54 protein-coding genes and 3 tRNA genes are annotated in these 55,406 nt (G+C 71.9%); 32 read left to right on the top strand and 25 right to left on the bottom strand.

Features of this window, described 5'->3' with window-relative positions; translation table 11 throughout:
• Window positions 1-72 precede the first annotated feature (72 nt).
• Complete coding sequence (locus tag KBY47_RS16205; protein WP_210921826.1) at window positions 73-522, top strand: PASTA domain-containing protein; 450 nt, start codon at window positions 73-75, stop codon at window positions 520-522.
• Between the two features lie 450 nt (window positions 523-972).
• Complete coding sequence (locus KBY47_RS16200) at window positions 973-1,635, top strand: HAD family hydrolase (protein ID WP_210921825.1); 663 nt, start codon at window positions 973-975, stop codon at window positions 1,633-1,635.
• Here KBY47_RS16200 and KBY47_RS16195 read toward each other — a convergent pair.
• Window positions 1,616-2,842, bottom strand: a complete 1,227-nt coding sequence (locus KBY47_RS16195) for a helix-turn-helix transcriptional regulator (protein WP_210921824.1) — start codon at window positions 2,840-2,842, stop codon at window positions 1,616-1,618. The two genes, KBY47_RS16200 and KBY47_RS16195, sit on opposite strands and share 20 nt — an antisense overlap.
• Window positions 2,843-3,034: 192 nt before the next feature.
• Here KBY47_RS16195 and KBY47_RS16190 point away from each other — a divergent pair, with 192 nt between their 5' ends.
• From KBY47_RS16190 to KBY47_RS16175, 4 genes are all read left to right on the top strand, one after another.
• Window positions 3,035-3,436: a hypothetical protein gene (locus KBY47_RS16190; RefSeq protein WP_210921823.1), complete on the top strand. Its 402-nt coding sequence runs from the start codon at window positions 3,035-3,037 to the stop codon at window positions 3,434-3,436.
• Between the two features lie 17 nt (window positions 3,437-3,453).
• The gene (locus KBY47_RS16185; RefSeq protein WP_210921822.1) at window positions 3,454-3,780 is read left to right on the top strand and encodes a DUF6415 family natural product biosynthesis protein; all 327 of its coding nucleotides are present in this window, start codon (window positions 3,454-3,456) and stop codon (window positions 3,778-3,780) included.
• The gene (locus KBY47_RS16180) at window positions 3,780-3,971 is read left to right on the top strand and encodes a hypothetical protein (RefSeq protein ID WP_210921821.1); all 192 of its coding nucleotides are present in this window, start codon (window positions 3,780-3,782) and stop codon (window positions 3,969-3,971) included. The genes KBY47_RS16185 and KBY47_RS16180 overlap by 1 nt, the downstream gene beginning before the upstream one ends.
• Before the next feature lie 196 nt (window positions 3,972-4,167).
• Window positions 4,168-4,506 carry a hypothetical protein gene (locus KBY47_RS16175; RefSeq protein ID WP_210921820.1) on the top strand — a complete coding sequence of 113 codons (339 nt, stop codon included), beginning with the start codon at window positions 4,168-4,170 and terminating at the stop codon, window positions 4,504-4,506.
• A 537-nt stretch (window positions 4,507-5,043) separates the two neighbouring features.
• Here KBY47_RS16175 and KBY47_RS16170 read toward each other — a convergent pair.
• A complete protein-coding gene (locus KBY47_RS16170) occupies window positions 5,044-6,099 on the bottom strand; it encodes a LacI family DNA-binding transcriptional regulator (RefSeq protein WP_210921819.1) in 1,056 nt (351 codons plus the stop codon).
• Between the two features lie 324 nt (window positions 6,100-6,423).
• Between KBY47_RS16170 and KBY47_RS16165 the strand changes: the two genes are divergently transcribed.
• The 4 genes from KBY47_RS16165 (at window position 6,424) to KBY47_RS16150 (ending at window position 11,208) form a co-directional block, all read left to right on the top strand.
• Entirely contained in the window at window positions 6,424-7,743 is a 1,320-nt protein-coding gene (locus tag KBY47_RS16165; RefSeq protein ID WP_210921818.1) for an extracellular solute-binding protein, read from the top strand.
• Between the two features lie 5 nt (window positions 7,744-7,748).
• On the top strand, window positions 7,749-8,759 hold the full coding sequence (locus KBY47_RS16160; protein WP_210921944.1) for a carbohydrate ABC transporter permease: 1,011 nt from the start codon (window positions 7,749-7,751) through the stop codon (window positions 8,757-8,759).
• Between the two features lie 11 nt (window positions 8,760-8,770).
• Window positions 8,771-9,673 (top strand): carbohydrate ABC transporter permease, encoded by a 903-nt coding sequence (locus tag KBY47_RS16155; protein WP_210921817.1) that lies wholly within the window; start codon window positions 8,771-8,773, stop codon window positions 9,671-9,673.
• A gap of 107 nt (window positions 9,674-9,780) precedes the next feature.
• Window positions 9,781-11,208, top strand: a complete 1,428-nt coding sequence (locus KBY47_RS16150) for a GH1 family beta-glucosidase (protein WP_210921816.1) — start codon at window positions 9,781-9,783, stop codon at window positions 11,206-11,208.
• Window positions 11,209-11,287: 79 nt separating this feature from the next.
• Here KBY47_RS16150 and KBY47_RS16145 read toward each other — a convergent pair whose 3' ends face one another.
• The 3 genes from KBY47_RS16145 to KBY47_RS16135 all read right to left on the bottom strand — a co-directional run bounded on the left by KBY47_RS16145 (window position 11,288) and on the right by KBY47_RS16135 (window position 15,027).
• Entirely contained in the window at window positions 11,288-12,754 is a 1,467-nt protein-coding gene (locus tag KBY47_RS16145; RefSeq protein WP_210921815.1) for a cellulose binding domain-containing protein, read from the bottom strand.
• Window positions 12,755-12,886: 132 nt separating this feature from the next.
• Window positions 12,887-14,320, bottom strand: a complete 1,434-nt coding sequence (locus KBY47_RS16140; protein WP_210921814.1) for a HAMP domain-containing sensor histidine kinase — start codon at window positions 14,318-14,320, stop codon at window positions 12,887-12,889.
• Complete coding sequence (locus KBY47_RS16135; protein WP_210921813.1) at window positions 14,317-15,027, bottom strand: response regulator transcription factor; 711 nt, start codon at window positions 15,025-15,027, stop codon at window positions 14,317-14,319. Before KBY47_RS16135 ends, KBY47_RS16140 begins: the two co-directional genes overlap by 4 nt.
• 112 nt (window positions 15,028-15,139) lie before the next feature.
• On the opposite strand from KBY47_RS16135, the gene KBY47_RS16130 reads away from it, so the two are divergent.
• A complete protein-coding gene (locus tag KBY47_RS16130) occupies window positions 15,140-15,685 on the top strand; it encodes a hypothetical protein (protein ID WP_210921812.1) in 546 nt (181 codons plus the stop codon).
• A 31-nt stretch (window positions 15,686-15,716) separates the two neighbouring features.
• Here the strand turns inward: KBY47_RS16130 and KBY47_RS16125 are convergent, their stop codons facing one another.
• On the bottom strand, window positions 15,717-16,586 hold the full coding sequence (locus KBY47_RS16125; protein WP_210921811.1) for a spermidine synthase: 870 nt from the start codon (window positions 16,584-16,586) through the stop codon (window positions 15,717-15,719).
• A gap of 48 nt (window positions 16,587-16,634) precedes the next feature.
• Window positions 16,635-17,048 carry a hypothetical protein gene (locus KBY47_RS16120; RefSeq protein ID WP_374103086.1) on the bottom strand — a complete coding sequence of 138 codons (414 nt, stop codon included), beginning with the start codon at window positions 17,046-17,048 and terminating at the stop codon, window positions 16,635-16,637.
• A gap of 280 nt (window positions 17,049-17,328) precedes the next feature.
• Between KBY47_RS16120 and KBY47_RS16115 the strand changes: the two genes are divergently transcribed.
• Window positions 17,329-18,801 carry a hypothetical protein gene (locus KBY47_RS16115; protein ID WP_210921810.1) on the top strand — a complete coding sequence of 491 codons (1,473 nt, stop codon included), beginning with the start codon at window positions 17,329-17,331 and terminating at the stop codon, window positions 18,799-18,801.
• Between the two features lie 15 nt (window positions 18,802-18,816).
• Here KBY47_RS16115 and KBY47_RS16110 read toward each other — a convergent pair whose 3' ends face one another.
• Entirely contained in the window at window positions 18,817-19,416 is a 600-nt protein-coding gene (locus KBY47_RS16110) for a histidine phosphatase family protein (protein ID WP_210921809.1), read from the bottom strand.
• 191 nt (window positions 19,417-19,607) lie between these two features.
• Between KBY47_RS16110 and KBY47_RS16105 the strand changes: the two genes are divergently transcribed.
• The 4 genes from KBY47_RS16105 to KBY47_RS16090 are packed head-to-tail and all read left to right on the top strand — an operon-like array spanning window position 19,608 to window position 24,628.
• Window positions 19,608-20,561, top strand: coding sequence for a phosphatase PAP2 family protein (locus tag KBY47_RS16105; protein WP_210921808.1), 954 nt, complete (start codon window positions 19,608-19,610; stop codon window positions 20,559-20,561).
• Window positions 20,512-21,684 carry a hypothetical protein gene (locus KBY47_RS16100; RefSeq protein ID WP_308405176.1) on the top strand — a complete coding sequence of 391 codons (1,173 nt, stop codon included), beginning with the start codon at window positions 20,512-20,514 and terminating at the stop codon, window positions 21,682-21,684. The genes KBY47_RS16105 and KBY47_RS16100 overlap by 50 nt, the downstream gene beginning before the upstream one ends.
• Window positions 21,681-23,270 (top strand): hypothetical protein, encoded by a 1,590-nt coding sequence (locus KBY47_RS16095; RefSeq protein ID WP_210921806.1) that lies wholly within the window; start codon window positions 21,681-21,683, stop codon window positions 23,268-23,270. Before KBY47_RS16100 ends, KBY47_RS16095 begins: the two co-directional genes overlap by 4 nt.
• Window positions 23,267-24,628, top strand: coding sequence for an AAA family ATPase (locus KBY47_RS16090; protein WP_210921805.1), 1,362 nt, complete (start codon window positions 23,267-23,269; stop codon window positions 24,626-24,628). The genes KBY47_RS16095 and KBY47_RS16090 overlap by 4 nt, the downstream gene beginning before the upstream one ends.
• Before the next feature lie 286 nt (window positions 24,629-24,914).
• On the opposite strand, the gene KBY47_RS16085 is transcribed toward KBY47_RS16090, so the two are convergent.
• On the bottom strand, window positions 24,915-25,328 hold the full coding sequence (locus KBY47_RS16085) for an ATP-binding protein (protein ID WP_210921804.1): 414 nt from the start codon (window positions 25,326-25,328) through the stop codon (window positions 24,915-24,917).
• Between the two features lie 154 nt (window positions 25,329-25,482).
• Between KBY47_RS16085 and KBY47_RS16080 the strand changes: the two genes are divergently transcribed.
• The gene (locus KBY47_RS16080; protein ID WP_210921803.1) at window positions 25,483-26,334 is read left to right on the top strand and encodes a helix-turn-helix transcriptional regulator; all 852 of its coding nucleotides are present in this window, start codon (window positions 25,483-25,485) and stop codon (window positions 26,332-26,334) included.
• 8 nt (window positions 26,335-26,342) lie between these two features.
• The gene (locus KBY47_RS16075) at window positions 26,343-26,531 is read left to right on the top strand and encodes a DUF397 domain-containing protein (protein WP_210921802.1); all 189 of its coding nucleotides are present in this window, start codon (window positions 26,343-26,345) and stop codon (window positions 26,529-26,531) included.
• A gap of 41 nt (window positions 26,532-26,572) precedes the next feature.
• On the opposite strand, the gene KBY47_RS16070 is transcribed toward KBY47_RS16075, so the two are convergent.
• Window positions 26,573-26,992 (bottom strand): peptidoglycan-binding protein, encoded by a 420-nt coding sequence (locus tag KBY47_RS16070; RefSeq protein ID WP_210921801.1) that lies wholly within the window; start codon window positions 26,990-26,992, stop codon window positions 26,573-26,575.
• A gap of 237 nt (window positions 26,993-27,229) precedes the next feature.
• Between KBY47_RS16070 and KBY47_RS16065 the strand changes: the two genes are divergently transcribed.
• Window positions 27,230-28,330, top strand: a complete 1,101-nt coding sequence (locus tag KBY47_RS16065; RefSeq protein ID WP_210921800.1) for an LLM class flavin-dependent oxidoreductase — start codon at window positions 27,230-27,232, stop codon at window positions 28,328-28,330.
• On the opposite strand, the gene KBY47_RS16060 is transcribed toward KBY47_RS16065, so the two are convergent.
• Window positions 28,306-30,147, bottom strand: coding sequence for a bifunctional diguanylate cyclase/phosphodiesterase (locus KBY47_RS16060; protein WP_210921799.1), 1,842 nt, complete (start codon window positions 30,145-30,147; stop codon window positions 28,306-28,308). The two genes, KBY47_RS16065 and KBY47_RS16060, sit on opposite strands and share 25 nt — an antisense overlap.
• A 373-nt stretch (window positions 30,148-30,520) precedes the next feature.
• On the opposite strand from KBY47_RS16060, the gene KBY47_RS16055 reads away from it, so the two are divergent.
• Complete coding sequence (locus KBY47_RS16055; protein ID WP_374103085.1) at window positions 30,521-31,894, top strand: M6 family metalloprotease domain-containing protein; 1,374 nt, start codon at window positions 30,521-30,523, stop codon at window positions 31,892-31,894.
• A gap of 59 nt (window positions 31,895-31,953) precedes the next feature.
• On the opposite strand, the gene KBY47_RS16050 is transcribed toward KBY47_RS16055, so the two are convergent.
• The 5 genes from KBY47_RS16050 to KBY47_RS16030 all read right to left on the bottom strand — a co-directional run bounded on the left by KBY47_RS16050 (window position 31,954) and on the right by KBY47_RS16030 (window position 34,743).
• Window positions 31,954-32,027 (bottom strand) — tRNA-Lys (locus KBY47_RS16050).
• Complete coding sequence (locus tag KBY47_RS16045; protein WP_210921798.1) at window positions 32,018-32,551, bottom strand: hypothetical protein; 534 nt, start codon at window positions 32,549-32,551, stop codon at window positions 32,018-32,020. Before KBY47_RS16045 ends, KBY47_RS16050 begins: the two co-directional genes overlap by 10 nt.
• A gap of 115 nt (window positions 32,552-32,666) precedes the next feature.
• Window positions 32,667-33,032: a hypothetical protein gene (locus KBY47_RS16040; protein WP_210921797.1), complete on the bottom strand. Its 366-nt coding sequence runs from the start codon at window positions 33,030-33,032 to the stop codon at window positions 32,667-32,669.
• Between the two features lie 108 nt (window positions 33,033-33,140).
• Entirely contained in the window at window positions 33,141-33,872 is a 732-nt protein-coding gene (locus KBY47_RS16035; protein WP_210921796.1) for an aspartate/glutamate racemase family protein, read from the bottom strand.
• A 49-nt stretch (window positions 33,873-33,921) separates the two neighbouring features.
• Window positions 33,922-34,743, bottom strand: a complete 822-nt coding sequence (locus tag KBY47_RS16030; RefSeq protein ID WP_210921795.1) for an aspartate/glutamate racemase family protein — start codon at window positions 34,741-34,743, stop codon at window positions 33,922-33,924.
• 187 nt (window positions 34,744-34,930) lie between these two features.
• Here KBY47_RS16030 and KBY47_RS16025 point away from each other — a divergent pair, with 187 nt between their 5' ends.
• Together KBY47_RS16025 and KBY47_RS16020 are read left to right on the top strand one after the other, a co-directional pair.
• The gene (locus tag KBY47_RS16025) at window positions 34,931-35,878 is read left to right on the top strand and encodes a D-2-hydroxyacid dehydrogenase (protein WP_210921794.1); all 948 of its coding nucleotides are present in this window, start codon (window positions 34,931-34,933) and stop codon (window positions 35,876-35,878) included.
• Between the two features lie 34 nt (window positions 35,879-35,912).
• Window positions 35,913-37,349 carry an amidase gene (locus tag KBY47_RS16020; RefSeq protein ID WP_210921793.1) on the top strand — a complete coding sequence of 479 codons (1,437 nt, stop codon included), beginning with the start codon at window positions 35,913-35,915 and terminating at the stop codon, window positions 37,347-37,349.
• On the opposite strand, the gene KBY47_RS16015 is transcribed toward KBY47_RS16020, so the two are convergent.
• Window positions 37,330-37,824 carry a DUF3830 family protein gene (locus KBY47_RS16015; protein ID WP_210921792.1) on the bottom strand — a complete coding sequence of 165 codons (495 nt, stop codon included), beginning with the start codon at window positions 37,822-37,824 and terminating at the stop codon, window positions 37,330-37,332. The genes KBY47_RS16020 and KBY47_RS16015 overlap by 20 nt on opposite strands.
• 178 nt (window positions 37,825-38,002) lie before the next feature.
• Between KBY47_RS16015 and ehuB the strand changes: the two genes are divergently transcribed.
• The 6 genes from ehuB (at window position 38,003) to KBY47_RS15985 (ending at window position 42,291) form a co-directional block, all read left to right on the top strand.
• The gene (ehuB, locus tag KBY47_RS16010; protein ID WP_210921791.1) at window positions 38,003-38,905 is read left to right on the top strand and encodes an ectoine/hydroxyectoine ABC transporter substrate-binding protein EhuB; all 903 of its coding nucleotides are present in this window, start codon (window positions 38,003-38,005) and stop codon (window positions 38,903-38,905) included.
• Window positions 38,906-38,920: 15 nt separating this feature from the next.
• Window positions 38,921-39,667: an ectoine/hydroxyectoine ABC transporter permease subunit EhuC gene (ehuC, locus tag KBY47_RS16005; RefSeq protein ID WP_210921790.1), complete on the top strand. Its 747-nt coding sequence runs from the start codon at window positions 38,921-38,923 to the stop codon at window positions 39,665-39,667.
• Window positions 39,664-40,308 carry an ectoine/hydroxyectoine ABC transporter permease subunit EhuD gene (ehuD, locus tag KBY47_RS16000; RefSeq protein ID WP_210921789.1) on the top strand — a complete coding sequence of 215 codons (645 nt, stop codon included), beginning with the start codon at window positions 39,664-39,666 and terminating at the stop codon, window positions 40,306-40,308. Before ehuC ends, ehuD begins: the two co-directional genes overlap by 4 nt.
• Entirely contained in the window at window positions 40,298-41,128 is an 831-nt protein-coding gene (gene ehuA, locus KBY47_RS15995; protein WP_210921788.1) for an ectoine/hydroxyectoine ABC transporter ATP-binding protein EhuA, read from the top strand. The genes ehuD and ehuA overlap by 11 nt, the downstream gene beginning before the upstream one ends.
• Before the next feature lie 243 nt (window positions 41,129-41,371).
• The gene (locus KBY47_RS15990; protein WP_210921787.1) at window positions 41,372-42,130 is read left to right on the top strand and encodes an IclR family transcriptional regulator; all 759 of its coding nucleotides are present in this window, start codon (window positions 41,372-41,374) and stop codon (window positions 42,128-42,130) included.
• Between the two features lie 87 nt (window positions 42,131-42,217).
• Window positions 42,218-42,291: transfer RNA gene (locus KBY47_RS15985), tRNA-Lys, on the top strand.
• Window positions 42,292-42,348: 57 nt separating this feature from the next.
• On the opposite strand, the gene KBY47_RS15980 is transcribed toward KBY47_RS15985, so the two are convergent.
• The 3 genes from KBY47_RS15980 to KBY47_RS15970 form a co-directional block, all read right to left on the bottom strand.
• Window positions 42,349-42,954, bottom strand: a complete 606-nt coding sequence (locus tag KBY47_RS15980) for a lytic polysaccharide monooxygenase (RefSeq protein WP_210921786.1) — start codon at window positions 42,952-42,954, stop codon at window positions 42,349-42,351.
• A 156-nt stretch (window positions 42,955-43,110) separates the two neighbouring features.
• Entirely contained in the window at window positions 43,111-44,208 is a 1,098-nt protein-coding gene (locus tag KBY47_RS15975) for an SPFH domain-containing protein (protein WP_210921785.1), read from the bottom strand.
• A 47-nt stretch (window positions 44,209-44,255) separates the two neighbouring features.
• The gene (locus KBY47_RS15970; protein ID WP_210921784.1) at window positions 44,256-45,569 is read right to left on the bottom strand and encodes a peptidoglycan-binding protein; all 1,314 of its coding nucleotides are present in this window, start codon (window positions 45,567-45,569) and stop codon (window positions 44,256-44,258) included.
• 183 nt (window positions 45,570-45,752) lie between these two features.
• Between KBY47_RS15970 and KBY47_RS15965 the strand changes: the two genes are divergently transcribed.
• From KBY47_RS15965 to KBY47_RS15955, 3 genes are all read left to right on the top strand, one after another.
• Window positions 45,753-45,826: transfer RNA gene (locus tag KBY47_RS15965), tRNA-Lys, on the top strand.
• Window positions 45,827-46,211: 385 nt separating this feature from the next.
• Entirely contained in the window at window positions 46,212-48,185 is a 1,974-nt protein-coding gene (locus tag KBY47_RS15960; RefSeq protein ID WP_210921783.1) for a glycosyltransferase family 2 protein, read from the top strand.
• A complete protein-coding gene (locus KBY47_RS15955) occupies window positions 48,182-50,119 on the top strand; it encodes a kelch motif-containing protein (protein WP_210921782.1) in 1,938 nt (645 codons plus the stop codon). Before KBY47_RS15960 ends, KBY47_RS15955 begins: the two co-directional genes overlap by 4 nt.
• Before the next feature lie 91 nt (window positions 50,120-50,210).
• Here the strand turns inward: KBY47_RS15955 and KBY47_RS15950 are convergent, their stop codons facing one another.
• Complete coding sequence (locus KBY47_RS15950; protein ID WP_210921781.1) at window positions 50,211-51,239, bottom strand: glycoside hydrolase family 6 protein; 1,029 nt, start codon at window positions 51,237-51,239, stop codon at window positions 50,211-50,213.
• A 144-nt stretch (window positions 51,240-51,383) separates the two neighbouring features.
• Between KBY47_RS15950 and KBY47_RS15945 the strand changes: the two genes are divergently transcribed.
• Window positions 51,384-52,193: a GAF and ANTAR domain-containing protein gene (locus tag KBY47_RS15945; RefSeq protein WP_210921780.1), complete on the top strand. Its 810-nt coding sequence runs from the start codon at window positions 51,384-51,386 to the stop codon at window positions 52,191-52,193.
• Between the two features lie 218 nt (window positions 52,194-52,411).
• Here KBY47_RS15945 and KBY47_RS15940 read toward each other — a convergent pair whose 3' ends face one another.
• The 4 genes from KBY47_RS15940 to KBY47_RS15925 form a co-directional block, all read right to left on the bottom strand.
• Complete coding sequence (locus KBY47_RS15940) at window positions 52,412-53,116, bottom strand: class F sortase (protein WP_210921779.1); 705 nt, start codon at window positions 53,114-53,116, stop codon at window positions 52,412-52,414.
• A gap of 2 nt (window positions 53,117-53,118) precedes the next feature.
• Window positions 53,119-53,673: a hypothetical protein gene (locus tag KBY47_RS15935; protein WP_210921778.1), complete on the bottom strand. Its 555-nt coding sequence runs from the start codon at window positions 53,671-53,673 to the stop codon at window positions 53,119-53,121.
• A gap of 126 nt (window positions 53,674-53,799) precedes the next feature.
• Window positions 53,800-54,579, bottom strand: a complete 780-nt coding sequence (locus KBY47_RS15930; protein WP_210921777.1) for an HAD-IIA family hydrolase — start codon at window positions 54,577-54,579, stop codon at window positions 53,800-53,802.
• A gap of 102 nt (window positions 54,580-54,681) precedes the next feature.
• Window positions 54,682-55,406: hypothetical protein (locus KBY47_RS15925; protein ID WP_210921776.1), on the bottom strand; the 725-nt coding region annotated here is incomplete at its 5' end.

The following is a 55,406-nucleotide window of genomic DNA, read 5'->3' as shown; positions in this document are numbered from 1 at the left end:
CCTCAAACTGCCTTCACGTCACTCACACACAGCACATGATGCTGCCCCGCTCGCCACACCCGGGGGGACACCATGCGCATCCGCACCATCGCGATCGGGCTAGCCGTCGCAGCCCTGTTCACGCTCACCGCCTGCGAAGGCACCGAGAACGGCAGCTCCAACAAGCCGGACACCACCATCGAAGAGATCAACGGCCAGAGCAAGCAGGACCCTGAGAGCACCGAGGCGCCTACTGACGACGCCCAGACCCCTGAGGCACCTGCCGACGACACCGGGGTCGACGACGGCCAACCGGAGACCGCAGCGCTGCCCAATCTCGTCGGCAAGGATCTCCAGGCCGCACAAGATGAGGCACAGGCCGCCGGGTTCTACGTCCTCGACGACCAGGACGCCAGCGGCCAGAACCGCTTGCAGATCCTGGATCGCAACTGGACCGTGTGCAGCCAAGAGCCCGATCCTGGCACGCACCCCACCGACACGCTCGTCACCCTGTACGCGGTCAAGGACGACGAGACCTGCTGAACTCCTCCGACCGGCCCGGCTTTCCGCCCGGCGGCTGGAGCACATCTTCCAGCGGCTCTACGAGAACTCGCCGATTACGTTGCTAGGCACGTAGTCGATCAGCGCTGCATGATCCGATGCCAGCAGTACATCTGTGCCCACACGCCATACAAACCCCCGCCCAAGCAGGGGTTTTCGCGTTCGAGCGGGGCTTGGCTGTAAAGGCGGCGGCCTCGCGAACGATGAACCAGATGGTGCGGTCGGCGTCACAGCCCTCACCCTCACCCAGCTCACCCGCGCGGGCGTCACTCCGCCCGCTGAAACCAACGGCGACCCGGTCAACCAGACGCCGGGCAGCGCCCCGCTGGTGGCGGCATTGGATCCGCAGCGCCGTCAGTCCCCGTGATGTATGGGCCCTCACCACCTTCGGGTGGTGAGGGCCCATACATCATGCCCCGATACTCTGCCCGCATGATTCGCGCTGTGATCTTCGACGTCGGCGAATGCCTCGTAGACGAGACCACCGAGTACGGAGCCTGGGCCGACTGGCTCGGCGTACCCCGCCACACCTTCCACTCCATGTTCGGCGCCGTCATCGCCCAAGGTCGCGACTACCGCGACGTATTCCAGGAGTTCCGACCCGGCTTCGACCTCTACGCCGAGCGCGAGGCGCGCGCGGCGGCCGGGCAGCCGGAGACCTTTGGCGAGGATGACCTGTACCCAGACGTCCGCGACGCGCTCAAGGCTCTGCGCGCAGACGGCCTGTGGCTTGGCATCGCCGGAAACCAGACCGTGCGCGCCGGGCGGATCCTCCGCGAGCTGTTCACCCCGGACGTCGACCTCATCGGCACCTCGGACGACTGGGGCGCCTCGAAGCCGGACCGTGCATTCTTCGACCGCGTCGCCGAGGTCGTCCCGGCCGAGCCCGACGAGATGCTGTACGTCGGCGACCGCGTCGACAACGACATCGCCCCCGCCCGTCGCGCGGGCATGCACACCGCGCTGGTACGCCGGGGGCCGTGGGCGACGATCCAGTGGCGCAGCGAGCAGGCACAGAAGCTCCCCACCCTCCGGATTGAGTCGCTGCTGGAGCTGTCACCGCAGATCGCTCAGTTCAACGGGCAAGAGCGCTGACCGTCGTCGACCAGCCATACAGCCGGTCGTCCAGCTCCCGTACGCACCTCTCGTGCTGGTGCGGCGCCAGGGCGCGCCGCACCTCCCGCACCCGGTCCATGCCGGTCGCGTACCAGGTCCGCTCGAGCTGATCGAGCGCGCGCACGGCGTACCCGCAGGCCGCCCCGGGGTCACCGGCTGCCACCTCGACGGCGGCCAGGTCACCGAGGACGACCGTGCTCTGCTTCTCCTCGGCCGGGCCAAGCGCGTCCAGGACCTCGAGCAGCGTGCTCCGGGCCTGCGGCAGGTGGCCTGCCTTCAGCTGGGTGTTGCCCTTGAAGGCCGCGAGCCGGACGGCCGAGAACCAGTCGAGCCACGGCGGCGACTCGTGCCCGCTGCCCGACCCGAGAACCGTCTCGGCATGGCCGATCAGGTGCAGCGCAGTCCTGGTGTTGCCGCAGCGGGTCTCGCACTCTGCCTCGACAGCATCGAGCCATGCGAGCAGTTCGGCGGAGGCCGGGCCGCGGCGGGCGTAGGTCCGCGCGGCCACCATCCGCTCGGCAGCGGCGTCCCGTTCGCCAGCCCAGCCAGGGATGAACGCCGTGTGCGCGAGCACTGCAGCGCCCAGGAGTGGATCGTCCGCCTCACCCGCGGCCTGGAGGGCGCGGAGCAGGGTTTGCTGGGCGCGGTCGGCGTCGCGCAGGTCGAAGAACTCGATCCGCCCGGCCAGGAGCCACGTCTCGGCGAGCGCCGCGGCGATCCGCTGCCGGGTCTGCCCAGCGGCTTCGGGCAACAGCTCGCAACCGAGGGTGGCGTGTGCGAGCGCCGCCGGGTGCAGCGTCGCCGGGGCGACGGACCAGTACAGGCGCCGGTGTGAGCGGGTCACCGCCTCGTAGTCCTCGGCGGCGCTGGCAGGCTGCCTGGCCACCGCCTGGGTGGGGACAACGGCCAGACCGACCGCTGTGGCAGTCGCCGCGAGCACGGTGCGGCGCCCGTGGTCGGGGGCCGCTCCGCCGGGGCGGGTGAATCCGAGGGACGCCAGGTCTTGGGCGAGTAGTCGTGTGAGTCGCTGAGCCACCTCGGGCTGCGGCACCGGCGGCGCCTCGGACTCCCATCGACGGACCTGCCTCGCCCCGATGCCGAGAGCATCGGCAAGGGCCTGCTGAGAGTGGTAACCGGCCGCTACACGCGCGGCCTTGAGGCGGGTGTTCCCTGCGGGGCGTGCCACTGCTGCACCTCCAATGTCGAGCACTGCGGCAAGTGTCCCCCCAGGCCCTGACGCTGGCCACCCATCACTCCCAAGACCTACATAAAGCCCTCTTAGAGGCATAGAAGAGACCCTTTGAAGTCCTTGGAACAGGTCCTCTTGAGGGCCACCCTTGTACGCACCTGATCACGACAGGCGCCCTGAGGAGACCGTATGCCGACGACCCCTTTACCGTCCGCCGCAGCCTGCACCCTGCATGACGCTGGCCAGGACTGGGACGCCATCCGCGTACCGCGCAGCGTCGGCCTCGCCGCCATGACCATCCTCGGTTCGCACTGTGGTGCCATCGTGGAAGACCCGCTCAGCAGCGTCGTCTACTACTTCGTGCCCGTCGGCACCGCCGCGGACTGGGACGTCGTCAACACGCGTCCACTCGGCGTCGGAGCCGCGGTGACCATCCCCCCGGCTCGCCGCACCGCGGGCCCCGGGCCGCACTGGCGGATGTGGCCGGGCGAGGACCGGTGGCTGACGGACCCGGCCGCACTGCGGGCCGCCATCGACGACGCCTTCGGGCCGCGCGTCGGCGAGGACCAGAAGGCGAGCGCATCTGCATGAGAGTGGACCACCGCCCCATGGACGTGGAGACAATGCGGGCCACCGCACGCCGCCTGCTCGCCGATACCGCCGAGCCGCCCTCGCCCGAGGACCTGGAGACGCTGACGCTCCAGCTGCGGGGACACATCATGGTGGCCATACCCGAGGTGGAGGCCGCCAGGCACCGGCTGCCGAAGGACGACATCCCGGGAGCGTGCGCGCTCGCCTGCGTCGGCGAAGCCCGCCTGCGCCTCGGCACGACCCCACACAACGACACGCTGCCCGCGAGGATCGCGCACGCCCAGCGGCTCGCCCGCATCGTCAACGCTCTGTGTGACCACCACGAGAACCTGCGGCCGGACTGATGGGCGCTCCCGCCGAAGCAGCCGTGGAGCGGTCGGCGGAGTGCGCCCTGGCTACGCAGCGGCTGGAGCACCGCCGCCTGCACGCCGACTGCCGCCGGACCAAGGACATACCGCTGCCCCACGGCCGCGGGCTGCTGCTGGTGCGCCGCTGCGGCTGCGCCTGCCACCGGAAGCAAGACGCCAATACCTAAGGCTCCCATCGGTCCGCCAACCCTGGACAGGTCGAGGCCGGGGCGGGTCCGTAAGCATGTCAAGCCGCCGACTGACTTTGGTCCAGGTCGGCCCGAGCAGCAGAAGGGAGGTGTCGGCTATGACGTGGCCGCCCGTGCCGAAGCCCGACGACGACCCGCCCACCCCGCCACCGGACGACAACAACTAGGAGCGCCCATGGCCGCCAGGTACCGACCGATGACCCCCCGGCAGCTGGCCGAGGACGAACACCGCACCGACCACGAGCGGGGGCGACGGTACTGCCGGGTGCACCGCGATCAGCAGATGATCCCGACCCTGCCGGGCCTGGACGTCTGCCCCGGCTGCGGCCCCGCGAGCGAGAACCGGGAGCACCGAGTGAGCAAGAGCAAGAAGGGCGTGGACGCCGCAAAGGGGCGCCGAGACCGGGAGGACTCCAAGGAGGCCGGGGCGACCACCCCGGCGCAGCGGCAGGAGCAGGTGTCCACGAACCTCGGCTGGAAGGCCCACCGCGAAGGGCGCTTCTACGGAGACTAGCCGGCGTCTCGGCCGCTCTCCCGTCCAAAGACCAAGCAGCCGAGACGCCTGGATCCCAACCCCCAGAGAAGAGGAGGGGAGCACCATGAGGGTAGACGCCACACCGCCGAGTCCCGGGCCTGATCAGCCGGGCGGCCCGCTGCCTCCGAGGCGGCCCCGAGGCCAACAGAACCGGACTGACTGACCTCCCGTAAGGGCCTCGGCAGGCAAGCCCCAGTAATCCGGCCGGGGCCGGTCACCCCACCAGCTCCCGCGGCGCACACCGACCGCGTCTGAAAGGCGGATCAGGGTTGTCCAGCAGAGGCGAGGAACGGCCCTACTCAATGCGGCTGAAGGCGGCGATGTCGCTGCCGACGCGCTCGCAGACCTGGCGCTGGGAGAGGTTGTGGTGTTCGCGTACGCGGGGGAGCTGGTCCCCGATCTGGCCTACACTTGTCCTGATTTCGGGCGTCGCCGCAGGTCACAATGCGGCTCCGAATCAGATTCGAGGAAGAAGGTCACCGGCTGATTCGCGTTCAGGTCCCGTACGGACAGGCCCTACGAGGACGTCCGTTCCACCAGCTCCGTCGCCAGCACCATCTGCCGGGGTTCCAGGCCCCGCGACACCGCCGGGCGGCGGTCCGCTATCTCCCCGAGCAGCAGGTCGATCATCGCGCGCCCCATGTTCTCTATGGGCTGCCGGACGCTGGTGAGCGGCGGGTGCATATGGCGGGCGATCGCCGAGTCGTCGTAGCCGACGAGGGCCACGTCCTCCGGCACCCGGCGGCCGGACTCGCGCAGCACCTGGCGGGCGCCCGCCGCGGTGACGTCGGAGGCGGCGAAGACGGCGTCGATGTCGGGGCGGCGGGCGAGCAGCTCGGTCATCGCGCGTCGCCCGCCCTCCTCGGTGAAGTCGCCGGACTCGATGAGCTGCTCGTCCACCTCGTGCCCGGCGTCGCGCAGGGCGTCGCGGTAGCCGTCGATGCGCCGCTGGGCGCCGTAGACGTCGAGGCGGCCGGTGATGTGGGCGATGTGGCGGCGGCCCCGGGAGAGCAGGTGCTCAACGGCCTGGCGGGCGCCGCCGTAGTTGTCGGAGTCGACCGAGGGCAGCGTCTCGGCGGCGGAGCGCGGGCCGCTTATCACCGCGGGGATCTCCAGCTGGGAGAGCAGGTCGGGCAGCGGGTCGTCGGCGTGCACGGAGACCAGCAGGACGCCGTCGACCCGGTGGGCGGCGAGGTACTGGGCCAGGCGCTGGCGCTCCCGGTCGCTGCCCGCGAAGATCAGCAGCAGCTGCATCTCGGTGTCGGCCAGCTCGGCGCCGACGCCCTTGAGCATGTCCGAGAAGTACGGCTCGGCGAAGAACCGGGTCTCGGGCTCGGGGACGACGAGGGCGATCGCGTCGGTGCGGTTGGCGGCGAGGGCACGGGCGGCCGTGTTCGGGACGTAACCCAGCTCGGCGACCGCCGCCTCGACGGCCGCCCGGGTGGCGTCGCTCACACGCGGGGAGCCGTTGATGACCCGGGAGACCGTGCCACGGCCGACGCCCGCGCGGGCCGCCACCTCTTCCAGGGTCGGCCGGCCGCCGCTCCTGCCCCGTGATCCGTGGCTTGCCACTGGCTCCGCCCTCCCGTCGACACCACGCCTGGCCTGGAATGTAACAGTGCCGGGGCGCTCCGGTGCCGGACGGGCACCAGATGACCGACTCGGTCGTTGCAGTTAACAGGCCGATAACTGAACGCATCTCTCCGCGTCCGTTCCCTTGACACCCCCGCCCGAAGCTACGACCCTTCAACACATCACCGATGGGAGCGCTCCCACGGTACCTGACACATACACAACCCGCACGTTCCCCGCCCGAGCCGCAGCGAGAAGAACAACGGGCCCATGCAAGTAATTTTGGCCGGGGGGTCGGCACGTCAGGGCAACAGGAGGACTGCAATGCGAGCACCTACCCGAATCCGCCGTAAGGCGGTGGTTCTCGCGGCCATCGCGTCGCTGGGGGCTGGGCTGCTGGCCGGTTGTGCCGACGACGGCGAGGACAGCGAGTCGAACTCGTCGGACGGTGGCGGCGGTGGCAAGACCACCATCACGCTGGGGCTCTTCGGTACGTTCGGCTTCAAGGAGGCCGGGCTCTACGACGAGTACATGAAGCTCAACCCCGACATCAAGATCGAAGAGAACGTCGTAGAGCGGAACGAGAACTACTACCCCGCGCTGGTCAACCACCTGACCACCAACAGCGGTCTGATGGACATCCAGGGCGTCGAGGTCGGCAACATCGCCGAGGTCGTCCAGACGCAGTCCGACAAGCTGCTCGACCTGTCGAAGTACGGCAAGGAGAGCGACTACCTCGACTGGAAGTGGCAGCAGGCCACCACCGCCGAGGGCCAGACCATCGGCCTGGGCACCGACATCGGCCCGATGGCCATCTGCTACCGCACCGACCTGTTCAAGGAGGCCGGTCTGCCGACCGACCGCGAGGAGGTCTCCAAGCTGTGGGCGGGTGACTGGTCGAAGTTCGTCGACGTCGGCCGCGACTACCAGAAGAACGCCCCCAGCGGCACCACCTTCATGGACTCGCCCGGCGGTCTGATCAACGCGATCCTCAGCTCCGAGACGGAGAAGTTCTACGACTCCTCCGGCGAGGTCATCTACAAGTCCAACCCGGCCGTGAAGGCCGCGTTCGACCTGACCGCCGAGGCCGCCGAGGACGGGCTGATCGGCAACCAGACGCAGTTCCAGCCCGCCTGGGACACCACCATCGCCAACAGCAAGTTCGCGGCGATGTCCTGCCCGCCGTGGATGCTCGGCTACATCAAGGGCAAGTCGAAGCCGGAGTCGGCCGGCAAGTGGGACGTCGCCCAGGCGCCGAAGTCCGGTAACTGGGGCGGTTCCTTCCTGTCCGTGCCGAAGGCGGGCAAGAACACCGAGGAGGCCGCCAAGCTGGCCGCCTGGCTGACCGCGCCCGAGCAGCAGGCCAAGCTCTTCAAGGTGCAGGGCAGCTTCCCGAGCACCCCGGCCGCGTACACCATGCCCGAGGTCGTCGACGGCAAGAACGACATGACCGGTGACGCCCCGATCGGCGAGATCTTCGCCGAGGCCGCCAAGTCCGCCCCCGTGCAGGTGATCGGCCCGAAGGACCAGATCATCCAGCAGGGTCTGACCGACAACGGCGTCATCCTCGTCACCCAGGGCAAGTCCGCCAAGGACGCCTGGAACAACGCCGTGAAGACCATCGACAACAACCTGGACCAGTGACCGGCATGACCACCCGGCACGACACGGCCGCCGCGTCCCCCGTCAAGGGGGGCGCGGCCCCGCGCCCGCCCGCCCCACCGCTCACCGAGCGGGAGGAGCGGCACCGGAAGCGGCTGTCCCGGCGATGGCAGCGCGACATGCGATGGAGCCCGTACGCGTTCGTCTCGCCGTTCTTCCTGCTGTTCCTGGCGTTCGGCCTGTTCCCGCTGATCTACACGGGCTGGGCCTCACTGCACCAGGTGGAGCTGACCGCACCCACCGACATGGAGTGGGTGGGCCTGCGCAACTACACCAGGATCTTCGACGACGACTTCTTCTGGAACGCGGCGCGCAACACGCTGTGGATCGGCATCATCTCCACCGTTCCGCAGCTCCTGATGGCGATGGGCATCGCGCACATCCTCAACTACAAGCTGCGCGGCTCGACCTTCTACCGGGTCGTCATGCTCGCCCCGTACGCCACCTCGATCGCCGCCGCGTCGCTGGTCTTCGTGCTGCTCTTCGGCCGCGACTACGGCATGATCAACTGGGTGCTGAACGCGGTCGGCATCGACAACATCGACTGGCAGAACGACTCGTGGGCCTCGAAGATCGCGGTGTCGACCATCATCATCTGGCGGTGGACGGGCTACAACGCGCTGATCTACCTGGCCGCGATGCAGGCGATCCCCCAGGACCTGTACGAGTCGGCGGCCCTGGACGGGGCCAGCCGCTGGCAGCAGTTCGTGCACGTCACGCTGCCGTCGCTGCGGCCGACGATCCTGTTCACCGTGGTCGTGTCGACGATCGGCGCCTCGCAGGTCTTCGGCGAACCGCTGCTGTTCGACGCGAACAAGGGCGCCTCCGGCGGCTCCGAGCACCAGTTCCAGACGCTGGGCCTGTACCTGTACGAGCAGGGCTGGGTCAACCAGCACCTGGGCCGGTCCTCCGCCATCGCCTGGACGATGTTCCTGATCCTCATCGTGATCGGGATCGTCAACTACGTCATCTCGCGCCGGCTGCGCGCCAGTAGTTAGGAGAACCGGCCGTGACGACGACACTGAGCCCCGAGGACGCCAAGCCGAAGGAGCGCCGCAAGGTGCGCCGTTCCAAGGCCGCGCGCGCGGGCGGGACCATGCACGCCGGGCCCGTCGCGTACGTCATCCTCGCGCTGTTCACGATCGGCTCGCTGTTCCCGCTGGTGTGGACCGCGATCGCCGCCTCCCGGGACAACCAGCGCCTCGCGGAGAACCCGCCGCCCCTGTGGTTCGGCGCCAACCTCTTCGACAAGCTCGAAGTGGCCTGGTCCGACGCCAACCTGGGTGAGGCGTTCCTCAACACCACCATCGTCGCCGGGATCTCGGCGATCACCATCGTGGTGCTGTCGACGATCGCCGGGTTCGCCTTCGCCAAGCTGCGGTTCAAGGGCCGTAACGCGATGATGCTGATCGTGATCGGCACGATGATGGTGCCGCCGCAGCTGAGCGTGATCCCGCTGTACATGATGGTCGCCAAGCTGGACTGGACCGACCAGCTCCAGGCCGTGATCTTCCCGTCGCTGGTGAGCGCGTTCGGGGTGTTCTTCATGCGGCAGTACCTGCTCCAGGCGCTGCCGGACGAGATCATCGAGGCCGCCCGGGTGGACGGCGCCAGCAGTTGGCGCGTGGTGTGGCACGTGGTGTTCCCGGCCGCGCGGCCCGCGATGGCCGTGCTCGGCATGCTGATGTTCGTCCAGACCTGGAACGACTTCCTCTGGCCGTTCCTGGTGCTGACCCAGACCGGCAACCCGACCGTGCAGGTCGCGGTGGCGGGCCTCGGCCGCGGCTACACGCCCGACCAGTCCCTGATCATGGCGGGCGCGCTGCTCGGCACGCTGCCGCTGCTGCTGGTCTTCGCGATCTTCGGCAAGCAGATCGTCGGCGGCATCATGCAGGGCGCGGTCAAGGGCTGACGCCCGCCTGACAGGGGGCCGGGTCACCGCCGCCTCGGCCCCTCCTTCCCCTCACTTTCCCTTCCGTCTACCCGTGGGTCCGCGCGACCTGCGATGGGAGCGCTTCCATGCCTGAGCCCGAAACGCCGGTGTCCTTCCCCTCCACCTTCCTCTGGGGCGCGGCGACCTCCGCGTACCAGATCGAAGGGGCGGTGCGGGAGGGCGGTCGCACCCCGTCGATCTGGGACACCTTCAGCCACACGCCCGGCAAGACCGCGGGCGGCGACCACGGTGACATCGCTGTCGACCACTACCACCGCTACCGCGACGACGTGGCGCTGATGGCGGAGCTGGGCCTGACCGCGTACCGCTTCTCCGTCTCCTGGTCCCGGGTGCAGCCCACCGGCCGCGGCCCCGCCGTCCAGGTCGGCCTGGACTTCTACCGGCGCCTGGTCGACGAGCTGCTGGAGAAGGGCATCAAGCCCGCCGTCACCCTCTACCACTGGGACCTGCCGCAGGAGCTGGAGGACGCGGGCGGCTGGCCGGAGCGGGAGACCGCCCTGCGGTTCGCGGAGTACGCGCAGATCGTCGGCGAGGCCCTCGGCGACCGCGTCGAGCAGTGGATCACCCTCAACGAGCCCTGGTGCAGCGCCTTCCTCGGCTACGGGTCCGGGGTGCACGCCCCCGGCCGCACCGAACCGGCGTCCACCCTGAGGGCCGCGCACCACCTCAACCTGGCGCACGGGCTCGGCGCGAAGGCCCTGCGGTCGGTGATGCCCGCCCGCAACTCGGTCGCCGTCTCGCTGAACTCCTCCGTGGTCCGCCCCCTCTCCCAGGACCCGGCCGACCTGGCCGCCGTGCAGAAGATCGACGACCTCGCCAACGGCGTCTTCCACGGTCCGATGCTGCACGGCGCCTACCCGGCGACCCTGCTGGAGGCGACGTCCTCGCTCACCGACTGGTCCTTCGTCCAGGACGGCGACCTCGAGACCATCCACCAGCCGCTGGACGCGCTGGGCCTGAACTACTACACGCCGGCGCTGGTCTCGGCCGCCTCGAACGCCCCCGACGGCCCGCGCGCCGACGGCCACGGCTCCAGCGAGCACTCGCCCTGGCCCGCCGCGGACGACGTGGCGTTCCACCAGACGCCGGGTGAGCGCACCGAGATGGGCTGGACGATCGACCCGAGCGGTCTGCACGACCTGATCATGCGCTACACCCGCGAGGCCCCGGGCCTGCCGCTCTACGTCACCGAGAACGGCGCCGCCTACGACGACAAGCTGGACGCCGACGGCCGGGTCCACGACCCCGAGCGCATCGCCTACCTGCACGGCCACCTGGCCGCCGTGCGCCGGGCGATCACGGACGGCGCCGATGTGCGCGGCTACTACCTGTGGTCCCTGATGGACAACTTCGAGTGGGCGTACGGCTACGGCAAGCGCTTCGGCGCGGTGTACGTCGACTACACGACCCTCGCCCGTACGCCGAAGTCGAGCGCCCTGTGGTACGGGCGCGCGGCACGCACGGGTGTGCTCCCCCCGGCCGCTCAGGACTGAGGCGGAGGGAGTCACGGGGGGCGGGGCGCGGCACTGTGGGGGTGCCGCGCCCCGGTCTTTCCCGCCCTGTTCTTCCGGCCTACTCGTAGGCCGCGAACGCCTTGCTGAAGGCGAAGTCGTCCTGGAGGACCGAGCTGCACGTGGGGTCGGCGGAGTTCTTCGCGCCGCCCGGGCACTGCCTGTCGCGGGTCGCGGACCACATGGACAGCCAGCCCAGCCCCTTGGCCTCGGCGAACCTCACCAGCTGGGTGGCGTCCTCGACCTTGAATATCTCGGTCACCACGTCGTTGACCCCGATCATCGGGGTGACGGCGACGGTCTTCCAGGCGGCGCTGTCGCTGAGCCCGAGGACGCTCTTGATCTGCGCCTGGGTGGCGGTGGCGGCCTGCTCGGCGTAGGTGCCCATGTCGCCGCTGTACGCCGGGCCGTAGTCCATCGCCATGATGTTGACCGCGTCGATGCGGACGCCGTTGCGCTTGGCGTCGGCGAGCAGGTCGACGCCGGGCTGGGTGAGGCCCTCCGGCATCACGGGCAGCGTGAAGGACACGTCCAGGTCCGGGTGGTCCTTCTGGAGCCGCGCTATCGCCTGGGCGCGGCGGGTGTTGGCCGCCGCGTCCGGCAGCGCGCCGCCCTCGACGTCGAAGTCGACCTTGGTGAGGTCGTAGGCGTCCACGACCTTCCCGTACGCCGTCGCCAGCGCGTCCGCCGAGGAGCAGGCCGTGGCCAGCTCGGCGCCGGCCGCCCCGCCGAAGGAGACCCGTACGTCGCCGCCCTTCGCCCGCAGGGCGCCGATCTGTCCGGCCACCGCGTCGCTCGCCAGGTCGGTGACACCGCCCCACTTCGGGGTGCAGCCACCGCCGTCCGTGACGAAGGCGAGGTTGTAGTCCTTGACGCCGGTCGCCTCGGCGCTGGCGAGCAGGTCGAAGGCCGGGTAGAGCGAGGTGTCGACGTAGGGCGCGAAGGCGGCGGTGGTGGGGGTGCCGGGACTCTGCGAGGGCGTGTCGGTGGGGGTCTGGGTCTGCGTGGGGGTGGCTGTCGGGGTCGGAGTCGCGGTCGGAGTGGAGGTCGCGGTCTGGGTGGGGGTGTCGGTGGGGCGGCCGGTGGGCTCGGGCGTGGCGGTGTCGTCCGTGGAGCACTTGGCGTCGTCGATGAGGCAGCCGGTGGGGTCGCCGGAGCCGCCCACGACGAAGCCGACGGTGAGGGACTCGCCCACGGCCAGGCCGTCGGTGTCCCACTTCGGCGGCCGTACGGTGATGTGCCGCCCGCTGACGCCGGACTCGCCGTTCCACAGTGAGCTGAGCGTGGCGCCGGACGGCAGGTCGAACTCCAGGGTCCAGTCGGCCTTCCTGGCGCCGCTGTTGTTGGTGACCACGTACTGGGCGGTGTAGCCGGTCGACCACTCGCTGGTCCTGGTGTACGCGGCGTCGACACCGGCGGCCTGCGCGGTGCCGGAGAACAGGACGGCGCCACCGCCGATCACGGCCGCGGCGACGGCTCCGCCGATCGCCTTGTTCCTGCGGCTCAGTCCACGCCGGTGCGTGCTCATCTCGTGCCTGCCTCTGGTTGATCGAAGGTGGGGGGTGTGGCAGCACGCTAGCCACCGGCGAACGGACAAAGGCCGTCTTCCGGGCGGGGGTTGGCGATCTTAGGGTGGGCTTAAGGAAGGCATCGGGGCCGATTAAACCGACGCCCCACGCCCTCCCCGCCCCGCCGTCGCGACCGGCTTGGAGGCACGGCGGCGGCGGACCGCGCCCCGGTGTCCCCGCCTAAGCGGTGCCCCTTCGCGGTCGTCGAGCTGGATCCAGATGCGGATCTCCGTGCCGCCGAGGACGGAGGAGCCGATGCGGACGTCGCCGCCGGTGGATTCGGCGAGGCGGCGGACGATGTCCAGGCCGAGGCCGGTGGAGCCGTCGGTGCCGGAGCCGCGGCCCCGGGACATCGCGGCCTCGGGGTCGGCTATGCCGGGGCCCGCGTCGGAGACCAGGACGATCACCGCGTCCTCCCCGTTGTGGACGTCGACCGCGAAGGCGGTGCCCTCCCGGGTGTGCCGGAAGACATTGCCGAGGAGCGCGTCCAGGGCGGCGGCGAGGTCGGCGCGGGCCACGGGTATCCGCACCGGCCGGTCCACCCCGGCGACCCGCCACTTGCGGCCCTCGTCCTCGGCGAGCGCCGACCAGAACTCCATCCGCTCGCGGACCACTTCGGCCGCGTCGCACCCGGCGCCGGGCCCCACGGCCGCGGTCTGCGGCTTGGCCTCGCGGGCGGTGCGGATGATGGTGTCGACCTCCCGCTCCAGCTGGGCGACGGCGGCGCGGGTCTGCTCGGCGGCCGGTCCGTCGCCGAGTGAGGCGGCATTCAGCCGGAGCACGGTCAGCGGGGTGCGCAGGCGGTGGGAGAGGTCGGCCGCCAGTTCCCTCTCGTTGGCGAGGAGTTGCACGACCTGGTCGGCCATCGAGTTGAACGACACCGCCGCGAGCCGCAGTTCGGTCGGCCCCTCCTCCGGCACGCGCGCCCCGAGCTTGCCCTCGCCGAGTTCCCGGGCGCCCCGGACGAGGCGCTGCGCGGGCCGCACCATCCGCACGCCCAGCCGGTCGGCGACCGCGACGGAGCCGACGATCAGCGCCAGGCCGACCCCGGCGAGGACCGTCCACGCGGTGCCGACGCCCTTGCCGACGGCGGTGTCCGGGATGTGCACCTCGACCACGGCGATCTGGCCGGAGCTGAGCGCCACGGGCTGGAGCAGGGCCGAACCTCCGGGCACGCGCGCGGTGGAGGCGCGGCCCATCTTCCGGGTGGCCTCGATGTCCTGGTCGGTGGCGCGCTGCCGTCCGATCTCGACGGCCGCCGCCTCCTGTTCGTCACCCGAGCCCTCGACGGCCGGGATGTGCACGGCCATGCCGTCGTCCGAGCCCGCGGAGGCGACGACCCGTTCCAGCTGGTCGCGGTCGGTGGTGATGGACAGCGCCGGAGCGATCGCGGCGGCCTCCCGCTCGGCGTTGGCGAAGGCGCGGTCGCGGGCCATCTCCTTGATGACCAGCCCGAGCGGTACGGCGAAGGCGACCACGACCATGGCGGTGACCGCGAGCGAGACCTTGACCAGTGCCCACCTCATCGGGTCAGCCCCGTTTCCCCGGCCGGTGGCTCCAGCTTCACGCCGACCCCGCGCAGGGTGTGCAGATAGCGGGGCCGGGCCGCCGTCTCGCCCAGTTTCCGCCGTAGCCAGGACAGATGGACGTCGATGGTCTGGTCGTCGCCGTACGACTGCTGCCAGACCTCGGCGAGCAGGTCGCGGCGTGGTACGACGACGCCGGGGCGGCCCGCGAGGAAGGCGAGCAGGTCGAACTCGCGGCGGGTCAGGTCGAGGCGCTCCCCGTCCAGTTCGGCCTGGCGGCGCAGGGGGTCCACCGTCAGTCCGCCGACCCGCAGCACGGTGTCGGGCGCGGTCTCGGCGCTGGCGGCGCGGGCGCGGCGCAGCACGGCGGCGATCCGGGCCGAGAGGTGCTCGACGGAGAACGGCTTGGTCAGATAGTCGTCCGCGCCCGCGTTGAGCAGCCGGACGATCTCCGCCTCGTCGTCCCGGGCGGTGGCGATGATCACCGGGACGTCGGTGATGCCGCGCAGCATCTTCAGGGCCTCGGACCCGTCGAGGTCGGGCAGTCCGAGGTCCAGGATGACCACGTCGAAACGGAGATGGGCGACCTCGCGCAGCGCCTCCAGCGCCGTACCCACGCTGCGCACGGTGTGCGCGGCGTCGGTCAGGTGCCTGATCAGCGCCGAGCGTACGAACTGGTCGTCCTCGACCACGAGCACACTTGCCATGCGCCGCACCGTACGCCATTCGGGCGGCACCGGTCCGGGCCTGTGGACAACCGCCTGTGGATAACTCCCCCCGGCTGCGCCCGCCGTGACGGGTGAGGCAGTATGGCCCGCGATGCTCAGAGGATTCGTACACGTACTCGCCTGGTCGATGGCCACCGGTGCCGCGGCCGCGCTGTCCTGGTGGGGCGTGCACACGGTCCTGGAGGGCACGGTCTACGACCCGCCCCGCGCCCTGCCCGTCACCGCGGCGGACGCGACCACCCAGGACTCCCAGCCGCTGGCCACCTCGGCGAGCACCCGCCGCCCCGGCCCCTCGAAGACCCCGGCTGACCCGTCCCCGAGCCCGAGCGCCCCCACCGCGCCGAGCACCTCGCCCACCCCGTCCACGGAGCCCGGGCCCTCCTCCCCCACGCCCGCGGCGACCCCCACGTCCTCCGGCGAGGTGAAGAGCTACGACACCGACGGCGGCCGGGCGGTGTTCGATCTGCGCGACGACCACGCGACCCTGGTCTCGGCGACCCCGGACGCGGGCTGGTCGATGCAGGTGTGGAAGACGGAGTCGTGGATCCGGGTGGAGTTCGCGTCGGGCGCCGACCGGGTGTCGGTGTTCTGCACCTGGCACGACGGTCCGCCGCGGGTGGAGATCGGGTCGTACTGACCGCCCCCGCGGGGTCGTGACGACCGTCCGGTCAGCGGAACACCGACGGGGGCGGGGCCGGTGAGGCGACCGCCGCGGCGTCCGTGACGACCGGCGCGCCGCCGGTGAAGTCGAGGAGCGCCCGGCCGTGTTCGACGCGGGCCGGCTGCCGGTCGGAGGCGGCGCGGCGGGTGAGTTCCGCGACGGGCAGCGGCTGGTCGGCGGCGACCAGGACGGCGTTGCCGAAGCGCTTGCCGCGCAGTACGGCCGGGTCGGCGATCAGGGCGAGTTCCCCGAAGCGGGCGGCGGCGGTGGCGATCTGGCCGCGCAGGTGGGCGAGCGGCGGGCCGTCGGCGAGGTTGGCGGCGTACACCCCGCCGGGGCGCAGGGCGCGGCGGGCCTCGTCGAGGAACTCGGCGGAGGTGAGGTGGGCGGGGGTGCGGGCGCCGCTGAAGACATCGGTGATGACGAGGTCGGCCCAGCCGTCGGGCACCTTGGCCAGCCCTTCGCGGGCGTCCGCCGACCGCACCCGGACGCGGGCGCCGGCGGGCAGCGGCAGCTCGCGGCGGACCAGTTGGACGAGGGGCGCGTCGCGTTCGACGACCTGCTGGGTGGAGCGGGGGCGGGTGGCGGCGACGTAGCGGGCCAGGGTGAGGGCGCCGCCGCCGAGGTGCACGGCGTGCACGGGGCTCCCGGGCGGCGCGGCGAGGTCGATGACGTGGCCGAGGCGGCGCTGGTACTCGAAGTCCAGGCAGGTCGGGTCGTCGAGGTCGACGTGCGACTGCGGGGCGCCGTCGATGTGCAGGGTCCACGCGCGTGCCCGGTCCCGGTCGGGGGTCAGCTCGGCGAGCCCTCCGTCGACGGGCTCGACGACCGGGGCGGTGGCGGCCTGTCCGCGCCGTGCGTTCCTGGACCTTCCCATCCGGTCATTGTCGCAGGAAGGGAGGGGAGGGCGGGCCGCCGTGCGCCCTCAGCGGCAGCTGTCCGCCGCCTCGATGATCCGGGCCGCCTCCCCGAGGGCCCGCCGCAGTACGGCCGGGTCGGTGGCTCCGTCGGCCTCGTCGGGCGGCAGCAGCCAGTCGGCGCCCGCCACGGGCGGTTCGGGTACGAGGCTCTGTCCCCGGCCGTCGGTCTGGGTGCAGACGCTGCCGGGCACGTCCCAGGCGTCCGCCGTACCGGCCGGGACCACGAAGCAGAGGGTGTCACAGTCGTCGTCGTGCAGAACGGGGCCGACGCCGTCCCCGGCGCCCCGCCGCAGGATGTCGACGGCTTCCAGGCCCTGCCGGGCCGGTACGGTCACGAGGTCGCAGCCGGCCTGCGGTGCCGCCGCCGTCGCCGCCGGTGCCGTTCTCGGGGTCGTCGTCTCCATCCCGGCCTCCACCACGAAACCCTCCTTGGGCGAGCAGGCCGGGGGTCGGGCGGCTCCCGGTCCACCGGGTTCAACGCCTGGCGGCGTCAACGGCTACGGCGGAAGTCCGCCGCAAAGGATGGCACTTCATGGCAGATCACGGATGAGATATCCGGTTTGTAGCCAAACACTGCGTGGCGAACCCGATACAGCAGGTACTTTCTTGCTCGCCGGAACCGGGGAATCCATGCCGACAGCACGGGCAACTCATCCCGGGTCCGGCATGGTTCGACGGTTCGCACGAGAGGACCCGGCCATGACGTCGTCAACGGTGACCTCGTCCCAGCCAGACCGGCCAGCCCGGCCGAACCTCGTCTTCCGCGGTCTGCGCGGCGGGCGTTCACCGGCCGAGTTCGCGGCGGCGGTCCGCCGGGCCGCCCGGGAGATCGGTGAGCGGGTGTGCTGTGACGCGCGCTACATCGGCCGGGTGGAATCGGGTGAGATCCGCTGCCCCAACTACGCGTACGAGCGGGTGTTCCTGCACATGTTCCCCGGTCGCACGCTCACCGACCTGGGGTTCGCGCCCCGCTCGTCCGTACGCGGACGCGGCGCGCGCTCCGCGTCGGAGGCGCCTGTCGTGCACACCACGAGCCCGCCGAACACCATCAGTGAGACGCGTGTGGCCTATGAGCCGTATGACACGCAGGATCCGTACGACCCGCGGAATCCGTACGACCCGCTGGGCCCGTACGACACGCACGACAACTACGAGGAGAGCGACGTGCTGCGTCGCGCATTCATGACCGGCGGGGGCGCCACCGTGGCCGCCGCCTCGCTGGGCCCGTTCGGGCTCGCCTTCGACGCCGCCGCCGCGGAACGTCCCGTGCGGCGCGCCGGGGCGAGCGAGGCGAGCGTCCTCGAAGAGGCGGTCCGCAGAATCCGGCTGCTGGACGACCGGCACGGCGCGGACGGGCTCTACCGGCGCGCGGCGGCTCCCCTGCGCGCCGCCTACGCGCTGCTGGACGCCGGTACGACCCGGCAGGTGACCGCCGACCGGCTGCACTCCGGCGCCGGTGAACTGGCCATCTCCGTGGGCTGGCTGGCCCATGACTCCGGCCGCTTCGACGACGCCCGCTCCCACTACGCCGAAGCCCTCGCCACCGCCCGGGTGACCGGGGACGCGGGCCTGGAGGCGCACGCCTTCTGCAACACGGCGTTCCTGGCGCGGGACTGCGGACGGCCCCGGGAGGCGGTGCGGGCGGCCCAGGCCGCACAGCGCATCGCCCGGCCGCTCGGCTCGGACCGCCTGATGTCGCTGCTCGCGCTGCGCGAGGCGGGCGGCTGGGCGGGCCTCGCCGACCGCGCGGGCTGCGAACAGGCGCTCGTACGGGCGCAGGCCCTCTTCGGGCGGGGCCACTCGGACGCCGACCCCGAGTGGATGAGCTTCTACGGAGAGGCCGAACTGGAGGGCCTGGAGGCGCAGTGCTGGTCCATGCTCGGCGACTGGCCGCGCGCCGCCCGGCACGCCCGCCGGGCCGCCCGGCTCCAGGACCCCCACTTCACCCGCAACATCGCCCTCTACACCGCGGAACTCGCGGACGACCTGGCGCGCGGCGGACGGCCGGACGAGGCCGCGGCGGCGGGCATGCGGGTGCTCGACCTGCTGGACCAGGTGCAGTCGTCCCGGGTCCAGGCGATGCTCGCGGGAACCGCGCGGGTGCTGCTGCCGCACCGGCGGGCTTCCGGGGTGTCGGAGTTCCTGGAGCGACACGAGGGGCGCCCCGCGTGAGCGCTCGGCGCGCCGTCACGCGGGCGCCAGGTGCCCCACGTCGTTCCACGTCTCGATGGCGGGCTCCCCATAGGCCCACCCCAGGACGGACAGGCTGGTCGGGTTGAGGCGGACACGGGCGGCGAAGTCGAGCGGCAGGCCGAGCCAGCGCGCCGCGACGGACCGCAGGATGTGCCCGTGGGCGAAGACCAGCACATCGCCCTCACGCTCGCGCGCCCAGGCGACGACCTCGTCCGCGCGTGCGGTCACCTCGGCGAGGCTCTCGCCCCCGGGGACCCCGTCCCGCCATATCAGCCAACCGGGGCGGACGTCCTGTATCTCGGCGGGGGTCATCCCCTCGTACGACCCGTAGTCCCACTCCATCAGCGCGTCCCAGCCGCGCGCCCGCTCCCCGAAACCCGCGAGTTCGCACGTCTCACGCGCGCGTGCCAGCGGGCTGGTCCGCACCTCGGCCCCCGGCAGCCCGTCGTACGGCGCCCGGTGCAGCCGCTCGCCGAGGAGCTTCGCGCCGCGCCGCCCCTCCTCCAGGAGGGGTACGTCGGTCCTGCCGGTGTGCTTGCCGGACAGCGACCACTCGGTCTGTCCGTGCCGGGCCAGCAGGATGCGCGGAGCCATGAGCGACCTTCCGGGGAAATCGGGAAACGGGAGGCGGAACCCCTCCATCATCGCGCACGCTGTGCGGGAGCAACCCACGGGTCGATCTCTGCGTCTATCAGGGCCGAGGCACCTGCCGGGCCGCACATACGCCGTAAAGTGGGCGGCCGGCCCACACGGTGCCGCGTGACCAAGAAGGGGGAGGGCGACGGATGCCGCACGCCGAGACACCGGGCACCGAGGCGACCGGTCGGCCCCGGCTGCGCTGGTGGACCGAGCTGCCGCTGATCCTCCTGGTGTACGCCTGCTACTCGGCCGGCCGGCTGCTCGCCCGCGGTGATGTGTCCACGGCGGTGGACCACGGCCTGGCGATCCTCAGGATCGAGAAGGTGCTCCACATCAACGCGGAGCACCCGCTCAACCGTCTCTTCACGAGCGAGGCGTGGATCGGCGTCCCGGCGGACTTCTGGTACGCGTCGCTGCACTATCTCGTTACCCCCGTGATCCTGGTGTGGATCTTCCGCTCCCGGACCGTGCACTACCGCGCCGCCCGCACCTGGCTGATGACGTCGACGTTCCTCGGCCTGATCGGCTTCACCCTGCTGCCGACCTGCCCGCCCCGGCTGCTCGACGCCGGGCACGGCTTCGTGGACACGATGGCCCAGTACAGCTCGTACGGCTGGTGGGCCGGTGAGGCGAGCGCGCCGCGCGGGCTCGGCGGGCTGACGAACCAGTACGCGGCGATGCCGAGCCTGCACGTGGGCTGGGCGCTGTGGTGCGGTGTGCTGCTGTGGCGCTACAGCGGGAACCGGCTCGGGCGGATCGCGGGCGTGGTCTACCCGCTGGTGACCACGATCGTGGTGATGGGCACCGCCAACCACTACTTCCTCGACGCGGTCGCGGGCGCCGCCGTGATGGGCGCCGGGCTGCTGCTGACCCCGCTGGTGATGCGGACCGCGCAGCGGGCGCGGGCCTGGCTGCTGGCGCGGATCACACCGGTCACGGGCGGCTCCGCCGGCGCACCCGCCTCGATTGTCAGTGGCGGATGCCAGACTTCGGCGGGTGAACGAATTCCACGGCAGCGCGAGTCGCGGCTCACAGCCGGAGTCGAGCCGGGTGCCGCCCCCAAGGACGCGGGGGACGGGGCTCCGGCACCAGCTCGCTGAGCTGCGCGGTCCCGATGTACCGGCGAAGGCACTGGACGCACGCGCCCTCGCGGCGCTGGCCGCCAACCCCGGATGCAGACGACGGGCGATCCTCGACGGCGCCGGGGTGGACAAGGCGCGGCTGGCGGAGGCGCTGGGCTCGCCGTCGGGTTTCGGCCAGTCCCAGTTCGCCTTCATGCGGGGCAACGCCTTCGAGGCGCGGGTCAAGGCCGACGGCGGCGCCGAGCTGCTGCGGCTCGTGCGGGAGCGGCTCGACCCCGGTGCGGAGCCGCCCGCAGGGGCGAGCGTGCCCGACCTGACGGCGACCGGCCCCGAGGGGCGTGCCGCGCGTACGGCGCTGGCGCTGCGGGAGGCCGTCGAGGCGGGCGGCTGGACGCTGCTCGACCATCCGATGCTGGCGATGGAGGTCGCCGGTTCCCCGGCGTTCCTGGAGCCGGACGCGGTGGTGGTGCACCCGGACGGCCGGTGGACGGTCGTGGAGATCAAGTCGTTCCCGATGCTGGACGGGTCGGCGGACCCGGCGAAGGTGGGCGCCGCAGCCCGGCAGGCGGCGGTGTACGTGCTGGCGCTGGAGGAGGTCGCGGCCCGGCTCGACCCGCCCCCGCGCGTGGGCCACCGCGTCCTGCTGGTCTGCCCGAAGGACTTCTCCAACCTGCCCACCGCGTCCGCCGTCGACGTCCGCAAGCAGCGCGCGGTCACCCGCCGCCAGCTGGACCGGCTGACCCGTATCGAGGAGATCGCGGACACGCTCCCCGAGGGCGTCTGCTTCTCGCCCGAGCTGCCCGCCGAGGAGCTGACGGCGGCGGTGGCGGCGGTCCCGGCGACCTACGCGCCGGAGTGCCTGTCCGCCTGCGAGCTGGCCTTCCACTGCCGGGACCGCTCCCGCGCGTCCGGCGCGGTGACCACCCTCGGCCGCCCGGTCCGCGCCGAACTGGGCGGCCTCGCGACGGTCGGGGACGTCCTGGCGGCGGCGCGCGGCGAGAGCGGCGACCCGGACGACCCGGCGGTGGCCGCGCTGCGACGCGCGGCACGGCTGCGGGCGGAGGCCCTCGGCGAGAGCAAGCGGGCCGTTGGCCGGAGCGCGAAGGCCCTCGGCGAGATCGTACGGGGGGTGGCCGTATGACGCTGATCACCACCCTCGCACGCCTCGAGGCCGTCGACACAGGCCGCGCCCAGCCCACCGCCACCGTCCGGCACCGGCATCTGTCCGACCGCCCCCTGGTCCTCGTACCGCTGACCACCGCGGGTGAGGCCGGCGCACCGCTCGGCGCGCTGGTCGGCACCGACCGGGACGCGCCCCGGCTGCTGGCCGTCCCGCAGCCGCGCGACCGCGACCTCAGGTTCGCGTTCCTGGCCGAGCTGGCCGACGTCGTCCTGCCGTACATCGACGGCTACGCCGACGACGTGGAGGCCGCCGAGCGCACCGAGACCGACCCGGAGACCGGCAAGCGGGTCAAGGTCGAGGTGGACCTGTGCGCGGACGCCCCGCAGCTGATCGTGCCGAGCCGCGCGGGCATCGACCTGGTACGGCTGCTGGGCCGCTCGATGCGGTTCCGCCGCACCGCCGAGCAGGACCCCGAGACCCCGCACCCGGCGCCGCCCCGGGTGCCGCTGCTCGGCCGCTGGCTGACCCACTACGGCGAGCGGGCCCGGGTCCCCGGCTCGTCCCTGCTGCTCGCCCTGACGGACGTGCTGTCCCGGCACTGGGCGACCGGCCAGTCCAGTCTCGAGGACCAGCACCTGGGCGCCCTGCTCGCCTGGATCGACCCCCCGGACGGCACCACCGGCGCCGACGCGGCCCTGCGCGCGGAGCTGGACCGGGACGCGGACGGCCAGCTGGTCTGCCCGCCCGCGGGCCCCGCCACCGACCCGGCGTTCGACAACAGGCTGCTCGCCCCGGCCATCGAGCGCTACGACCGTGCGCGCACCGCCCTCGCCGCCGCCGAGGACGGCCTGGAGGCCGACGACCGGCTCGGCGCGGTCACCGCCGCCGAACGGGAGATCCACGCCCTGGTCGCCCGGGTCACCCGGCCGACGTGGGACGCGGTGTGGCGCGGCCTCGACCTGCTGCGCGAACTGCCCGCGGGGGCGCGGGTGGAGGAGCGCTGGACGCGGGACCGCTGGTCGTTCACCGGCCACCGCGACCGGGTCCTGGCGGGCGAACCCCCGCAGCCGCGCCGCGACGACGCGGTGACCGCGGCGAACAAGCTCGCCACGCGCGAGCGTGAGCAGGCCCGGCTGGAGGCGCAGGAGGCGCTGGACGACCCGCTGGTGATGGCCGGCCGGCGGCTGTCCGGGGAGGCGTTCGTGGGCGAGGTCGTCGACGTCGTCATGGCGTACGGCGAGGGCAGGCGCCCCAGCCCGCGCCCGCTGGTCAGCGTACGCACGGACGACCGCCCGCAGCTCGGCGAGCGGGTGAAGGTGTACCGCTCGCTCGGCGGCAGGCCGCAGTCGGCGGAGTTCGTCGGTCAGGAGGCCGACGGGACGCTCGTGCTGCGCGTCCTGGACAAGATGGGCCGGGGCAAGGAGCCCGAGGCGGGATCGGTGCCGGAGAAGGGGGACCGGATCTGCTTCACCCTCTTCGAGCACGAGCAGCGCGGCGGCCCGAAGCTGCCCGACCCGGAGAACACCCCGTGGACCCACGGCGGCCCGCCCGGCGAGACACCCACCGAACCCGCGGACCCGCTGACCGACGAGGACCTGCTGTGACGACAACGCCAACGGCTACGACGCCGGAGACCGCCTTCGACCCGGGCGCCGAGGCCGCCCGCGCCACCGCCGCGATCCTCCAGGACACCCTGCACGGCCCCGACCGGGGCGTGGTCGTCGACTCCCCGCCGGGCGCGGGCAAGTCCACCCTCGTCGTCCGCGCCGCGCTGGACCTGGCCGACGCCGGGCGCCCGCTGATGATCGTGGCCCAGACCAACGCCCAGGTCGACGATCTCGTCGTCCGGCTGGCGGAGAAGAGCCCCGGGCTGCCGGTGGGCCGACTGCACAGCAGCGACGCCGACCCGTACGACAAGGCGCTCGACGACCTGCCGCAGGTCCGCAAGTCGGCGAAGGCGGCCGACCTCAGCGGTCTGCCGGTGGTGATCTCCACGGCGGCCAAGTGGGCGCACGTCAAGGTCGACGAGCCCTGGCGGCACGCGATCGTCGACGAGGCGTACCAGATGCGCTCCGACGCCCTGCTGGCCGTCGCCGGTCTCTTCGAACAAGCGCTGTTCGTGGGCGACCCGGGCCAGCTGGACCCGTTCTCCATCGTCGGCGGCGAGCAGTGGGCGGGCCTGTCGTACGACCCGTCGGCGTCCGCGGTCACCACGCTGCTGGCCCACAACCCGGGCCTGCGCCAGCACCGCCTCCCGGTGTCCTGGCGGCTCCCGGCATCGGCGGCCCCCCTGATCTCCGACGCGTTCTACCCGTACACGCCCTTCCGCAGCGGCACGGGCCACGGCGACCGCACCCTCACGTTCGGCACCCCCTCGGACGGTTCCCCCGCCGACCGGGTGATCGACGAGGCCGCCGCCTCGGGCTGGGGCCTGCTGGAACTGCCCGCGCGCCACACGCCCCGCACGGACCCGGAGGCGGTGCGCGCGGTGGCGACGGTGGTCCGGCGCCTGCTGGACCGGGAGGGCGCGGCCACCTCGGAGCGGGCTCCCGACCCGGCGCCGCTCACCGCCGACCGTGTCGCCGTCGGCACGGCCCACCGCGACCAGGCGGCGGCGGTCCGCTCCGCCCTGGCCGACCTGGGCGTCACGGACGTGACCGTCGACACGGCCAACCGCCTCCAGGGCCGGGAGTACGACGTCACGGTCGTCCTGCACCCGCTCTCCGGCCGCCCCGACGCCACCGCCTTCCACCTGGAGACGGGCCGCCTGTGCGTGCTGGCCTCCCGGCACCGGCACGCCTGCGTCGTGGTCTGCCGCGCGGGCGTCCTGGGCCTCCTGGACGACTACCCGTCCACGGAACCGGTCCAGTTGGGGACGCTCGTGAAGTTCCCGGACGGCTGGGAGGCGAACCACGCGGTGCTGGGCCATCTGGCGGAGCACCGGGTGGTATGGCGCCCCTGACACGAAGGAACCCCGGCCCGCTGAGCGGACCGGGGTTCCTGGTCGAGCGCCGGGCAGGCCTTGCACCTGCATCTCCCCACAGGAAGTGGGGCATCTTTCCTTAGACGACCAACGCACCGCCAACCTCGGGGGCTTGCGCCCCGCTGACCGGCGTGTGATCACCATACCGAAGTCCGGCGGCGCATGCACATCGAGCGACCCGGTGGCCCCTTTGGCTCACGCCACCAGCGCCGACGCGCGGATGGGAGTGGGCCGAACCGGCCACTCGGCCGCCACGTCACGCCGATCATGCCGTGCGGCCCAGCTCGCACCAGACGTACTTGCCCCGGTTGCCCTCCCTCGCGAGCGGCTGCCAGCCCCATACGTCCGCACAGGCCCGGACCAGAGCCAGCCCCCGACCCTCCTCCCTTTCCACCGCCCGCTCGAACGGCCGCGGCGGCTCGGGCGGCGACGGGTCCGCGTCCCACGCACCGATCCGCAGCACACCGCTCCCCGACCAGCGGACCCGCAGTGCGGCGGGGCCCTTCGTGTGCCGCACGGCATTGGTCACCAGCTCCGTCGCCAGCAGCTCGGCGACGTCGGTCAGGTGACCCAGGTGGTGCAGGGCGAGGACCAGGCGGAGGGTGCGGCGGCAGACGGTGACGGCGCGGGGGTCGTTCGGGATGTAGAGGGAGTACTCCCAGGGTTCGGTCTCGGGCATGCGGACTCCTTGGAGGGGACGGGAGCTGAAGTGGCACACGGTGCCTGCAATGTCACTGACGGTATGGCATAGATTTATTACGCTGCAAGCGCGTCGCGTAATCTGTCCCCGAACGAGTCGTCTCAGCAGCGCCGTTGAGGCGGAGGAGGACGCAATGCCGCCCAGACGGCAGCCCACGGCACGGCAGGTACGCCTGGGCGCTGAGCTGCGGAAACTGCGCGAGGCAGCCGGACTCAAGGCGACCGAGGCTGCGAGCCTGCTCGGGGTGAACTCCGTCCAGATGAGCCAGATCGAGTCAGGCATCGCAGGGGTGAGCGAGGATCGCCTGCGGCGGCTCGCGGCTCAGTACGCGTGCACGGACGAGCAGTTGATTTCCGCCCTCGTGGCGATGGCCAGCAGCCGGTCGCGGGGCTGGTGGGAGGAGTACCGAGGATCGCTGCCCAACCCGTACCTGGACCTGGCCGAGTTGGAGGACGGTGCCCACTTCCGGTGGGACGTGGACTTCCTGCACGTGCCCGGGCTTCTCCAGACGAGCGACTACGCCCGCGCCCTCTTCTCGTACATGAACCCCGAGTTCCCGGCGAGCGACGTGGAGCGCCGAGTGGCGCACCGCATGAGCCGCAGGGCCATCATCGAACGTGCCGATCCCATTCCGTACGACACCGTGATCCACGAAGCGGCACTGCGCATCCGGGTCGGTGACCGCGCCCAGGCCAGGGCGCAACTCCTGCGTGTCCTGGAGATCTCCGCCGCCGACCACGTCACCGTACGCGTCATCCCTTTCGACGTGGACGGCTTCGCCGGGGCGGGTGGTGCCATGGTGTTCGCGGGCGGTCCGCTGCCCAAGCTGGACACTGTCGTACGCGACGCCCCTCACGGCACCGTGTTCATCGATGCCGAGGCTCAGCTCTGCCGCTTCCGAACACTCTTCCGTAAGTTGGAGGCGGTATCACTCGACCCCGAGCGTTCCCGTGACTTCATCCACAGGCTGGCGAAGGAGCTGTGAGGCACTCCATGACGAACGCCGAGATCTGGCGGAAGGCGTCCTACTCAGGCGGCGGCGAGGGTAACGCCTGCGTAGAGATCGCCCACCTCGGCCCCCACATAGCCGTCCGCGACTCCAAGCAGCCGACCCGCGCCCGTGTCACCCTCCGCGCCTCCGCCTTCACCGCCTTCGTCGAGTCCCTCAAGGCGCGCCCGTAGGGCAGAGGAAAGGGCGCCCGCTCGGCGGACGCCCCCTCGTACTAGACGGCCAGGCGGATGCAGTAGCTGTCGGTCGTCCTCTTCCACTTCATGGCCACGCGGGTCACCGGCCCGTAGGCACCGTCGACGTCGATGCCTTCGTGCTGCTGCACGTACCTCACGGCCTCGGCCGTCTTCGGGCCGTACACGCCGTCGACGGCGAGGTCCCTCTGGTAGCAGTCGTTCAGAACGATCTGGAGACGCGCGACGCCCTGGGACTCGTAGCCGGAGCCCATGACGCAGTTCCGGGAACCCGTGCCCGTGTAATACGGCTGGCGGAAGGTGCCGTCCGTCGTGGTGATGTTCTTGGCGCCGTCACACTTCGGATAGGCGGCATGCGCGGTGCCGGGCATCGCCACGAGGGAGGCGGTGGCGACCGCCGCCGCCCCGAGGGCGGACGCGGTCTTGGCGCGGAAGTTCATCGATCTCCAACCCAGTCGAGGAGTCGGCCGTGCGGACGACTCCGGCTGATCGGTCAGTTCGTCACCGTGTGCGCTACACCTTTTGTAACGTGAAATGTGCGCGGGAAGGGGCGGCAAAGATGAACAAGGGCTGAACAGCACCCGCTCGGCGCGGCGCGCCGCGCCGCCGGAATAACCCGCCCTCACCTCCTGTTGTCACCCCCGCGACCACCACCGCGACCCAGGAGGCACCCCGCCGTGACCACAGAGCCAGCCGCAGAGATCCGGGGCACCACGCAGGGCACCGCGCCCGTTCCGCTCTCCGTTCTGGACCTGGTCACCGTCGGGGCCGGGCGGACCGCGAGCGACGCGCTGCGGACCAGCGTCCAGTTGGCGCGGCTCGCGGAGGCGCGGCGCTTCCACCGGTACTGGGTCGCCGAGCACCACTCCATGCCGGGCGTGGCGTCCTCCTCCCCCGCCGTGATCCTCGCCCACCTCGCCGCCCACACCGACCGCATCCGGCTCGGCTCGGGCGGCGTCATGCTGCCCAACCACGCGCCGCTGGTGATCGCGGAGCAGTTCGGGACGCTGGAGGCGATGGCACCGGGGCGGATCGACCTGGGGCTCGGGCGGGCGCCCGGTACGGACGGGGCGACGGCCGCCGCGCTGCGCCGGACCGACCGGCTGAACGAGGGCGCAGACGACTTCCCTGAGCAGTTGGCCGAGCTGACCCGGTTCCTCGACGACGACTTCCCCGACGGGCATCCGTACCGGCGTATCCACGCCGTTCCCGGGCCCGTCCAGGCGACCTCCCCCGGCGGGGTGCAGTCGCCGCACCGGCCGCCCGTCTGGCTGCTGGGTTCCTCCGGGTTCAGCGCCCGGCTCGCGGGGCTGCTCGGGCTGCCGTTCGCCTTCGCCCACCACTTCTCCGCGCAGAACACCGTTCCGGCGCTCGACCTGTACCGGGAGACCTTCCGGCCGTCCGCCGTGCTGGACGCGCCGTACGCCCTCATCGGGGTGTCCGCGCTCGCGACCGACGACGAGAAGGAGGCCCGGCGGCAGGTGCGGGCCGCCGCGCTGAGCATGGTGCGGCTGCGCACCGGGCGGCCGGGTCTGGTGCCGTCGCCGGAGGAGGCGGAGGCGTACGAGTTCAGCCCGCTGGAGCGGGAGTTCGTGGACTCCTGGAACGCCAACGTCATCCACGGCACGGCGGACGAGGTGCGGGCCGGTCTCGACGGGCTCCAGAAGCGCACCGGTGCCGACGAGCTGATGATCACCGCCGCGGTGCACGGCGGTGACGTGCGGGTGCGCTCCTACGAACTGATCGCCGACGCCTACGGCTTGCCGGTGGCGGACTGAGCCACGGCGGGCCGCAGCAGCTCGGAGATGCGGTCCGGTGACACCGGGCGGGAGTACAGCCAGCCCTGTCCGGTGTCGCAGCCGATGCGGCGCAGCCGGCTCGCCTGGGCCGAGGTCTCCACGCACTCCGCCGTCACCGTCAGGCCCAGCCGGTGCGCCAGCTGGACCATCGCCTCCACGATGACCTCGTCGGCGCCGGTACCGTCTCCGGCGCCCTCACCCTCGTACTGGAAGCCCTTCACGAAGGAGCCGTCCAGTTTGAGGACCTTCACCGGGAGGCGGCTGAGGTAGGCGAGGTTGGAGTAGCCGGTGCCGAAGTCGTCGATGGCGATGCGCACGCCCATGTCGCTGAGGGCTTGCAGGGCCTGGAGGGGGCGGCCCGCGGAGCCCATGACCGCCGATTCCGTCAGTTCCAGCTGGAGGAGGCTGGGGGCGAGGCCCGTCTCGGCGAGGATCTCCGCGACGTCCGCGACCAGGTCGGAGTCCCAGACCTGGCGGACCGCCACGTTGACGCTGACGAAGAGGGGCGCGTCGCCGGGGTGGTCGAGCTGCCAGCGGCGGGCCTGGCGGCAGGCCGTGGCGAGTACCCAGCGGCCGAGCGGGACGATCGCGCCGTCCTCCTCCGCCAGTCCGATGAACCGATTCGGCGTCAGCAGGCCGAACTGCGGGTGGTCCCAGCGGACCAGGGCCTCGACGCCGTTGAGGCGGCCGTCGGCCATGCCGACCAGGGGCTGGTAGTCGAGGACGAACTCGCCGCGGTCGATCGCCGGGCGGAGCGTGGAGGCGAGGGCCTGACGGGTCATGCGGTGGGCGTTGCGCTCGGGGTCGAACAGCGTCCAGCGGGCCTTGCCGTCCGCCTTCGCCCAGTACAGCGTCGTGTCGGCGGCCTGCATCAGGCCGGTGGCCGTGGTGCCCGCCGCCCGGCGTTCCACCACGCCGATCGAGGCGGAGACGGACAGGCGCCGACCGGCGAGGTCGAAGGGCCGCTGGAGCGCCGTCAGCGCCGACTCGGCCAGGTCGGCGAGTTGTTCGGTGCCGGTGGAGTCCTCCACCAGCAGGGCGAACTCGTCCCCGCCGAGTCTGGCCACCAGCGGGGCGATGGCGCGGGTGTGACCGGCCTCGTCGGCGCAGCGGGTGAGGCGTTCGGCGACGGCGGCCAGCAGTCGGTCGCCGACGCGGTGGCCGTGGGTGTCGTTGACCGCCTTGAAGCCGTCGAGGTCGAGGTAGCACAGGCCGATGCGGCCGGTGCCGCCGCGCTCGTAGGCGCCCGCCTCGACAGCGGCCGACAGGCGTTCGAAGAACAGGGTGCGGTTGGGCAGCCGGGTCACCGGGTCGTGCATCTGCAAGTGGCGCAGTCTGGCCTGGAGTTCGCGGCGGGCGGTGATGTCGGCGACGGAGAGCAGCACGCCCTGGGCCAGCGGGGAGACCGTCACCTGCACCCACACCGAGTGCCCGTCGGGGTGTTTGATCCGGCGGGAGCAGCGCAGCCGGGCCTGGCGGCCGCGCAGCACCTCGCGGTACGCGTGCCAGCTGCGGGTGTCGGCCGCGAGGTCGACCAGGTCCGCGGCGACGCGTCCGACCAGCCGTTCGGCGCCGGTGCCGAGGAGTTCGCCGAGGGTGTCGTTGGCGCTGACCACCAGGCCCTCACGGTCGACGACGGCCATCGCCAGGGGCGCGGCGCCGAACGCCGACCGGAAGGGCGACGCCGTCCCCTCGCCCGGCTCCTCGGTACGGCGTGACGCCTGATCATCACTCTCAGTCACGGTCAGCCCGACGAGGTCTGCCGCGGGCGTCGGCCCTTCGGACGTTCCGCTCACCGCTCGCTCCCGCAGTGCACTCGATCCGCTCGGTCTCTGGTCGACCTCTGTCCGGCAGGAAATCCGGCAGGAAACTGTCAGGAAAGTGTGCCGATCATAGAGGTTGGGGGCCCGGCCGTGCAGCCGATGTCCAGTGTCCCTTCAGTGTCGCGGACGACACGGAAGTTCTGACAGATCGTTTCTGCCCGCCCCTGCACGGCTTCCACCCTCCCCGGACCGGTTGTGACGTTCCGTGAGCGGTCGGGGGTGTCGGTGTCGGCCATACCCCTTCTCACCCATCTGATGCAGACAAACAGGGCATACGAGCATGAAGTCCCACAGGGTGGATGCGGAGTCCCCTGAACCGCATCCGGAGGTCCCTGTGCAGGTGCCTGTGCCGCCGCCACCTCAGCTCCCCGACGGGGAACTCACAGGGCCCACCGGGCGAACAGGCCTCAAGCGGCTCACCGCGCGCACCCGGGCGGCGCTCAGGGACCTCGGCCGGGCGGCGCTCCGGCCCCGACTGCGCAGCACCGCCGCCGTGTTCACCACCCTCTCCGCGCTCGCCGCCACCTCCGTCGTCACCGACCCCTCCGTCGCCGAACCCCTCGAGGCCGCCCCCTGCGCGCTGCCCCGCACCGACGCCCACCACTCGGAGGGCCTCGACACCTGGAACGCCGCCTACCCGCGGCCCAGCCGCAGCGCGGACGCGGTGATGGTCTTCCTCTCCTTCCCCGACTCCCGGCCGCTGGTGTCACCCAGGCGGCTGGCCGCCGACCACTTCCCGGCCACCAGCCGCTTCTTCAGCCGGGCCTCCTACGGCCGGTTCACCCTGCGCCCGCACCCGCTGCGGCACTGGATCCGGATGCCGCGCCCGTCCACCGCGTACGTGATACAGCGCGACTGGAGCCCGGAGCACCGCGCCGCCTATCTGCGCGACGCCCTCGCCGCCGCCGACGCCCACGTGGACTTCTCCCGCTACGACGTCGTGTACTTCGTCGCCGACCCGGACGCGCCCGGCGTCGACTCCGACGCCACGAAGGTCGTCAACCTGGACGTACCGCTGCGCGCGGACGGCACCGCGATCCGCCGGGTCGTCACCGTGTTCGAGGACCATCCGCCGGACCGCCTGGTGCTCGCCCATGAGACCGGCCATGTCTTCGACCTGCCCGACCTCTACCACCGGCCGGTGGACGGCACCGGCGACTGGGACACCTACGTCGGCGACTGGGACCTGATGGGCAGCCAGTTCGGGCTCGCGCCGGACCTGTTCGCCTGGCACAAGTGGAAACTGGGCTGGCTGGAGCCGCGGCAGGTGGTGTGCGTACCGGCAGGGCGGCCCGGGGAGGTGACCCGGCTGACCCTGGAGCCGCTCGGCGCCGGGCCGGGCCTGCCCGTCACCGGTGCCGCGGGCGCCCCCGCCTTCGGGCTGGGCCGCGGCACCAAGCTCGCGGTGGTCCGCACCGGGCCCGACCGCGCCCTCGCCTTCGAGGCCCGCACCCAGCACGGCAACGACCGGTCGGCCTGCCGGGCGGGGGTCCTGGTGTACCGGGTGCACAGCGGCGCCGAGTCCGGCGACGGCCCGGTCCAGGTGATCGACGCCCATCCGCGCACCGAGGCCTGCTGGGAGAACTCCGTCTACCCGCCCCTCGCGGACGCGCCGGTCGCCCTCGGCGAGAGCTTCACGGTGCCGGGTGACGGCGTACGGGTGGAGGTGGAGGGACGGACGGCTTCGGGGGCCTGGACGGTGCGGATCAGTCGTGCGTGAGCCCGGTGGGTGGGCATGGCAAAGGGCCCCTCGTTCTCGCGAGAGGCCCTTCGTCATCGTGCGCCGCCAGGGACTCGAACCCCGGACCCGCTGATTAAGAGTCAGCTGCTCTAACCAACTGAGCTAGCGGCGCCTGCTGACGTCGTAGACCTTAGCATCCTGGTCGGCGGGGCGCGAAATCGATATCCGCACGCTCGCGCGGGCCGCCCCGACGGCCGCCCAGAGCAGGATCTCCGGGCCCGGCAGCCAGGGGCGCAGGGTGTCGGGGGCGACCAGCCAGCGGGCGTCGGACCCCTCGCCCGCCGGGTCCGGCAGGGGCACCGCGTCGCCGACGCCGTGGCACAGCAGCGGCGGTACGGCCGCCGTACGGCCGCCCGGGCCGCCGGTGCCCCACTCCTCCCAGGCCAGCAGTGAGGGCAGCCGCTGGGCCGTGCCGGGCGCGGCGAACAGCAGCGTCCGGCCGCGGAACACCGCGACCGGCCCCGAGCCGGGTCCGTCCTCCCAGAGCCGGTCCAGCATCCGGCGCCCGAACAGGGCGGGCGCGCTCACCACGTCGAAGACGGAGCCGCAGGGCAGCGCGGCGGTATGGCGGAGATACGTTCCTGCCGAGGCGAGCCAGGCGGTGCCGTCCGGAGTGATCCGAGAACTGCTGCTCATGGCGCATACATCTACCGGCTGTGAGGGTCGCGCTTCGAGGAGTTGCGGGAAGTCGGGACAGCGTAGGGTCCGAGCGGGTATCTTGCCCGCCTGGCATATGCCACACCCGTTCGACTCAGACGGCGTCGGGGCTCTGTCCCTCCCCGCGGCCCCCCATCAGATCGCGGCCGAACTCGACCATCTTCTTCGCGTAGTCCTCGGTCCACTCGGCCCGCTCGGCGATGTCCGCCGCGGTCAGCCGGTCGAACCGGCGCGGATCGGCGAGCTGCGCGGCCGCGACGGCCTGGAACTCCATCGCCCGGTCGGCGGCGGCCCGGAACGCCTGCGTCAGCTCCGTCGACCGCGCCAGCAGCTCGCGCGGGTCGTCGATCGACTCCAGGGCGAAGAAGTGCTCCGGGTCCGAGGCCGCCTGCGCGGGCTCGAAGAGCAGGGGCGCGGGGCGTAGCCGCGGTTCGTTCCGACGCGGCGTGGGCTCCGCCATGTCTACTCCTCCTCGTACGGTTCCGGTGGCGCCGTCTTCCGGCGGGCCACCGTCCATTGTCCCGCGCCCGCGCAAGAGGGCCGGACCACGGGGAAGAGGCGGACGGGTCTACGCCTGGACCAGGGGCTCCCGGGTGAACAGCGCCCCCAGCCGCGGGGCGTTCACCCGGCGGTCCGTCAGGCGCAGGGCCTCCCAGACGGTGACCTGGTTGGCGGTGAGGACCGGCTTGCCCAGCTCCTTCTCCAGTGCGGGCAGGTGGGTGACGGTGTGCAGCGCCGTGTCGGGCAGCAGGACCGCCTGGGCGTCCGGGTGGTCGGCGGCGCGGGCCAGCGCGGACACCTCGGCCGCGCCCCAGGTGCCGACCTCGGCCGCGGTGACGATGCCGGAGCTGTGCACGGCGACGACGTCCAGGCCGCCCGCCCGCAGGAAGTCGGCGAAGAGGCGGGCCACGTCCTCCGGGTAGGTGGCGCCCACCGCGACCCGGCGCGCCTCCATTTCCCGGGCCGCGTGCACGAAGGCGAAGGAGGTGGAGGAGGCCGCCATGCCCGCCGTACGGGCGAGGGCGCGGACCTGTTCGTGGGCGCCCTCCCAGCCGTGCACGAAGCTGCCGCTGGTGCAGGCCCAGACCACCGCCTCGGCGCCGGTGAGCCGGAGTTCCTCCACGCCGGCCGCGAGCCGTTCGGGTGAGCCCATCTCGCGCAGGGCGTCCACGCGGTGCGCGTCCTCACCGATGTCGGTGTGCACCAGGTCCACCCGGACGTCACTGCCCAGCAGCTGCTCGATACGTGGATAGTCGTCCTCGGCGGAGTGGCCCGGGTAGAGGAATCCCAGTGCTGTCATGTCCACCCTTCCCTAGGTGCTTCTTCGTCCGGCGCTTCGTTCAGGTGCTTCATTCCGGCGCTTCGGGGACTTCCGGTGCCCGCGGTACGTCCGGTACCTCCGGTACCCCCGGCAGCACCGGGCCACTCCGTGCCGCCGGGTCCGTCAGCGCCTGGTACGGCCCCACCGCACGGGTACCCAATCGCCGCAGGGCCGCCCACATCGTCACTTGGTTGGCCGAGATCACCGGTATCCGCAGCTCGGCCTCCAGCTGCGGGATGACGTCGTAGGTGGGGAGGTTGGTGCAGGAGATGAACAGCGCCTGTGCGGTGCCGGGGCGGCGCACCGCGCGGCGGGCCATGTCGGCGACGTCCCGGTAGGGGACCTTCCAGATGTGCCGGGTCAGCCCCATGTAGGCGCAGCCCGCGACCGTGACCCCGGCCTGGGCGACGTACGCCTCAAGGGACCGGGTCACCGAGACGGTGTACGGCGTGACCAGTGCGATCCGGTGTACGCCCAGCTCACGCAGCGCCTCCAGGAGGGCACCGGAGGTGGTCACCGCGGGGACGGTGCCCGCGCGGACCATCGCCTCGCACATGGCGCGCTCGCCCGCGAGGCCGCCGACGAAGCTGCCGGAGGTGCAGGCGTAGGCGACGACCTCGGGGGCGACGGTGATCAGGGTGCGGACCGCCTCGCCCAGCGTCTCGTGCTCGCTGACCAGCCGGGCCAGGTCCAGGCTCACCTCGACCGGGACGTACGGGGTGCGGGTGACATGGAGCGAGACGTCGTCCGGTACCCAGCGCCACAGCTCACGGTCGAGCGCGAAGTCGAAGGGCGCCACGACTCCGACACCCCGCTGGGGGCCGGGACCGCCGAGAAAAGTGATGTCCATGGCAACGCACCGGCCTCACGCTGCGGGAGGAGAGGGCAACGGACCGTGCTCAACGGCCGTGTTGACGAAGGTAGGTTCCGGTGCGAGCGTGGTCAATCCGCCCGCGTCACCACCAGGTCAACACCTGGTTAACCCGGTTGTGAGCGGTGGTACGCACCCCCTTCCCCACTCGGAGACGCGCCCGCCGATGACCATGCCCACCCTCCTCGTCCTGGACGCCGATCCCCTCCCCCGCCTCGGGCGGCTCACCGGCCGGGTCCGTGTCGAGCACACGGACGAGGCCGGGCTCGCCGGGCGGCTGCCGTCGGCGGATGTGCTGCTGGTGTGGGACTTCACCTCGCGGGCCGTGCGCGAGGCCTGGCCCGGCGAGGGGCCCCGGCCGCGCTGGGTGCACACGGCGAGCGCGGGCGTGGACCATCTGCTCTGTCCGGAACTGGCCGCCTCCGACACGGTGGTGACCAACGCGCGCGGCGTCTTCGACCAGCCGATCGCCGAGTACGTCGCCGCGCTCGTCCTGGCCATGGCCAAGGACCTGCCGCGTACGTGGGAGCTGCAGCGGGAGCGGACCTGGCTCCACCGGGAGGGGCAGAAGGTCGCCGGGACCCGGGCCGTCGTCGTCGGCTCGGGGCCGATCGGGCGGGCGATCACCGCCACGCTGAAGGCGCTCGGCGTCACCACCGCCCTGGTCGGCCGCGCCGCGCGCACCGGCGTGCACGGCCCGCAGGACCTGGACCGGCTGCTCGCCCGCGCCGACTGGGTGATCGCGGCGGCGCCGCTGACTGAGCGGACGCGCGGGATGTTCGACGCCCGGCGGTTCGGGGTGATGCAGCCGTCCGCGCGGTTCGTCAACGTCGGCCGTGGGCAGCTGGTGGTCGCGGAGGCGCTCGCGGAGGCGCTGGCCAAGCGGTGGATCGCGGGTGCCGCGCTGGACGTGTTCGAGCGGGAGCCGCTGCCGCCGGACAGCCCGCTGTGGGACGTACCCGGGCTGATCGTGTCGCCGCACATGAGCGGGGACACCGTCGGCTGGCGGGATGAACTCGGCGTGCAGTTCGTCGAGATGTTCGAGCGGTGGGCGTCGGGCAGGCCGCTGCCGAACGTGGTCGACAAGCAGCGGGGATACGTCCCCGGACACTGACGTTGTGACGTTCACTGACGTTCCTGGAGGGTGGATGAGCGACCTCGACCTCACCCGGCTGACCGCCGTACGGCTCCTGGACGGCTACCGCGCGGGCGAGTTCAGCCCGGTCGACGTGGCGCGGGCGGTGCTGGAGCGGGCCGAGCGGATGCAGCCGGAGGTGAACGCCTTCGTGCGGCTGACCGGCGAGGACGCGCTCGCGCGGGCCCGGGAGTCGGAGGAGCAGTGGCGGCGCGGCGCGCCCCGCGGGCGGCTCGACGGGGTGCCGGTGACGGTGAAGGACATCCTGCTGATGCGGGGGCATCCCACGCTGCGCGGGTCGCGCGCCGTCTTGGCCGACGGCCGCTGGGAGGAGGACGCGCCGTCCGTGGCGCGGCTGCGGGAGCACGGTGCCGTCTTCGTGGGGAAGACCACGACGCCCGAGTTCGGCTGGAAGGGCGTCACCGACTCCCCGCTGAGCGGTGTCACCCGCAACCCCCACGATCCCTCCCGGACCGCGGGCGGCTCCAGCGGGGGCGCGGCGGCGGCCGTGGCGCTGGGCGCGGGACCGCTGGCGCTCGGCACGGACGGCGGCGGGAGCGTCCGTATCCCGGCCGCGTTCTGCGGGATCTTCGCGCTGAAGCCGACGTACGGCAGGGTGCCGCTGTACCCGGCGAGCGCGTTCGGCACGCTGGCGCACGTGGGGCCGATGACGCGGGACGCGGCGGACGCGGCGCTGCTGCTGGACGTGATCGGGACGCCGGACGCCCGGGACTGGTCGGCGCTGGGTCCGGCGCCGGGGTCGTACGAGAAGGCGCTCACCGGTGGGGTGCGCGGGCTGCGGGTGGCGTACTCGCCGTCGCTGGGCGGGCAGGTGGCGGTCGCCCCGGCGGTGGCGGCGGCGGTGCGGCGGGCGGTGGAGGGGCTGGCGGAGCTGGGCGCGTACGTCACCGAGGCCGACCCCGACCTCACCGACCCGGTGGACGCCTTCCACACCCTGTGGTTCAGCGGGGCGGCCCGGGTGACGCAGCGGCTCAGCGAGCGGCAGCGGGCGCTGCTCGACCCGGGGCTGCGGGAGATCTGCGCGCGGGGCGCCCGCTACTCGGCGCTGGACTACCTGGCCGCGGTGGACGTCCGGATGGACCTCGGGCGCCGGATGGGCCGCTTCCACGAGTCCTACGACCTGCTGGTCACGCCGACCCTGCCGATCACGGCGTTCGAGGCGGGCGTGGAGGTGCCGAAGGGGTCGGGGCAGCGCCGGTGGACCGCGTGGACGCCGTTCACCTACCCCTTCAACATGACCCAGCAGCCCGCCGCGACCGTCCCGGTCGGCACGGACGCCTCCGGTCTCCCGGTCGGGCTGCAACTGGTGGCCGCCCGCCACCACGACGACGTGGTCCTGCGCACGGCGCACGCGTTGTACGAAGCGGGGGTGGCGTCGGTCGTCGAGCCGCCCGCGGGCGCGGGAGGCCTCAGGCCCTGCGGAACGTGAGCGTCTCCCCCGCCGCCCCGGTCCGCCACAGGTCGTTGCAGGCCTCCGCCATCGCGTCCAGGCCCTCGACCACGCGTCCCCAGACGATGCCCGGCACCCACCCCACGTCGCCGTTGAGGAGGAGGTTGTTGCGTTCGTAGAAGAGGGCGAGGTCGACGAGGGTGGCCGTCGGGGTGACCTCGCGGTCGTAGCCGTAGGCGCGGGTGCCGAGTTCCGCGCCCGCGAAGGTGAAGTAGCAGAGGTCGCCGGGGATCGGGGTCACCGTCGGGTTCTCCAGCGGGGGTTCCGTGGGGGCGAACGGCGGGAAGAGGGCGTAGATCTCGTTGCGGGCGTACTTGGCGTGGTAGACGTCGCCGCTGAGCGGCAGGGCGTCCCAGACCGCGGCGCAGGTGCGGGGGGCGCGGTCGTCGAGGAGTTCGGCGGTGCAGCGGACGTCGCGCTTGGCGAGGGCGATTTCCAGGAAGCGTTCGGCCATGCCCTGACCCTCCCCGGCCACAGGGGTCTCACACCCGTCACGGCGGGACACGGGGAGGTCTCCCCCAGGTCACCGTTGCATCACATCGCCCGGCCGTGGGGCATACCCCACGGCCATCGGGCAGGCGCCCCCACTGGTCGCCCGCACGTCAGGCAAGACTCTGGAGGTTGCACGTCCCATGACCCAGTTCCCGAACCTGTCCCGCAGGGGTTTCCTCACCAGAACCGCGGCCGTCGGCGGCGCCGTCGCCGTCCCCGGCCTGATCACGGCATGCAGCAAGACCGACACCGGAGGCGACGGTGAGGGTTCGCGGCTGGACCAGCTCAAGGAGCAGGGCTACGTCAAGGTCGCCTACGCCAACGAGGCCCCGTACGGCTACGAGGAGAACGGCGAGCTGAAGGGCGAGGCGCCCACCCTGCACCGGGAGATCTTCAAGGCCCTCGGCGTGGAGGAGCTGCGGCCCACGTTCTCCGAGTGGGACGGCCTGATCCCCGGCCTCCAGGCGGGCAAGTACGACGTGATCAGCGCGGGGATGGCCATCATCCCGGAGCGCTGCGAGAAGGCCCTGTTCTCGGAGCCCGAGTTCATCTCACCGACCGCGCTGATGGTGAAGGCGGGCAACCCGAAGAAGATCACCGACCTGGCGTCGGCGAAGGAGGCCGGGGCCACCATCGGCGTGATGTCGGGTGCCGTGGAGAAGGGCTACGCCACCGCCGCCGGGATCTCCGAGGGCGACATCAAGACGCTCCAGAAGCCGCAGGACGGCGCGGACGCGGTCAAGGGCGGCCGGATCGACGCGTTCCTGCTCACCGGCATCTCGCTGAACTGGCTCGCCAAGAACAACTCCGGCCTGGAGGTCACCGACTCCTTCGTGCCGGAGGTCGACGGGGTGAAGCAGTACAGCCCGGGCGGCGCCGTGTTCCGCAAGGGCAGCGAGGACCTGAGGGACGCCTTCAACCGCGAGCTGAAGAAGATCACCTCGGACCCGGACCGCTATGTGCAGCTGGTCGGCGAGTACGGCTTCGGCAAGGACACCATCCCCCCGGCGGACCTGAAGACCGCCGAGCTGTGCAAGGCGTGACGGGACCTCTCACGCATGGGTGACTTCTATACGTACTTCTTCGACCACATGCCGGACGTGTGGTCGGGGCTGTGGGTGACGGTGGCAGCGACGCTGCTCGGCGCGGCCGTCGCCCTCGCCCTGTCCTTCGTCTTCGGGTTCATGGCGAACTCCCGCCCCGTGGCCGTACGGGGCATCTCCCGGGTGATCGTGGAGTTCTTCCGCGGCACCTCGCTGTACGTCCAGCTGTTCTGGCTGTACTACGCGTTCCCGCTGATGTTCGGCTACGAGCTGACCCCGCTGTTCTGCGGCGTGGTCGCGTTCGGCATGAACTACGGGGCGTACGGCTCCGAGGTGGTGCGCGGCGCCCTCAACGCCGTACCGAAGGCGCAGTGGGAGGCGGCGGTCGCGCTGAACATGACGCCGTTCCAGCGGATGCGGCGGGTGATCCTGCCGCAGGCGTGGGTGCAGATGATCCCGCCCTTCACCAACCTGCTGATCCAGCTGCTGAAGGCGACGCCGCTGCTGTGGCTGATCTCGGCGGCCGATCTGACGGCGGTGGTGCAGCAGATGCGCGACCGCACCGGTGAGACGACCTGGGCCTATGTGACGCTGCTGGTGATCTACTTCGTCCTCGCCTACGCGCTGACGCTGCTGATGAACCTGCTGGAGCGGCACGCCAAGGCCCGCCTCGGCCGGGGCACCCCGGTCAGGGGCCTGCTGCGCACGCGTACCGCCGAGGCCGCCGAGCGGCCCCGGGCGACGGCGGGAGGCTCCCTGTGAACTACGACTGGGACTGGGGCGCGGTCGGCGACTCGTGGCCGCTGCTCTGGGAGGGCTTCAAGACGACCCTGCTGGCCACTGTCCTCGGCACCGCCGTGGCGGCCGTGCTGGGGCTGGTCGTCGCGATGGCCGGGCGGGCGCCGTCGAAGCTGCTGACGGTGCCGGTACGGGTGGCCACCGAGTTCGTGCGGTCCACTCCGCTGCTGGTGCAGCTGGTGGGCGCGTATGCGATCTTCAACACCGTTGAGCCGCTGACCATCGGCATCGTGGTGCTCGGCATCCACTACGCCGCCTATCTCTCCGAGGTGTACCGGGCGGGCATCGACGCCGTGCCGAAGGGACAGTGGGAGGCCTGCCGGGCGCTGTCGATGTCGCGGCGCCGGACCTGGCAGGCGGTGATCCTGCCGCAGGCGGTGCGCAACGTGCTGCCCGCGCTCGGCAACTACGCGATCGCCATGTTCAAGGAGACCCCGTTCCTGGCCGTGATCACGGTCCAGGAGATGGTCGCCGAGGCCCGTGAGTACGGCGCGACCAACTTCGTGTACGCCGAGACCTTCACCCTCGCGGGCCTGATCTTCCTGGCGGCGAGCTATCCGACCTCGCTGCTGATGAGAAAGCTGGAGAAGCGCCTTGGCCACTGACGACCCCTTGCAGAAGACGAGCCCGGAGCCCCTCGCGCCCACGGCCACGGACTCCGCCCCTCTGGTGCGGTTCGACCAGGTGGTCAAGCGCTACGGCGCCCATGTGGTCCTCGACCACCTGGACTTCGCCGTCGAGCGCGGCCAGCACGTGACCCTGATCGGGCCGAGCGGCTCCGGCAAGACCACGATCCTGCGGCTGCTGATGACCCTGGAGCAGGTGAGCGGCGGCACGATCTACGTGGACGGGCAGCCGCTGAGCCACATGCCCGGCCCGGGCGGCTCCCTGAAGCCCGCGAGCGAGAAGCACCAGCGGGAGATCCGCAAGCGGATCGGGATGGTGTTCCAGCAGTTCAACCTGTTCCCGAACATGAACGTGCTCCAGAACATCACCGAGGCCCCCGTCAACGTCCTCGGCCTGGAGCGCGCGGAAGCCGAGGAGCGGGCCCGGGACCTGCTCCGGCTGGTGGGCCTCGAGGAGAAGATCACCGCGCATCCCACCCAGCTGTCGGGCGGCCAGCAGCAGCGGGTGGCGATCGCGCGGGCGCTGGCCATGCGGCCGGACATCCTGCTCCTCGACGAGGTGACCTCGGCGCTCGACCCGGAGCTGGTGGCCGGGGTGCTGGACGTGCTGCGGGACATCGCGCGCAGCACGGACATCACCCTGCTCTGCGTCACCCATGAGATGAACTTCGCCCGGGACATCTCCGACCGGGTGATGATGTTCGACTCCGGCAAGGTCATCGAGTCCGGACCACCGGAGAAGATCTTCGGCGAGCCGGAGCACGAGCGCACCCGGGCCTTCCTGAGCGCGGTGCTCTGAGCACGGGCGACGCCGGTCCCGCTGGGCATATGCCAGGGGGATCGGCACCGCCCGGGAGGCCCCCGCAATCTTGTGAACAACCGCTCACCGAGCGCTTCCGGGCGGTTATCGTGGAAAGGATCCGGCCGCCCGGATCACGACCGACCCGACCCACTGACCCGACCCACCGGACCGACCAGCGAGACCGAGCAGCGAGACCGACCAAGGACCAGGCCCGCACAGCGAGCGCGCAGGGGGAACACCGTGGCGCTTAAGCACGAGCCGACCGCGCCGTACCACTCGGCCCAGGACGCCCTGCGCGTCCTGGAGACGGTGGCGCGGCGCTCCACCGGAGTCACCGACACCGAGATCGCCCGCCACACCGGCCTCGGCACGGAGCGCCTGACCACGCTCCTGCGGATGCTGCGCCGTGAGGGCTACGTCGAGCAGATCGCCGACGGCACCTACGCCACCGGCGCGACACTGACCCGCCTCGGCTCCACCCAGGGCCGGGACCGTGCGCTGCGCGAGCAGCTCCAGCGCACCCTGGACCGGCTGCGCGACTCGGTGGGCGCGGCGGTCTACATCAGCCGTTACGTGGACGGCGAGATCAGCATCGACCAGTACGCGGACGGCCCGGCCACTCCCAAGGTCAACGAGTGGGTCGACTTCCGTTCCTGCGCGCACGCCACGGCGATCGGCAAGAGCCTGCTGGGCCAGCTCGACCACAACGGCCGCCGGGACCATCTGCGCCGGCACCGGATGGCCCGCCTCACCTCGCGCACGATCACCAGCGACAAGCTGCTGCTGTCCCGGCTGGACGCGCAGCCGCCCACGGTGCCCGTCCTCGACCTCCAGGAGTACGCGATCGGCACGGTCTGCGCGGCCGTCCCGCTCACCGCCGGGTCCACGGCGGGCTGTCTCGCGCTGTCCCTGCCGGTGGAGCACGCGCACCGGCTGCGCCGGGCCGCCGACACCCTCAACCGGAGCGCGGCCCCCGTGCTGCTGTCCCTGGCGATCTAGGAGCTGGTCAGGAGCACCCTCCAGGAGCGGGTAATATTTTCCGTGTCGCCGCCGCGAGACACAGGTCGAGTGGTCGGCGGGAGTCATGCGCCGCTAGCTCAGTTGGTTAGAGCAGCTGACTCTTAATCAGCGGGTCCGGGGTTCGAGTCCCTGGCGGCGCACGGAATGAGGGGCCCTCGCGGAAGCGAGGGCCCCTCGTCGTGCACCCGTGGCCCACGTCAGAAGGTGACGTCCGAGCAGGCGTAGAACGCGTTGCCGGTGTCATGGACGGTCCACACCGCGAGGATCACGTGGTGCCCGCTCAGCCCGGACGGCAGGGTGCCGCTGTGCGAGAGCGTCGACGGCGGGCGCTGACCGCCGTAGGGGACCGTCAGAAACGGCGTGAGGTTGAGGTCGGAGCGGGCCAGGTTGTGGTTCTGGTTCCAGCCCGGCTTGGTGACGTAGTACTTGAAGTCGGTCGTGGCGTGCATGGCCGTGAACTGCCAGCGGAAGGTGTAGCTCTGCCCGCCGCTGACCCGCGTCGTCGGCCAGGCGCCGCCCGAGGGCGTGCGCGGGCTGTCGAGCGCGGCGAACGGCGTGTTGCCTGCGGAGCAGATCCGGCCGTCGGCCGGTCCGGAGGCCGGGAAGCCCTTGGGCCCCTCGACGCTCTGCGGCTCCCACTGGATGGCGCCGCAGTTGGCCACGGAGCCGTTCTGGCAGAGCTTCTGCCTGCTGATGGGGAGGTCGGTGTAGCCGTGGCCACTGGCTCCACCGGAGGAGAGCACCAGGGCGCCGGTGGTGGCGAGACCCACCATCGCGGCGGACAACTTGGTCTTTCTGCGCATACTGCCGCTCCTGGGACGTGGGGGAAGATCAGTGAGCTTGCAGGTCTAGACCAAGTCCCAGATTATGGCTGACGCTTGAACATGTCCATACCAATCGCGGGACGCGTTCCCCGGCCGTCCCGCCCGCCCGCGACCCCGCCCCTCACGCCCCGCCCCTCATCCCCCGGGCTCGGCCCGTCCCGCGCAGAACGCCACCGTCAAGTCCTTGACGAGCGCCTTGCGTTCGTAGTCGTCCAGCTCCACCAGACCGCGCACGGTCAGCCGGGTCACGGTGTCCTCCACGGAGTCCACCACCGAGGTCAGCACACTCGCCCGCTGCCGGGCGTCCAGCGCGGCGATCCGGCGCCGGTGCATCGCGGCGGCCACCTCCGGCGCGTACTCCACCCGCACCGGCCGCACCGAGAACACCTCGATCCCGACGGCCGCCGCGTCCGCCGTCACCAGCCGGGTCAGCGTCTCCGCCGCCGACACCACCGGCCCGGCCGCGGTGCCCGGCACCTCCACCGGCACCCGCGCCAACGCCGCCTCCACGCACTCCCGCAGATAGCCCTCGTGGTCCTCGATCCCCAGCGTGGCCCGCGCGGTGTCCCGCACCCGCCACACCACCAGCACCACCACCCGTACGGCCATGCCGGCCCCGTCCGCCGCGGGCATCGGCTCGCTGCGCCAGTGCCGCAGCCGCACATCGACCCGGCGCCGCGACAGCAGCGGATTGACCCACAGCAGCCCGGTCCGCCGTACGGTCCCCCGGTACCGCCCGAACAGCCCGAGCACCCAGGCCCGCCCGGTCCGCCCCCTGGCCAGCCCGCCGAACCCGAACAGCCCCAGCCCCCCGGACCCCGCGTACGCCGCCCACCGCAGCGGACCCAGCCCGGCACCCGGCGCCCCCGGCAGGCCCAGCGCCGCCACCGCGTCCGGCGGCAGCAGCCCCGCCCACCAGGAGGTGGCCAGGCACCCGGCCGCCCCCGCGGCACCGGCGAGCACCCCGACCACCCCGGGCAGCACCCGCGCGGGCCGCTCGGCCAGCTCCGGGTCGGGCTCCGGGGCCGGGCGGGTGCGCGGCTGTTCGCCCGTGCCCTGGCGACGGGCCACCACCGCCGGGCCGAGCGGCACCGACACCGGGTCGGGTCCGTCACGGAACAGCAGGTGCACGGGGATCTCGGTGGTGGCCTCGTTCTGGATGAGCCGGGCGGGCCGCGCCGGCCCCTCGGACTCCGGGGTCGGTGATGACGTCGATGAAACGGTGGTGCTCACGCGTGCCTCCAGCCTCCGCGCCAGATGCGTCACAACAGTTCACGGGTTCACAGGAACAGCCGGCGCCAGGTCTCCGGCCCCGGGTAGCCGTCCGCCGCGCCGCCCCGCCAGCCCTGGGCGCGCTGGAAGGCCTCGACGTTGCGGCGGTCGGCCTCGCCCCAGCGCGGGCCCGGCCCGCTCGTGTAGTGCTTGCCGAAACCCTTCTTCACCAGCTGCCGCCCGAGCAGCGTGACGTGCCGGTTCTCGGCGCCGGGCCGGAACGCGCCCTTGCCCGGGTAGGCGGGGACCGCGCCCGTCGACGGGGCCCCGGGCGCCGGCCCGGCGGTGATGTCCCGCCCTTTCCCGGTGGTCAGCAGCGACCAGGTACCCGGCCCCGGCAGCCCGTCCGCGTCCCGGCCCGTCCAGCCCTGGGCCAGCTGGAACGCCCGGGTCGCCCTGCGGTCCGCTTCCGTCCAGCGCGGTCCGGGGCCGGTGGCGTAGTGGCGGCCGGCGCCGCGCTCGACGAGCATCCGGCCCAGCAGGGTGACGTACCCGTTGTCCGCGCCGGGCCCGAAGTGGGCCGCTCCCGGGTACGGCGTCCCCGCCCCCACCGAGGACTTCCCGCCCCCGCCCGGCGGCCCGGCGGCGACCTCCGTCACCCCCTTGTAGCGGTAGGGGACGTACCGGTCGGAGTCGCTCCAGTAGGCGTACGGCGTGGCCTGGCTGCGGGTATGGGGGCGGGTCTGCTCGTAGGCGACGTAGGAGGTGCGGGCGGTGTCCGTCCAGCCGCCGAAGATCACCACATGGGAACCCTTGTGCGGGTCGGCCTGGTTGTGGAAGAGGAGGATGTCGCCGGGCCGGAGGTCCGCCTTGGCGATCCGTACGGCGACCTGGCCGAGGCTGCCCGTCCACTCGTTGCCCGGCAGCCTCCAGGCCATCGACACATAGCCCGAGCAGTCCTGCCGGTAGCCGTCGGACCAGTAGGCGGTCAGGCTGTAGGGCACCTTCGCGGCGACCCACTCGCGCGCCCGGTCGATGATCTCCGCCCGGGTGATCGTGGGCAGCTGGGCCACGGAGGCGGGACGGCCCGTCGGACCGTACAGCGGGGCCCTGTTCCCCTGCGGGGTGTCGGGCCTGTCCTGGGGTACGTCTGGCTCGTCACCTGCGGGAACGCCGGGACGCTCCGGAGCGTGCGCGGCGGCGGGGACGGCGTGCGCCGCCCCGAGGGCCGCGGTGGCCGCCGCGGCGACGGCGACCGTCCGGAGCCGGGCGCCGTGGTGTCCGTACGCCGGGGCGGCCGGGATTGCGCGGCGCAGCCGGTCGCAGCCGGGGCAGTCGCAGTCGTCGGCGGGGTCGATGTCCTGGAAGACCGGGGACTCCATGCGATCTCCCTCACACTCCGGGGGTGAATGTCCACGTTGTGCACATTGATCAGCTTCTCAACTGTCCGGATGGTGCGCATGTTGACGGTCCGAATGATGTACGGGGCCGACCGGGGCCCCACCGCCCCGGTGCCGGTGGTCGGAGGCACCCCTGGAGGTCATGTAGGGTTAACCCGTCAGCAGGCGCCGCTAGCTCAGTTGGTTAGAGCAGCTGACTCTTAATCAGCGGGTCCGGGGTTCGAGTCCCTGGCGGCGCACCGACGGCAGGGCCTCTCGCGACAGCGGGAGGCCTTTTGCATGCTCTGGCCAAAGCCCGCAAACCCGGTAAACACCACGTATCGCGTCTTGCGATCATGCTGGACGGCGTAGAACCCTGGTCTGTCGAACGGCCGCTGATACGAGCAGGTTGGGGGCACGGCCGGTCGCCGGAGCGCGGGGAGAGGGGCCCCGTCCATACGGCGATGCCGAGGGGGGCATCATGCAACCGGAAGGAACCGGAACGCCGCGGTTCCATGTCTATAGGGTGTGCAGACCATGTGGTGACTTCGGTCAACCACTGATACGTCTGTGACGGTCGAGGGGGAGCGACACGGACGACAGGAACCGACGTACACGCGAGGCCAGCGTGTGGGGGGATGACTCATGACGTCGACGCCGACGGGCGCCGGGCGGAACCACGACCCGTCACAGACCACCCAGCTCAGGGTGGACGGGCACCGGATGAGCACGACGGGCACGTTCCGCCGCATCAAGAAGACGCTGCCGAGATACGACTACGAGCACTACAGCCGCCTGGCGGGTCCCCTCACCCAGCCCGATCCGAACAAGCCGTACAAGGTGCAGTACCGCTCCCTGATCTCCCAGGAGCCGCACCGGATACGGGTCGCCCTGATGCTGGCCGCCGCACCGCTGCTGTCACTGGTCCTGCTCGCCTGGCTGCTCCAGCCCTCGCACTGGACCGAGCGCGACTACGTCGAGTACGACTTCCTGCCCACGCTCGACATCGTGATGCTGGTCTCGATCGGTCTGATCGAGTTCTTCCGCTGTATGAACGTGCTGTCGAACGCGCACGCCACGCTGGTCGCCCGCGACCCGGTCCCGGTGGTGCCCGAGACCGGCACCCGCGTCGCCTTCCTCACCTCCTTCGTGCCCGGCAAGGAGCCGCTGGAGATGGTGACGAAGACCCTGGAGGCGGCCGTACGCATCCGCCACCGGGGCCTGATGCACGTATGGCTGCTCGACGAGGGCGACGACCCGGCGGTCAAGGAGGTCTGCGCCCGCCTCGGCGTGCACCACTTCTCCCGCAAGGGCGTCGCCCGCTGGAACCAGGCCAAGGGCCCGCACCGCGCCAAGACCAAGCACGGCAACTACAACGCCTGGCTCGACGCGCATGGCGACGACTACGACTTCTTCGCCTCCGTCGACACCGACCACGTGCCGCTGCCCAACTACCTGGAGCGGATGCTCGGCTTCTTCCGCGACCCGGACGTCGGCTTCGTCATCGGCCCGCAGGTGTACGGCAACTACGACAACTTCGTCACCAAGGCCGCCGAGTCACAGCAGTTCCTCTTCCACGCGCTGATCCAGCGCGCGGGCAACAAGTACGGCTCCCCCATGTTCGTCGGCACCTCCAACGCGGTGCGCATCAAGGCGCTCAAGCAGATCGGCGGGCTGTACGACTCGATCACCGAGGACATGGCGACCGGCTTCGAGATGCACCGCGCCAAGAACCCGGCGACGGGCCGCAAGTGGCGCTCGGTGTACACCCCGGACGTGCTCGCCGTCGGTGAGGGCCCCAACGCCTGGACGGACTTCTTCACCCAGCAGATGCGCTGGTCGCGGGGGACGTACGAGACGATCCTCAAGCAGTACTGGAAGGGCTGGTACTCGCTGCCGCCGAGCAAGCTCTTCAACTACACGATGATGATCATCTTCTACCCGATGTCGGCCCTCAACTGGATTCTCGCGGCGCTGAGCTGTGTGCTGTTCCTCGGGCTCGGCGCCTCGGGTGTGAGCATCGACCCGGCCGTGTGGCTGATGCTCTACGGCAACGCCTCCGCCCTCCAGATCGGCCTCTACGTCTGGAACCGCCGCCACAACGTCTCCCCGCACGAGCCGGAGGGCTCCGGCGGTGTGGCGGGCATGGTGATGTCCGCGCTGTCGGCGCCGCTGTACGCCAAGGCGCTGATCGACTCGATGCTGCGCCGCAAGAGCAAGTTCGTCGTCACCCCCAAGGGCGACTCGGCCAGCCCCGACACCTGGTTCGGTACCTTCCGGTACCACTGGTACTTCATCCTGATCTTCGGTGGCTCCATCGCCGCCGGGTTCGTCTTCGGCCACTCGCACCCCGCGATGATCATCTGGGCGTCCTTCGCCCTGCTGATCACCGCGTCGCCGATCTTCGCCTGGCGGCACGCGCTGCGGAAGCTGACCAGGCGGCCCGCAGCACACGCCGCCCCGGCGGCGGCACCGGAACCGCGGGACGCGCAGCCGTATCCGGCCCACACCCCGCAGCAGCGGCCCCAGTGGGCCGACGGCAACGGCGGCGGGGCCGACGGGGGAAGTGACCAGACCATGCAAATCGCCCTGGGTGGACTTGGGGGACGTAAGGAATGAAAGACCGTGCCGGCCGCCGCCGCGCCCGTCGACTCGCGATAGGCACGGCGGTGGTGATCGCGCTGGCCGGAATGAACGGACCGTGGCTCTACCGCTTCGGAACCGAGAAATACCACCAGTACCAGATCAACCGACCGGAGTACAAAGCCGAGAACGGCCACTGGGAAATCATCGAATTCCCCGAGGAATACCGGCTCAACACCATCCACGCGGCACTGCTGCGCACCGGGAAGGTGCTGCTCGTCGCGGGCTCCGGAAACAACCAGGACAACTTCGACGCGAAGAAGTTCGACACCCGGGTCTGGGACCCGGTGAAGAACACCATCAAGAAGGTCCCGACGCCGAACGACCTGTTCTGCACCGGCCACACCCAGCTCGCCAACGGCAATCTGCTGATCGCGGGCGGCACCAAGCGGTACGAGAAACTCAAGGGCGATGTCACCAAGGCCGGTGGCCTGATGGTCGTCCACAACGAGAACCCGGACAAGCCGATCACCCTGCCCGCGGGCACCAAGTTCACCGGCAAGGAGAACGGCAAGACGTTCGTCTCCAAGGACCCGGTCCTGGTGCCCCGCGCCGAGAAGGTGTTCGACCCGGAGACCGGCGCGTTCCTGCGCAACGACCCCGGGCTCGGCCGTATCTATGTCGAGGCCCAGCAGTCCGGCGCCAAGTACGAGACCGGCACCCAGGACAACTACCGCGTCCAGGGCCTCACCGGCGCCGACGCCCGCAACACCTACGGCATGGCCGAGAAACTCGCCCTCGACAAGAAGGACTTCCAGGGCATCCGCGACGCCTACGAGTTCGACCCGGTCGCCGAGAAGTACATCAAGGTCGACCCGATGAACGAGGCCCGCTGGTACCCCACCCTGACCACGCTCAGTGACGGGAAGATCCTCAGCGTCTCCGGCCTCGACGACATCGGGCAGCTGGTGCCGGGCAAGAACGAGGTCTACGACCCCGAGACCAAGAAGTGGACCTACACCGACGAGGTCCGTCAGTTCCCGACGTATCCCGCGCTGTTCCTGATGCAGAACGGCAAGGTCTTCTACTCGGGCTCCAACGCGGGCTACGGACCGGACGACGTGGGGCGCGACCCCGGCGTCTGGGACGTGGAGACCAACAAGTTCCGCAAGATCCCCGGGCTCAGCGACGCCGACCAGATGGAGACGTCCGGCACGGTGCTGCTGCCTCCGGCGCAGGACGAGAAGTACATGGTGATCGGTGGCGGCGGGGTCGGCGAGTCCACGCTGTCCAGTGAGAAGACCCGGATCGTGGACCTCAAGGCCGACGAACCGCGGTTCGTGGACGGGCCGTCGCTGGAGAAGGGCACACGGTATCCGCAGGCGTCCGTCCTGCCGGACGACACCGTCCTCGTCTCCGGCGGCTCCGAGGACTACCGCGGGCGCGGTGACTCCAACATCCTCCAGGCGCGGATCTACGACACGGAGACGAACACGTTCCAGCGCGTCGCCGATCCGCTGGTCGGGCGCAACTACCACTCCGGGTCGATCCTGCTGCCCGACGGGCGGGTGATGTTCTTCGGGTCCGACTCGCTCTTCGCGGACAAGGCGAACAGCAAGCCGGGGAAGTTCGAGCAGCGGGTCGAGATCTACACGCCGCCGTATCTGTACCGCGGGGAGCGGCCTTCTCTCTCCGGCGGGCCGGAGACCATCGAGCGGGGCGAATCGGGGACGTTCACCTCGAAGGACGCCTCGGCCATCAAGACGGCGCGGTTGATCCGGCCGAGTGCGTCCACGCATGTGACGGACGTGGACCAGCGGTCCATCGCGCTGGACTTCGAGGTGTCGGGGGACGAGGTCACCGTGACGGTGCCGAAGAACCGGAACCTGGTGCAGGGTGGGTGGTACATGCTGTTCGTCGCCGACGGGCAGGGGACGCCCAGTGAGGCGCGGTGGGTTCGGGTTCCTTAGGGTTGTGTGGTGTGTGCGGGCGCGGGGGGCTGGTCGCGCCCACGCGGCGGAGCCGCATATCAGGCACAGCCCCGCGCCCCTATGAGGGCGTTCAGCCCTCCGCCAGCTTCAGCGCGTACTCCGGCCACCAGTCGCCCGCCTTCGGGCCGCCCTTGCACTCGCCGTCCGACTCGCCCGGGCGCTTGATCCAGAGGTAGGCGTCGACGAGCGGGTCGGCCGTCTTGGTGGTCGGGGTCTCGCCGAGGGCGCGGCCCGGCGGGTTGCACCAGTTCTCGGCGGGGTCGCCCTCGGTGTAGGGGCCGTTGCCGTTGCGGCTGGTGTCGATGACGAAGGGCTTGTCGCCGATCTTGGCGGAGAGTTCCTTGCCGTAGGCGATGGAGTCCTCGGTGGAGTAGAAGTTGGAGACGTTCACCGAGAAGCCGTCGGCCTGCTCGACGCCCGCCCACTTCAGCGGCTCGAAGATCTGGTCGGGGTTGCCCCAGCCCGCGTTGCCCGCGTCCAGGTAGACCTTGGTGGACGGCGATGACTTCAGCTTGCCGATGGCGTACTTGAGGAGGTCGTAGCGCTCCTCGTGGAACTCGCCCGGGGTGCAGCCGTCCACCAGGTGGAGGACCGCGTCGGGTTCCAGGACGACCGTCGCCGGACGGTCGCCGATGCCCTTGGCGACCGCGTCGATCCAGCCGCGGTAGGTGTCCCCGTCGGCGGCGCCACCGCCCGAGTACTGGCCGCAGTCGCGGTGCGGGATGTTGTAGAGGACGAGCAGGGCCGTGCGGTCGGCCTTCGCGGCGGCCTGCGTGAAGCCGCGCGCCTCCTGCTCGGGCTGGTCCGGGCTGATCCACTCGCCGGTCGGCTGCTGGGCGATCTTGCGGATCTCCTCGGCCCGCGCGTCCTGGCCCGCCTTCTCGTAGTCGGCGACCTGCTGGGCCGCGTTGCCGTCCGGGTTGACCCAGAACGGGTTGGCGTCCTTGGGCTGCTGGGTGATCCCCGCGCCCGCGTCACCGTTGCCGGGCCCGCCGCCGTCCCCGTCACCGTCGCCGGAGGAGCATCCCGCGATCAGCAGCGCCGCCCCCAGCACCGCCGTGATCGCCCGCGCTCCGGCAGCCCCCCTCGTGCCGTACATCCAACTCCCCCTTGGGCGCACTGTTCCAAGCCCCAATCCTGACATAGGTCGCGCTGGGCCGCGTCGGGGCCGCCGGGACGGCGGCAGGCTTGTCCACGGCTTGTGATGACAGCTTCGGGAGTTGTGAGAGGGAGAGACGGGTCCATGGACGACACGAACCGGGAACTGCGGCTCGCCGCCGCGTTGGTCGAGGCCGCCGACACCCTGACCGAAGGGTTCGACCGGGGACGGCAGTTGCGGAGGCTGGCGGACCGGTGTGTGGAGGTGCTGTCCGCGCGGGGCGCCGGGATCATGCTGATCGACGACGGGCGCGCGGCGTCACTGACCGCGAGCGGGGCGCGCGAGGAGCTGGCACTGGAACTCCTGGCCGCCCAGCGCGACGAGGGGCCGTGCCTCGACAGTTACCGCTCCCGGCGGCCGGTGCCGCCGGTGGCGCTCGGGTCGGCGGGGGCGGCGTCCCGCTGGCCGGGGTTCACCCGGCGGGCGCTGCGGCACGGCGTCGCGGCGACGTTCGCCGTGCCGTTGCGGCGCCGGGAGCGGGTGCTGGGCGCGCTGAACGTCTTCCTGCCCGATACCGCGGGGACGGACACCGCGGGGGCGGACAGCTGGGGGACGGACACCAGAGGGACGGACATCGGGGGAACGGCCGAGCTGCGTCTGGCGCAGGCGCTCGCCGACGGGGCCGTCCTCGGGCTGCACAACAACGCCCTGTACCGCCAGTGCCGTGCGCGCGCCGGGCAGTTGGAGCAGGCCCTGTCCAGCAGGGTCCGCATCGAGCAGGCCAAGGGCATGCTCGCCGAGCGCTGGGGCACCGCGCCCGACGACGCGTTCACGGCGTTACGGCGGTACGCGCGCCGTCACCGGCTGCCGCTGGAGCGGGTGGCCCAGTCGGTGGTCGAGGGCACGGCGGACGACGCGGCGCTGCGGCGGGAGTCCGGGCAGGCTGATCCCTAGGCCGGGACCGGTCAACTGTTCTACAGTCGTGTCGGACGGCCCCAGCCCCCGGCCGTATCTCGCCCACCGTGGCATCCACGCCTCCCGCGCAGGTCGCCGGGTTACTCCCGCAGCCCGTGCGCGCGCGGTCGAGGACCAGCCCGGTCGGCGGCCTTCGGGGGAGTTCCAGGTCGCCGACCGGGCCAGGTACCCGGACACGCGGGTGCCCGGTGTGCCGTTCACAGGCCCGTGCCCGTCAGGTACGCCGAGACGACCACGTTCGCCGTGTAGCTGCGGCTCGCCCGGTCGAAGGTGCCGCCGCAGGTGACGAGGCGGAGTTCGGCACGGCCGGACTCCCGTGGCCCGTAGGCCTGGCGGGCGTCGAAGCGGTCGCGGGTGAGGACCTGGACGTCCTCGATGGTGAACTCGGCGACCTTGCCGTCGTCGCGGATCACCCGGATCTGCTCGCCGGGCTTGAGCGCGCTCAGCTTGTAGAAGACGGCGGGGCGGGTCTCGGTGTCGACGTGGCCCACCATCAGGGCGGTTCCGGCGGCGCCCGGCCGGACGCCCGCGGCGTACCAGCCGACGACGCCGGGACGGTCGTAGGGCGGGGGGTCGATGGCGCCGCGCTGGTCCAGGCCGCGGGCCACGACCGGTGCCCGGACGTCCAGGTAGGGGATGTCGAGGCGCTGCGGCAGCGCCGCCCGCAACGGTTCGGCGGCGGGCGGCAGCGGGGTGGTCGGGGGCCGCCCGGCCGCCGCCATGTCGCCGGTGGCCGGCGCGGATATCCCGTGCCGTACATCGGTGACCTCACGGCCCCACAGCCACAGGCCGAGCAGCAGCACGGCCCAGACGACGCCGGTCACGACCCGGCCGGGGCCGCGGGGGCGGGCGGGGGCCTCCGGCGCGTCCACGGGCTCGGGGGTGTCCTGGTAGCGGGACATGGTCAGTCCGTCCCGCGGCTCCGGCGGGCGCTGCGCAGCGCCACGGCCACGGCGGCGATGCCCGCGAGGACCAGACCGGTCACGGTGTGCGCGGTGCCGGGGCCGGTGCGGCTCTCGTCGACGGTGGCGAGGCGGGCGGTGCCGCCGCCGCCCGCGCTGACGGGGGCGACCGGGGAGGCGTGGGCGGTCGGGGTGGCGGGCGCCTTGGCCGGGGTGCCGACGGTGAGGTCGGACGAGTGCCGGACGTCGCCGCCGCAGGTCACCTTGACGGCGTAGACGCCGGCCTCCAGCGAGGTGCGGATGCGGGTCTCACCGGTCAGGGTGCCGCCCGAGCCGGTCAGCCGGGCGTCGGCGACGAACGCCGCCGAGGCCGCGACGGCGGTGCTGCCGGGGCAGTCGGTCACGCGCAGCGCGATGTCGGTGCCGGGCGCGGGGGCCGCGGGTTCGACGGATACACCGCCGTCGGCCGCGTACGCCGTGCCGGGCACGTACGCCGTGGGGGTGAGGGTGGCGGCCGCCAGGACGCCGGTACAGAGAGTGAGTCGCAGTGAACTCATCGTGGAACCTCCAGACACCTGGAGACTCCCCCGCACGGACCGCGCCCGCATCCTCAGCGGACGCGGGAGTGGTCCGTACGGGTGAGTTTTCACCGCTGAGCGGTTTAGGGCCCGTCGGCCCGGCCGCTAGACGCGCTCCACCAGGTCCGCGATCGAGTCGACGACCTGCGACGGGCGGTAGGGGAAGTCCTCCACCTGCTCCGGCCGGGTGAGGCCGGTGAGCACGAGGAAGGTCTGCATCCCCGCCTCTATCCCGGCGAGTACGTCGGTGTCCATCCGGTCGCCGATCATGGCGCTGGTCTCGGAGTGGGCGCCGATGGCGTTCAGCCCGGTGCGCATCATCAGCGGGTTGGGCTTGCCCGCGAAGTACGGCCTGCGGCCGGTCGCCTTGGTGATCAGCGCGGCCACCGCGCCGGTCGCCGGGAGCGGGCCCTCGGTGGAGGGGCCCGTCTCGTCGGGGTTGGTGCAGATGAAGCGGGCGCCGCCGTTGATCAGCCGGACCGCCTTGGTCATGGCCTCGAAGGAGTAGGTGCGGGTCTCGCCGAGGACGACGTAGTCCGGCTCGTGGTCGGTGAGGATGTAGCCGATGTCGTGCAGGGCCGTCGTCAGTCCCGCCTCGCCGATCACGTACGCCGATCCGCCGGGGCGCTGGTCGTCCAGGAACTTGGCGGTGGCCAGCGCGGACGTCCAGATGTTCTCGATCGGCACGTCCAGGCCCATGCGGCGCAGCCGGGCGTGCAGGTCGCGCGGGGTGTAGATGGAGTTGTTGGTGAGGACGAGGAAGGGCTTGTCCGAGTCCCGCAGCTTCTTCAGGAAGGCGTCGGCGCCGGGGATCGGTACGCCCTCGTGGATCAGCACACCGTCCATGTCGGTGAGCCATGAATCGATGGGCTTGCGGTCTGCCATGTGCGGAATCTCCTGCCGTACGCCAGTACGCGGTGCTACGTGGGGCCAGCCTAGGCAACGACCGATCTTGTGGGAACGGGTGCTCGCCTCGGCTTCCGCCCGTCACCGCCGCCCGCGGACCAGGAACAGCGCGACGGCACCGGTCAGGAGCAGGGCGGCGGCGAGGGCGGCGGGCAGGGTGGGGGTGCCGGTGGCCGCGAGTTCCTCGACGGCGGGGAGGCGGTCCTCGCGGGGTGTGGCGGGGTTCGTCGTACTGGTCCCGGTACCGGTACTGGTCCCGGTACCGGTTTCCGGCTCCGGGTCCCCGTCCGCCGTCTCCCTCTCCGGGTCCGGGTCCGTGGGCGGGTCCCGGTCGGCGGCGATGGTGAAGCGGTAGTCGTCGGACTGCCCGACCCAGTCACCGTCGTCGCCCCGCCGCTGGACGACGGCCGCGTTGGCGGTGACCTCGTTGCGTACGGCGTCGGAGGTGATCGCCAGCCGCACCCGCACGGAGACGGTACGGCCGGGCGCCACCGTGAACCCCGGGAAGCCGTCGTCGAAGGCGCCGACCAGCTCGTCCTGGTCGGTCGCCTCCCACCGCACGGGACGCGGGCGCGGCCCGGCACCGTCGTAGAACTCCAGCCGGGACTGCTCGGGCGTCAACTTCCGTCGTTCGTCGACGAGTACGACGACGGGGTGGATGCCGGTGCAGGGGCGGGCGGTGGTGTTCGTGAGGTCGATCACCCAGCTGCCGAAGCCGCCCCCGGCCTGGTAGGTGTCGGGGCCGCCGCGGATGCGGGTGGTGACCGGGAAGTCGCGGGTGCCGGGAGCGGCGGCACAGCCGGGAC

The organism is Streptomyces sp. B93, assembly GCF_018070565.1.
Classification (GTDB): Bacteria; Actinomycetota; Actinomycetes; order Streptomycetales; family Streptomycetaceae; genus Streptomyces.
Note: the sequence above shows the minus strand (reverse complement) of the source record. Positions and strands in the feature narration are given on the sequence as shown.

Excerpts from the sequence above, each read along its gene's own strand:
- KBY47_RS16110 (WP_210921809.1), bottom strand. The coding sequence starts at position 19,416 with ATGGCTCCGCGCATCCTGCTGGCCCGGCACGGACAGACCGAGTGGTCG.
- KBY47_RS16045 (WP_210921798.1), bottom strand. The coding sequence starts at position 32,551 with ATGAGCAGCAGTTCTCGGATCACTCCGGACGGCACCGCCTGGCTCGCC.
- KBY47_RS16140 (WP_210921814.1), bottom strand. The coding sequence starts at position 14,320 with ATGAGGTGGGCACTGGTCAAGGTCTCGCTCGCGGTCACCGCCATGGTC.
- KBY47_RS15940 (WP_210921779.1), bottom strand. The coding sequence starts at position 53,116 with ATGTCCCGCTACCAGGACACCCCCGAGCCCGTGGACGCGCCGGAGGCC.
- KBY47_RS16105 (WP_210921808.1), top strand. The coding sequence starts at position 19,608 with ATGCCGCACGCCGAGACACCGGGCACCGAGGCGACCGGTCGGCCCCGG.
- KBY47_RS16095 (WP_210921806.1), top strand. The coding sequence starts at position 21,681 with ATGACGCTGATCACCACCCTCGCACGCCTCGAGGCCGTCGACACAGGC.
- KBY47_RS16085 (WP_210921804.1), bottom strand. The coding sequence starts at position 25,328 with ATGCCCGAGACCGAACCCTGGGAGTACTCCCTCTACATCCCGAACGAC.
- KBY47_RS16115 (WP_210921810.1), top strand. The coding sequence starts at position 17,329 with ATGACGTCGTCAACGGTGACCTCGTCCCAGCCAGACCGGCCAGCCCGG.
- KBY47_RS15935 (WP_210921778.1), bottom strand. The coding sequence starts at position 53,673 with ATGAGTTCACTGCGACTCACTCTCTGTACCGGCGTCCTGGCGGCCGCC.
- KBY47_RS16025 (WP_210921794.1), top strand. The coding sequence starts at position 34,931 with ATGACCATGCCCACCCTCCTCGTCCTGGACGCCGATCCCCTCCCCCGC.
- KBY47_RS16130 (WP_210921812.1), top strand. The coding sequence starts at position 15,140 with ATGCTCAGAGGATTCGTACACGTACTCGCCTGGTCGATGGCCACCGGT.
- KBY47_RS16205 (WP_210921826.1), top strand. The coding sequence starts at position 73 with ATGCGCATCCGCACCATCGCGATCGGGCTAGCCGTCGCAGCCCTGTTC.
- KBY47_RS16125 (WP_210921811.1), bottom strand. The coding sequence starts at position 16,586 with ATGGGAAGGTCCAGGAACGCACGGCGCGGACAGGCCGCCACCGCCCCG.
- KBY47_RS15950 (WP_210921781.1), bottom strand. The coding sequence starts at position 51,239 with ATGTACGGCACGAGGGGGGCTGCCGGAGCGCGGGCGATCACGGCGGTG.
- KBY47_RS16180 (WP_210921821.1), top strand. The coding sequence starts at position 3,780 with ATGGGCGCTCCCGCCGAAGCAGCCGTGGAGCGGTCGGCGGAGTGCGCC.
- KBY47_RS15980 (WP_210921786.1), bottom strand. The coding sequence starts at position 42,954 with ATGCGCAGAAAGACCAAGTTGTCCGCCGCGATGGTGGGTCTCGCCACC.
- KBY47_RS16075 (WP_210921802.1), top strand. The coding sequence starts at position 26,343 with ATGACGAACGCCGAGATCTGGCGGAAGGCGTCCTACTCAGGCGGCGGC.
- KBY47_RS16175 (WP_210921820.1), top strand. The coding sequence starts at position 4,168 with ATGGCCGCCAGGTACCGACCGATGACCCCCCGGCAGCTGGCCGAGGAC.
- KBY47_RS15930 (WP_210921777.1), bottom strand. The coding sequence starts at position 54,579 with ATGGCAGACCGCAAGCCCATCGATTCATGGCTCACCGACATGGACGGT.
- KBY47_RS16190 (WP_210921823.1), top strand. The coding sequence starts at position 3,035 with ATGCCGACGACCCCTTTACCGTCCGCCGCAGCCTGCACCCTGCATGAC.
- KBY47_RS16030 (WP_210921795.1), bottom strand. The coding sequence starts at position 34,743 with ATGGACATCACTTTTCTCGGCGGTCCCGGCCCCCAGCGGGGTGTCGGA.
- KBY47_RS16150 (WP_210921816.1), top strand. The coding sequence starts at position 9,781 with ATGCCTGAGCCCGAAACGCCGGTGTCCTTCCCCTCCACCTTCCTCTGG.
- KBY47_RS16080 (WP_210921803.1), top strand. The coding sequence starts at position 25,483 with ATGCCGCCCAGACGGCAGCCCACGGCACGGCAGGTACGCCTGGGCGCT.
- ehuC (WP_210921790.1), top strand. The coding sequence starts at position 38,921 with ATGGGTGACTTCTATACGTACTTCTTCGACCACATGCCGGACGTGTGG.
- KBY47_RS16015 (WP_210921792.1), bottom strand. The coding sequence starts at position 37,824 with ATGGCCGAACGCTTCCTGGAAATCGCCCTCGCCAAGCGCGACGTCCGC.
- ehuB (WP_210921791.1), top strand. The coding sequence starts at position 38,003 with ATGACCCAGTTCCCGAACCTGTCCCGCAGGGGTTTCCTCACCAGAACC.
- KBY47_RS16035 (WP_210921796.1), bottom strand. The coding sequence starts at position 33,872 with ATGACAGCACTGGGATTCCTCTACCCGGGCCACTCCGCCGAGGACGAC.
- KBY47_RS16185 (WP_210921822.1), top strand. The coding sequence starts at position 3,454 with ATGGACGTGGAGACAATGCGGGCCACCGCACGCCGCCTGCTCGCCGAT.
- KBY47_RS16200 (WP_210921825.1), top strand. The coding sequence starts at position 973 with ATGATTCGCGCTGTGATCTTCGACGTCGGCGAATGCCTCGTAGACGAG.
- KBY47_RS15970 (WP_210921784.1), bottom strand. The coding sequence starts at position 45,569 with ATGGAGTCCCCGGTCTTCCAGGACATCGACCCCGCCGACGACTGCGAC.
- KBY47_RS16160 (WP_210921944.1), top strand. The coding sequence starts at position 7,749 with ATGACCACCCGGCACGACACGGCCGCCGCGTCCCCCGTCAAGGGGGGC.
- KBY47_RS15945 (WP_210921780.1), top strand. The coding sequence starts at position 51,384 with ATGGACGACACGAACCGGGAACTGCGGCTCGCCGCCGCGTTGGTCGAG.
- KBY47_RS16135 (WP_210921813.1), bottom strand. The coding sequence starts at position 15,027 with ATGGCAAGTGTGCTCGTGGTCGAGGACGACCAGTTCGTACGCTCGGCG.
- KBY47_RS16070 (WP_210921801.1), bottom strand. The coding sequence starts at position 26,992 with ATGAACTTCCGCGCCAAGACCGCGTCCGCCCTCGGGGCGGCGGCGGTC.
- KBY47_RS15960 (WP_210921783.1), top strand. The coding sequence starts at position 46,212 with ATGACGTCGACGCCGACGGGCGCCGGGCGGAACCACGACCCGTCACAG.
- KBY47_RS16040 (WP_210921797.1), bottom strand. The coding sequence starts at position 33,032 with ATGGCGGAGCCCACGCCGCGTCGGAACGAACCGCGGCTACGCCCCGCG.
- KBY47_RS16020 (WP_210921793.1), top strand. The coding sequence starts at position 35,913 with ATGAGCGACCTCGACCTCACCCGGCTGACCGCCGTACGGCTCCTGGAC.
- KBY47_RS16165 (WP_210921818.1), top strand. The coding sequence starts at position 6,424 with ATGCGAGCACCTACCCGAATCCGCCGTAAGGCGGTGGTTCTCGCGGCC.
- KBY47_RS15955 (WP_210921782.1), top strand. The coding sequence starts at position 48,182 with ATGAAAGACCGTGCCGGCCGCCGCCGCGCCCGTCGACTCGCGATAGGC.
- KBY47_RS16145 (WP_210921815.1), bottom strand. The coding sequence starts at position 12,754 with ATGAGCACGCACCGGCGTGGACTGAGCCGCAGGAACAAGGCGATCGGC.